Here is a 57,671-nt window from a genome sequence, read left to right on the forward strand (position 1 = left end):
TTTGAGGAGGATCAGGAAATGAAAAAAGTTCAATAACATAATGATCCCCAATCGCAAGATCTAATTTATAAGACTGTCTTTCTTCACGATATACTTCGCGGATTATATGTAATCCTAAAACCTCTGTATAAAACCTTTTGGATACCTCGTAGTTAGAGCCAATAATGGCTATATGATGAATTTTCATTTTAATTTATTTGATATTTTCGCAATTATCCTTTCTCCTGGTATCTATGATGTACTGAATTTTCCAGTTATTATTTTGTTTCACCAATTGAAAACTATTAGCTCCACAATGGGAAAAGTTACCTTTATAATAAAATTGATAAGGGGTAAAGACACTTGCCAGATCTCCATCAATGTTAATAGATCCTATTGTGATTCTCTCATCTAGATCACCTTTTGAAGCCTTTGCAATGGAAGATGCAAAATCAGGTATACTTTCTGTTTTTACAACTCCTTCTTTCTTAATAGTCTGAAGAATAGCATTCTCAGCAAAAGAAGCGCGTAATAATTCAGGATCAGCATTTTTCATGGCTAAAAACAAATCGCGAATCGGTTTTTCAATGTCCTTATTTTCAGACTCTTGTCCAAAACAAAAAGAACTAAAAAATAGAGCAATAACAAGTATTTTATTCATAATAATGTATCCTTCAAAAATATAACTGAATAAAAGTAATAAAAATACCTTTCAAAGCATATTAATCTACATTAAAAAAATGATTTCATTTGAATTGTTATAAAAAACCGTTATTTTTATCCTTCTATTTAAGAAATATGTGGAGTGCTTATCTAATTTTAATAGGACTATTGGTCTTACTAACAATATTACCCAAAATTCAAAATCAACACTGGATATTCCGGGTTCCGGAGTTCGGTAAAATTCAAATCACTTACTTTATTGTTATTGCCTTTATTTTAGGCTTTTTCATACAGTCTTCAGAAAATTTCTGGTATTTTCAAGGGGTGTTGCTTATCCTGTTTATCCATCATAGTGTAATCCTTGTCAAATACACCCGACTTTACCGGATCAAAAAACACCACCCACGCAACCACTCTTCTGAAAAAATACATTTCATTTCTGCCAATGTTTACCAGTTCAATACCGAATACAACAGGTTTATCAAACTTATCGAAAGATGTAAACCTGAAATGTTCCTGACCATGGAAAGCAATAGTGATTGGGAATATGCACTAAGGGTTTTGGAAAACGATTACCCCTATCATCATAAGGTTACGTTAGAAAACACTTATGGAATGCATTTTTATTCGAAGATTAAGATTAAAAAAGCCACAACCCATTATTTCGTTGCTGAAGATATTCCTAGTATTGAAATTCATTTAAAAACTGAAGATGGTTTTTCTTTTGTCTTTTTCGGTGTCCATCCTCCACCTCCAAGTCCCACAGAAGAAGAAACTTCAAAAGAAAGGGATGGTGATCTTTTAAGCGTTGCAAAATATGTCAAAGACATCCATAAACCCGTACTGGTAGTTGGAGATTTCAATAATGTGGCATGGTCAAAATCGTCTATCCTGTTTAGAAAAACCAGCCACCTCATCGATCCAAGAATCGGGCGAGCCTTCGTTTCAACATTTCATGCTAAATATCGTTTATTGAGGTTCCCTATCGATCTTATGTTCCACAGTGAAGATATCTTTATTAAAGAGCTAAAGACCTTAGAAAATTTTGGTTCTGACCACTTACCTGTGTACTGTGAGTTCTTTATCGACCATCATAATGATGAACAGGAGGAAAGAGTAGAAATTGCTGACGCCGATGAAAAAGCAGAAGCAGAGGAAATGATTATGGAAGGGAAAAAAGAGGATGGTGAAAGGGATGCTGTTGTTACTGAAGATTGATATATTTTTAAGAGAATGGGCTAAAGCCCATTCCTATTGATAATTGTAAGTTTTATTCACAAATTTCTTATCAATAGAGATGGGCTTTAGCCCATCCAAAAAGGGAAATCAGAATCGGCTTTAGCCAAAACCTATCAATCATCTATTTAGTATTGATACAAAAAAAACGGGCTAAAGCCCGTTTCAAATTATCTGTATTTTAAAATTTCATAATATCCTTCACCACCCCATTCTTCTGGGTATGCTGCAATAGCTCAGTTTCAATAAAGTTTTTGATTATTTCTTCAGACCCATTATTGGGAAACAGAAGATGAACATTAGCACCTGCATCCAAAGTAAAGAATAAAGGCAATTGGGTTTCTCTTCTAAAATCCCATATTTTATTAATCACTTCCAGAGTTCCTGTTTTCATCAGAATAAATGCAGGATCACTCATCATCATCATTGCATGAAGCGTAAGGGCCTCATGTTCTACTAATTTAATAAAACTTTCCAGATCTCCTTTTTTAAGGATATCTTTCATCGGAACAAAATTCTCGCGAGCTTCCTGGAATCTTCTTTCAGCATATGGATTCGTATTCATTAGACCATGCCCTATTGTAGAAGAAACACTTTTTTGACCTTCATGGATCAACAGCACCCAATCATTAAAATCCTTGAAAATCTCATGAATCTCATCATTAGCATATTGTACCGCAAACAGATCAGAACTTCCTGAAACCTCATCAGAAACTCCCCAAACAACCAATCCGTTATACAGGCTTCGGCATGCACTTCCACTTCCAAGTCTTGCTAAAAAAGAAGCTTTCTGCAAAGACTGTTGTTCGGATATTCCTTCAGAAAACAGCCCCTCTAAAGTCATCAGGCATTTTGCAATAGCTCCAAAACCTGAAGCTGAACTTGCAATTCCGGAACTGTGAGGGAAGGTATTTTCCGTATTAATAATATATTTCCCTTTTAAAATCCAGGGTAAATATTTCTCAATATTCTTAAAATATTTTTCTATTTTTTCTCCAAATTTCACTTCTTCAGTTCCTGATAAAAAGGTTTGAACTGAGAAAGGCTCATCAGCTAAAAACTCTATTGTCGTATTCGTTTTACAGTGATTAAGTGTATAGCTGATGCTTGGGTTAGCAGGAATCTGATCTGCATATTTTCCCCAATATTTAATTAAGGCAATATTGGATGGGCAGCTTTCTGAAACCGTTTGTGAAGTAATGGTATAATTTTCTTTTCCTAAAAATTCCTGTGTCGTCATAATCTAATTCAAAATGATAAAAACTGAGTATTCCAAGCATAAATATTAAAACAACTTTCGTGTTTGAATTTTATGATTCTTCAAATTTTATCTAGTACATTTTTTCAATAATATCTTCATATCTCTTAAGAACTACATTCCTTTTGATCTTCAATGTTGGTGTAATTTCTCCGGTATTGATATCAAATTCAGCAGGCATCAATGTAAATTTTTTCACCTTTTCGAAGTCAGCTAGATGTTCCTGCAGTTCTTTAACCTTATTTTTATAGAGATTGATGATCTCTTCTTTTTTCACTACCTCATCCCAATTTGTAAAGGCGATGTTATTTTTCTTGATATAATCTTCTAAAAATTCAAAGTTAGGAACAATTAAAGCTGAAACAAATTGTCTTCCTTCCGCAATCAGTACAATCTGTTGAATATAATTATTATTGGTTAAAAGATTCTCTATTTGTTGTGGAGCGATATATTTCCCGTTGGAAGTTTTCATCAGGTCTTTGATCCGGTCGGTGATGATCAGATTTCCTTGATCATCAAACTTTCCTGCATCTCCCGTTTTAAACCAGCCATCTTCTGTGAATACAGCTTTTGTTTCTTCAGGTTTATTGTAATATCCTTTCATAATCCCATTTCCCCGTGCCTGAATTTCATCATTCTCACCAATCCGGATTTCAACTCCTGGCAAAGGTTTCCCGCTGGTTGCATGTTCAAAATGAGTTAAAGGAAATAACGTTAAAGTAGCGGTTGTTTCTGTAAGACCGTATCCCACTGTCACATGGATTCCTACGGACTCAAAGAACCTTGTTACTTCAGGTGATAAAGAAGCTCCACCACAAGGTAAAAACCATAATCTACCGCCCATTTTTTCTTTGATCTTACTAAAGACCAGCATATTTGCAATAGATTCCTTTATTTTTAATCCAAATGGAGTCTGAAGATCATTTCTTCTTAATTCAGCAGTTTGCTGTCCTACTTCCAAAGCCCAATTGAAGATCTTTTTCTTTAATGGCGAGCTTGCGTCTGCCATATCATTCACTCCTGCATAAATCTTCTGGAAAAATCTTGGAACAGCACACATCATTGTTGGTTTTATTTCTACCAATGCTTTAGCAATATTTTTAGGATCTTCTAAAAAATAAACTCTTGCACCACCATACAATGAAAGTAAGCTCCAGCTTCTTTCAAAAACATGACTCAAAGGTAAAAATGCCAGTGAAAGCTCTTCTTCAAAATTTTTAAACTTAAAAAATTCAAAATGAGCATCGAAAGCTTTTATAAAGTTACCATGCGTCAGCATAACACCTTTAGGCGTCCCTGTCGTTCCCGATGTATAGATCAGGGTCGCTACATCATTATATTCTTTTTTACTGATCTCCAATTGAGGAGAAGATTTTGCAATAAAGTCTTCCAGATAAAAAGCATCTCCCTTTTTGATCCATACTGCCTTTTTAGTGACAATGACCGTTTGGAGGGCATTTCCTTCTTTATTTAAAAGTTCAAAGCAAGCATTATATTGATCCTGATTTCCTACTAAAACAGCTTTCGCCTGAGAATCATTGATGATATATTCTGCCTGTTCTGCATTATTGGTTGAATAAATCGGAACTGTAATCGCCCCGATCGACAATGAAGCCAAATCAAAGATCATCCACTCCGCTGAATTATCAGCGTAAATAGCAACTCTGTCATTTTCCTGAATTCCAGATTCTTTGAGGGCATTGGCCGTTTTAAAAACCATTTCGCCAAATTTCTTCCAGCTCAGTTCTTTCCAGACCTCTTTATTTTTAAAACCAATAGCTGATTTTAAAGGATGCTTTTCTACATTTTTACTGATAATAGCCTCTGCAAGATTCATTTATTTATTCAGCTTTTTGTCGTTACTATAATTATTAATATGAAAATCGATACTTTCCTGTACGGGAATGAATTGATAATTCAGTTTTTCTTTGATCTTTTGATTCGAAATGATATTGAGTGAAGTTATAGCTTCAATATTGGATTTTGTAACCATTCTTAATTTTGGAATCAGCCATCCTAAAAGTATATTGGCAATTCTTCCGGCGTTAAGTTCCGCTTGAGAAAGTATTCTGGCATTTTTCAATCCCAATTTTCTGCGGATATGATTCCCAATCTCTGCAAACCTTTTATTTTCAGAGACCAGAATAAAGCGTTCACCAAAAATATTTTTTTCCATTAATTCTATGGAAACTCTGGCAACATCACGAACATCAACATACGATGAACCTCCTGAAAATGTAAAATTATTTTTTTCAAAAGTTGAAAAAAGCTCACCACTACTTTGCTCCCAATTTCCGCTTCCGATAATAATAGCAGGATTAATAATTATAGTATTTAAACCTTCTGCCGAAGCTCGCCAAACTTCCATTTCAGATAAATGTTTTGAAATAGCATAGGCAGAGTGATCAATTTTTGGGTTAAAATCAGAATCCTCATCAAGCTCACCTTTTTCATTAAAACTATCTAATACGGCAACAGAGCTTACATGTAAAAATTTCGTAACACCTGAACCTTCACAGGCAAATAAAAGCTTCTCTGTACCTTTAATATTGGTATGGTACATCTCTTTTTCATCCTTAGGATGGAAACTTACTTTTGCAGCACAATGGTACACTTCTTCCACCCCCTTCAGAGCCTCCTGTAAAGAATTCAAATCATCAAAATCTACATCTACCCATTCAATTTTATTAAAAAAATCATCTGGATTTTCCGTATAAAACTGATATGAATGCTTTACTTCGTTTAAATTACTTGTAGGTCTTTTGGCGCCCCGTACACTTTTACCTCTTTTAAGAAGTTCTAAAATGACTACGCGTCCCAAAATTCCGGTTGCTCCCGTTACAAAAACCATCAATTATTTTCCTAGTTGATTGTTGACTAAATTATGATAATATTTTTGATTCAGCAATTCTTCATTTTACTAAAAAATCACCTTAAAATCGTATCTGCAAATTTGCGACTTTTAAAGGACAATTTCACTTTAGTTCATACTTAATTAAACTTACAGACTATAAAAAATTAAATACAGTTCCCGTATACGTTTTTAATTTCTGGCTAAAGCTTATTGCAATGACTAAAATAAGAAAACGGGCTAAAGCCCGTTCTTATAAATTTCAAAATAATTATGTGATTCATAAAGTTAATTTTATGCCAGCACCATATTATTTCTCCTTGGTGCTTTATCACACAATACATCTGCGATACTTTTCGAAATAAGATTCTCTTCCGTAAGATTATCCAGCCAGAAAAATTCTCCGGCACCATTAATTTCAATAAAATAATACTCATCCTCAGGAGATACAATAATATCCAACGCACCATAATCAACATTATATACATCCAGAAGTTCGAGAACTTTATTTTCAATCTCTTTAGGAAGATCGGTTCTTACCCATTTATCGATAAGGTTCACACCATCTTTTCTCCAGTCTACTTTTGCGTCTTCAAATTGTTGTGAATCAATTTCAAACGCATACACATCCTGACCTACTGCGGTCACCCTCAGTTCTCTTTTCTTTTCAATTTTCTTCTGGAATTGCATTGGACAATACAACAATGTATCTAAATCTTCCAATTTATCTTCACTAATCACATTGGTAAATACTACACTTTCTACCCCATCCTCATAAATCGCAAAACCAGACTGCATCTTTCCAATCACATTTTGGTGCTTTAGAATAAAGTTTTTCGCCTCCTCCGGATTATTGGTAATGCAGGTTTCAGGAATTTTAAACCCTATCTTGTCTGCAATTTTCAGCTGCTCTTCCTTGCTGTCCAATCTTCTGTAAACACTTGGTTTACCTAATGCATATACATCAATGGATTCTAAAAATCCAAAAAGAGTAGTTCTGATCTCACCCATTGCGGCACCATAGAATTTGGTGTCTATCTCCTCTCTTAAACCCTCGCCCATATTGTATGCTCTCCTGTACCATACGGCAGCAATGTCATCTAAACGATGTTTGGCATCAGGAGTTTCAAGAGTACTGATCCATTTCCCATCCTGGAAAGTCGTGGATAATTTATTTTGTAGAGGATAAAGATCTACATCAAAACGGATAACTTCAAAGTCATTCTTTCCGATATATTCTGTTACTTTCTGTATCGAAAAATTATCCCCTGTATGAGTGATGATTAAAATTTTATTGTTCATTAGTTTTTCATTCTTTTTATAAGGTTATCAGCAATTCTTTCCGCAATGGGAAAATTCAATTCTTTTTGTAACATTCCCCACTCTCCCTGTGGATTTACCTCCAGGAAATAGTAATTTCCATCTCTTCCTTTGATCATATCAATGGCTCCCATATAAAGTCCCATTTCTTTCATCATTCCGGAAAGATAAGCTTTAATATCTTCAGGTAATTCATAAGCTGACCAAAAATAATTTCCCTGATTAACACGCCAGTCGGCATGTTCACTGTTATTGATCTTTCCTGTGAAAAAATCACCATCTACATACATGATCCTTAATTCATATTCCTTTTCTATATAAGGCTGAAAGATCATCGGACAGTAAGCAATATCTGAGATGGTTTCCAAATTATCCTCATCAATTATAGTTGTAGAAAGCAAATCTTCCCCACTCATCGATTTGGAAATTACTCCATGAAGTTTTGCTACTGCTTTTCCATTACAGTGTTCATGGAAAAAGCCAGTTATTTTTTCTTCATCGTTTGAAAACAATGTTTTTGGGATCGTTAGATTATTTTTCTTCGCAATTTTTAACTGATACAATTTATTTCCATCTACCTTTTTTTCTTCTTCAAAAGGATTAATCCACGGAACATCCTCTAAAGCAGTATAAAGATTATAGCGAAGACTTGTATATTCATTGAGGAAAATTTTCACATAATCATTATCCAACTCTTCCGGAATACTGATTCGCCAGCCCTTTCTGTGCCAGACTGCTTTGATATCTTCAGACCGCATTGTATTTCCAGATTCATCTGTTAATTCAAATGAATTTTCGCTAATACTGATTTCCTGCAAATGATTCAGATGATCCGAATTCAATCTGAAATAAGGAATATTTTTAGAGGTAAGATATTCGAAAAAAATATCAATATTATAGTAATCGCTGGAGTGAGTGATACAAAGAATCATTTGTTATTTTTTATTAAAAAAGGAAACTTAGAGTGTAAGTTTCCTTTCATTATGATTGTTAGTATATTTTATTTTCTATAAAAGCATATACTATAATGGTACTGTAGGAGCATCATCATCTCCGTCAGACGGATATTTCATTGTATGAGCCATATCTAAAGTTGGCTTTGTAACAACATCTCTTTCCGGAATTGTAATATCTGGTCCACCTCCTGTTACAGACTGAGGATCTTTCAATTGCTTTTCAAGGAATGCTGCGAAAAATGGCTTTTTCTTTGAACTCTTGTTTTTCATAATGTTTTAATTTGGTTTGATTTAATATTCTGTTGAAATTCTATAAATGATCGATCGGTAAGTTGGGATCTATCGGATGAAGAGGTCCTCCTTCGTCATTATCAGAAGGGTACTTCAATGTTACATTATCATTTCTTACTGTTGTTACATTGTCTGCTAAAACAGAAGTGATATTGTCTTTTGAAGGAATCGTAATATCATCTCCATTAATAGAAGTGATTACTCCACCGCCTCCACCAGTTACTTTCTCAGGTTCTTGAATTTGTTTCTCTAAAAAAGAAGCAAAGAATGGTTTTTTTAGTTTTTTTGGTTTCATAAGTAAATATTTTTAACTTTTTTGAACTATCTAAAGTACAAAATTTTCACTTCCAAAAAAATTAAATCACTCTTTTAAGAAAATTTTAACAATATAAGAACCAGAGAATCAAATCACTCTAAGCCTAAGAATTTCTTCACAACGAGACTAAACTCAACAGGATTATCCGCCTGAACCCAATGTGCAGCATTTTTTACGATAACCATTTTAGCTTTTGGAAATTGCTGTTTAATGGCAAATTCATCCTGAGGAAGAATATAATTTGATTTTTCTCCTGAAATAAATAAAGTATCTCCTTCAAAAACACCAAATTTTATAGCGTTAGAAACAAATTCATTATATTTTTCAGACAACGTCTTCAGATTGAACCTCCAGTTCAGTTTTTTATTGTCATCCCAATATAAATTCTTGGTCAAAAACTGGATGGTTGATTTTTCAGGGATATATTGATTCAAAACCGCTTCAACTTCATTTCTTGAACCAACAGTATTGAAATCGACGGTTTCCAGCGCTTTAATGATTCCTTGGTGATGAGGAGGATATGCTTTTGGAGAAATATCCACCACAATAAGTTTTTCCACTTTTTCAGGGTATTTTATAGCAAATTGCATCACTGCCTTCCCTCCCAAAGAATGGCCCAGAACATGGGCTTTTTGAATTCCATAATGATCCATATAATTGGCAATATCATTAGCCAGATCATCATGTGACATACTTTCAGAATGGAAACTTCTGCCGTGATTTCTCAGATCCAACAAATGAACAGGAAGATATTCTCCCAGGTCCTTTCCAAAGCTTCCCCAGTTATCAAGCATTCCGAATAATCCGTGAAATACCAATAAAGGTGTAGACGATTTATCCTCGCCAAATATTTTTGAATGTAAAATTTCCATAGTTTTTTTAGGTATTAGGTTGTAGGTAGCAGGTGTTAGGTGTCAGGTATCAGAAATGTAAAGTAAAATATTCTAAATAGGCCTTTTTTTCAAAAAAACAAATTCAAATATTCTCCTACTCTCAAACCCTAGTACTCTTGCACTCTCTCTCACTCTTATTCAGACTTTACCATTTCGCCAATCTTTTCAGATACGCCTGAACCGTGTTCTCCATTCCCATATACAAAGCTTCAGAAACCAAAGCATGTCCAATAGAAACTTCTAACAGATTGGGAATCGTATCTGCAAAATACTTAAGATTTTCAAGACTTAAATCATGTCCCGCATTGATCCCCAAATCAAAATTACTGGCAGCAATAGCGGTTTCAAGATAAGGTTTTATAGCCTGTTCTTTATTTGTAAGATATTCTTTTGCGTAAGCTTCTGTGTATAATTCAATTCTGTCAGCACCCGTTTTTGCAGCATATTCTACCAATTCCGGAGTTGGATCAAGAAATATTGAGGTACGGATTCCTGCATTTTTAAATTCAGCAATGATCTCCTTCAGGAAATCTAAATGCTTTTTGGTATCCCATCCTGCATTAGAAGTTATTGCATCATCTGCATCAGGAACCAATGTTACCTGCTCCGGTTTCACTTCCAGAACCATATCAATAAATGCACGATGAGGATTTCCTTCAATATTAAATTCTGTCGTTACCAAAGGCTTAAGATCATAAACATCTTTTCTTGTAATATGTCTTTCATCAGGTCTTGGATGAATTGTAATACCCTGCCCTCCAAATTCCTGGATTTTTATTGCTGCTTCAGTTACACTGGGAGTTTCGCCGCCTCTTGCATTTCTTAAAGTGGCAATTTTATTAATGTTTACACTTAGTTTTGTCATTCTTTTATAAGTAGATGTTGGATAATTCAAGTAGAAGCTGGTAGTCAGATACTGGAATTTATACCAGCCACAACACACCTTTGATCATACTATCTTATTACCAATTAATATTCAATTCTTTAATTAAAATCACTTCACCGTAGCTGAGATCTCTTTCAATTTTCCTCTTTCAATTTTCAATTTCATTACACTTTCACAGCTACCTGCATTACCTGCAGATCAAATTCCTTTGAAGCTACCAAAAGGTGATCAAAAATATCAGCCTGGATCTGTTCAAAACGTTCCCACTTAGAATCGTTCGCAAAACAATAGATTTCCAGGGGCAGACCCTGTGGAGTAATATCCAGCTGGCGAACCATTACAACGCCTCTTTTATCTACGTCCGGATCGTTTTCAATGTATTTTTGAGCATAATATCTGAAAACGCCGATATTCGTAAGCTGCCGCCCATTGACAATCTTGTCATTGTGAGCAAGCGATTCTTTTTCTTTTCTTATTTCCAGGCTTTTACCTTCAAGATATTCAGAAATTAAATTGATATCTTTCAGACGATCAATCTCTTCATCACTTAAAAATTTAAATGAATTGATATTGAAGTAAATCGATTTTTTAATCCTTCGGGTGTTGGATTCAGACATGATCTGAAGATTTTTGATTTCAGTAGTCAGTAAGTCGTAGGTAGGAATGGTAGATACTGTTTTATCAAAATTGGTAATCTTTGTTGTTAAAAGACTGATATCTGCAATATTTCCTTCGATATTATATTTAGGAATTCCAATCCAGTCTCCGACTTTCATATTTTTAGAAGTGGCTACGTGAAGTCCCGTTACAAACCCCAGAATAGTATCTCTGAAAACGAGAACTAAAACTGCTGTAATAGCTCCCAAACTTCCTAAAATTGTCCCGCCTTTGATCCCAAAAATAACACATATCCCTACTACTGTCAGGATAAAAATACCAAATATTTTTACTGATTCTGAAATAGCATTCAATGCCATTATCTTATAAAAGTCCTGCTTGATGACAAAGTAATTCCTCAGTGCTGTTAATGCCCTGAACAGCATTCCTGCTATAACAAAAATGATCGCTACGCTAACGATGACTCCCAGTAATTCAAAACTTTTAGGATGTCTCCAAAATACAGATTTCAAAGCATATTCTGCAAAATTCAAAGCACCCAGATGAACGAGTGAATTGGTAATTCTGGATTGATAAATCGATTTTAAAACCGGATATTTTTCTTTATCAAAAAAATATTTAAATACAATATTAACCAGAAATTTAAAAATGAAATCCAATAGATAAACTATTCCTGCTAAGAATAAAAACTTAAGAATAATCTGGCAGGTAAGCACCAAATCACCAGGGACATTATCTCTTACAAAATAATGAATCTGATCACTTATATCCTGCAGAAAATCTTTAGTGTCTTGTAGTTCATCTTTCATTGTAGCAAATTTATGAAATTTAGTACTGATTTTAATTAAAACCTTTCCATCAATTTTCGTCCCAAAACGATTTCTTTTTTATTATTTAATAAAAATTTTAAATCATTATTTTAAAAATTATTAATTCCTATTAAACTACGATTAATAAGTAAAAAATTCATTAAAAAACATTATTAAAAATAAATAATACTTAAAATTTATCATATTTTATGATTTTATATATAATTATTTATTAAATTTGATTACAACTAAACCAATCAAAATCAATTAGATATGAGAAAACACTACTTATTTATCTTATTGTGTGTATTCACACTTTTAACGAATTGCTCAGGAGGAGATGATCCTCAAACCCCTTCCGAAAATGTCGGACCTTCAATGGTAAAAACCGGAAAACTGACTGGAAAAGTAATGTCACAAAATGGAACCAAACCCATTGGAGGTGCCTCCGTTTTTACTTTTGATGACAAGTATAAAATTTATTATACCACTTCAGACGCAGATGGAAATTTCACCTTGGTAGCTCCGACAGGAACTCGCACGATTCATATTCAAACGGGTAATGGTAGTAATTTCCGCACGGAAATTTCCACTACTGTAAAGGATAGTGAAACCTTGAATCTCGACGCCAGCCAAACCAAACTGAATCAGGTTGCAAAAATTGCTTATGTAAAAGGAACGTATGATAAAATCGAAGATATCATTCAGACCTTAGGTTATACCGCGACCGAAATTACTAATGCTGATCTTGCCAACCTAACCACTGTTGCGCAGTATGACATCATATTTCTTAACTGTGGATCAAGAAACAGCTATTCTTCAAATCCGGCACTCTATGCTGTCATTGATACTAATTTGGCAACTTTTGTTGCTAATGGAGGAAGTATCTATGCTTCAGACTGGGATGTTGCCTATTTAGTGGGCGGAGCAACTAATACCACTAACTGTTCTCTTCCGGGAGGATTTGTTCCTGATACAAAATTGTGCTCTAAAAATATCGGAAACTCAGGGACATTGGGCGCTACGGTAACTAATACCGGACTTACAACCGCTTTAGGTTTCAATACACTTGATATTGATTATGATCTAGGCTCCTGGCAAAAAATAATTAATTATGATCCTTCTTATTGGGAAGTTCTGGTTAAAGAAACCTCATCGAATGATGCTTTAATGATCAGAACCAATCATTTTACAGCAACAGGTATTCCGACCACACCGATAGGAAACGCCCCCAACTCAATATTTGTAACAGTTTGTATTACTCTTCCAGGAAATATCCAGATCAGTATTTCAGTTCCACAGGTATTAGTTCCTTATTTGGTGGCATTAGGTGCTACGGTAGGACCTTGTTCAGGATCCTCAAACAGCGGGTATATTTACTATACAACCTTCCATAATCATGCTTCGGGTAACATTGGAAACGCCGGTGTAATTCTACAATATGTAATCTTAAACTTATAATAAATTCCTAACCTATATGAAAAAGTGGCTTTTTTAAAGCCACTTTTTTTATCTTGCATGTATAATTTTAAGAATGGATACAACATTAATTAATATTCTCTGTCTTGTTTTATTAATTTTAGGAATTGCGGGAACCTTCCTTCCCGTTTTACCAGGCCTTGTTCTGAGTCTGGCTGGCCTTTTAATTTATAAATTTGGTACAGATGCCGATTTATCAATGCTTTATATCTGGATTTTCGTTATTCTTACTGTTGCTTCAGCGGTTTTGAATTACGTCATTCCCGCCAGGACCAATAAAAAATATGGAGGTACTAAATGGGGAAGCATAGGATCTGTAGTAGGCACCATTGCAGGAATGTTTATACCCATTCCTTTAGGGTTCCTGATTGGGATGTTTGCCGGAGTTTTCATTGGTGAACTGCTTCACGACAGTAAAGATATGGACAAAGCTCTAAAATCCACAAAAGGGGCATTTATCGGATTTATATACGGTACCGGATTCAGCTTTGTGATAGGTGTGGCAATGTTTTTGGTAGTAGTATTAAATATGCTTGATTACATTTAAAAAAAATACCATGTTATACAAAACCATTTTATTCAGTTTAGGAATGTTAGCTCTTACGAATTGCAATGCGCAGAAAGAGACCCAATCTTCCACAAAATCAACTGGTACGACCAGTACAAAAGAAAAGACAATGAACAAGGAAGGAAACCTTATTTATTTCGCTGAAGGAGAAAACAGATTCCTTAAAGAATACCAAATGAATGTTACCTTCACGAATATTGCTGAAGACAGCCGCTGTCCTGAAGGAGTCAATTGTATCTGGGCAGGTGTAGCAGTTGCCAATGTATTGGTCATGGGAACTTCCACAAGACCTGTAACCTTAACCCTGGCCACAACAGAAAATCCGGGAAGAAATTATTTTAAATCCGCAGAGTTTAATGGATATACCATTTCACTCAATGAAGTTACCCCCTATCCTACCTCACAAGACGGAGCAAAAGCTCTTCCGGGAAAATACAAAATAGGAATTACAATTAAAAAAACTGGCGAAAAACCTACCATGAGATAGGTTTCTTTCCTTTCGAAATAAGATATTCATTAATTTTTGAAAACGGTTTGCTTCCAAAAAAACCTCTGTATACAGAAAACGGTGACGGATGCGCAGATTTCAAAATAAAATGCTTAGCCGGATCAATGAGTTCGGCTTTTTTTTGCGCAAAAGCTCCCCATAAAACAAAAACCACATTTTCCTTTTTATCCGAAATTTCTTTGATAATAAAGTCAGTAAACTTCTCCCACCCCAGATCTTTATGAGAGTTTGGAGTATGAGCACGAACCGTCAGGGTTGCATTCAGGAGTAAAACCCCTTGTTTTCCCCAGTCATCCAATTCTTTGGAAGTCCGTACTACACCAAGATCATCTTTCAGTTCAATAAATATATTTTTGAGTGATGGCGGCGCTGTTACCTGCTCTGATACAGAAAAACAAAGTCCGTTTGCCTGGTGGTCATTATGATAAGGATCCTGACCAATAATCACCACTTCAATATCATCAAAAGGAGTAATTTCCAATGCTCTGAAAATTTGATTTTTGGGAGGAAACACCTTCGTCGTTGCATATTCTTGTTTTACCTTTTCCCAAAGATGGGTAAAATACTCAGTACTTTTTATGGGGGCTAAAACTTCTGTCCAGGTCATAAATTCAATTTGAAAATTTGAGAATGAATTAATTTGAAATTCCATTTTTGCGATGCTATATTATCCAGAACACAGCCTGAAGGTCTGCGAACATAGTTCATAAGCGCAGTAAGAATCTAAGCAAATTTAATGATTAAAATAGAAACGTCAATTTCTTCTTCATCGAAATGACATAACAAACCATTATTTCTTTAAGCTAAAAATAATGTTATCAGGGAAACCTTCATCTTCTTTACCTTCTTCCAAAATAAAATGATGTTTTAAAAGAAGTCCAATAGAGTTCTCATTATGTTTATTAGTAATTGCCACAATTTCCTGCAAGTTTAGTTCATTAAAACCATAATTTAAAATGGCACCCAGTGTTTCAGACATAATTCCCCTTCTATGGTAATCAGGTAATAATTCGTAGCCTACCTCTGCAACTTTTCTGTCCTCAGAGAAGTTCCATAAACAAATCGTTCCTATAATATTGGATTGATCTTTTAAAGAAATCCCCAAATAAACGGTTTGATTATTTTTGGTTCTTTCTTTAATTGTTAGAATAAACTCCAGTGCATCATAATTCGTTTTTGGTGAATTACGCATAACATATCTATTGATGACTTCGTTACTTCGAATGCGAAGAATATCTTCTACATTACTTTCATCAATATTCTTTAATATTAGTCTTTCTGTTTCTAGTTTCATATTCCAAATGTAATAAAACCTAGTCATTAGATATTTTCAAATTCTCAAATTAATTCATTTTCAAATTAATATTCACAATTTCTCACTAAATTTGCAATGTGTATATAAATAAAGAAGATTTAGACGAATTAGAGTTTCCGCAATTGCTCGCGGAAATTTCTCCTTTTGCGTATTCTCCGAAAACGAGAGAAAAAATCCTTCACCTTCTTCCAATGGAAATTGAGGAAGCAGAACTTTCTTTGAAAAAGACTTCCGAATACTTGTCGAGTTTTGAGAGTTCAAATGCTATTCCGTTTGATGAATACGAGGATATTGAGGCTGAGCTAAAATTAATGCTGATTGAAAATTATCGACTGGAGAACAGTGCTTTCATCAAAATAAAAACGCTTACAGAACAAATTGGAAAACTACAAAAGTTCTTCCCTACCATGCCGGAAACCTTTCCGAATTTAATGGAAGATGCTTCTGTTCTGGAATTTAAAAAAGAAATCATCGATAAGGTTGATAAAGTATTCAACCGTTTTGGAGAAGTAAAAAGTGAAGCTTCCCCTATTTTGAAAACTTTACGAACTGAAATTCAACATGCTAAAAAAGCGATTCAGGAGAATTTTAACCGTGCATTATTCAATTATGGACAAAGTGACTTTCTTGATGATATCCGTGAAAGTATTATTGATGACCAAAGGGTTTTAGCTGTAAAATCGGCATATAAGAAAAGAGTTTCCGGAAGGGTTTTAGGCCTTTCTAAAACAGGATCTATTACCTACATCCAGCCGGATAGTGTGGTCAGTCATTATTTCAAACTTCGGGAAAATGAAGAGGAAGAAAAGAAAGAAATAGACAAAATCCTACGAAAGCTCACTGCAGAACTAGCAGAATTTCAACCCCAGCTTTGGAGGTATCAAAAGTATATTTTTGATCTGGACCTAACAAGAGCGAAAGCCAAGTTTTCAGAAATGATCAATGGTGTGTTACCTAAAATCAACCGCCATAAAACATTGAAATTAAGGGAGGCTTTTCATCCGTTGCTATGGTTACGGAATAAAGCCGAAAAAAAGACCATTCACTCACAGACCTTAAGTTTGACTGAGCACAACAGGATTATTTGTATTTCCGGACCTAATGCCGGAGGTAAATCGATTACCCTGAAGACGGTAGGATTACTTCAATTGATGATTCAAAGTGGAATCCTTGTTCCTGTTCATCCAAAATCTGAAATGTTTTTCTTTGATAAGATCATGACAGATATTGGTGACAACCAATCGATTGAAAATCATCTATCTACCTATTCATCAAGGTTAAAGAAAATGGGCGGAATTATTCGTGAAGCCGACGCCAACACGCTCCTATTGATCGATGAATTTGGAACCGGTTCTGATCCGGAATTAGGAGGAGCACTGGCCGAAAGTTTCCTTGAGTTTTTCTATGATAAAAAGAGTTTTGCAATTATCACCACGCATTACACCAATATTAAACTGGTTATAGAGCAGCTCCCTAATGCTGAAAATGCAGCGATGCTATTTAACGAGGAAACATTGGAACCAATGTACAAACTCGAAGTCGGACAGGCAGGAAGCTCATTTACTTTCGAAGTTGCAGAAAAAAATAAGATTCCACGATTTATCATTCATTCTGCTAAGAAAAAAGTAGAACATGATATTGTAAATCTGGATAAAACGATCGTAAAACTTCAGCAGGAAAAATTTGAAGTGGAGAAACTTAAAACAGATCTTGCGGAAAGAAAAGAATCTGTTGAAGATAAGCGTGATAATCTGCAAAAACTAAATGAACAGCTTCAACAAAAACTTTTCAATTTTCAAAAACTATACGAAGATGAGCACCGTAAACTTCAGTTGGGGGGTAAGGTAGAAGCTTTCATTGAAAGTTATGTAAAAGGCAGATCCCGAAAAGATGTAGTGAAAGATTTTGTCAAGATCCTTGAACAGGAGAAGTTCAGAAAATTGGGAGCTGATAAAGATGAAACAAAACGTCTTCAAGTGGTAAAAAGGAAAATTACCCAACAGCTCAAAAAAGAAGATGTTATCGAAAAGATTGCCGAAACAAATGAAAAGATAGAAGAGAAGCGTAAAGTAGATCGTGCACTTTGGATGAAAATAGGACAGCGCGTGCGTATTCCCGGGAGTACAAGTGTAGGAACTATTGAGAAAATTTCCAGAAACAAAGTCATTGTTAATTATGGAACTTTCAAGACGACCATTAATGCTGATGAGCTGGAAAGAATTTAGATATAAAATTATAATTAAAAAAAGCGCTGAACAATCAGCGCTTTTTTTATTTCTTAATAAATTTCAACCTCCTCGGATTTTCTTTGTCCTTCAGTTGAATAAAATAAACACCCTTAGCAAGATGATGGACATTAACTTTATGATCTTCTATTTTTCCCATCTCAATTTTTTGTCCTACCATATTATAAATTTCATAATCCGGATGAGAAGAAATCCCATTAATGTATAAAATATCTGAAACCGGATTTGGGTATATATTGATTTCTTTGTTTTTGTGATTTTCTGTAACTGATAATGTTCCACTTGTTAAAAGAGCTACCCCATAATCCTCAACTTCTCCATACACAAATGTTCCACAGGCAGAATTCGCCAGAGCCTGCGTCATCATCACCCGCATAGTAACACCACAAGTTCCCGCTGTCTGAAAGGCTGTAGGAGGAATGGAAAATGTAGCAGTAGGAGAAGCACTTGTATTTGAACCAGAAAGCATAATTTTTTCCGTAGCTTCAAAAATCCCATTTCCATTGAGGTCAATCCAGACACTTATTGATGCAGCAGAAGGGCTCCCATTCCAGGTTTTGGTCACCGAAATCATATTTCCTGTGCTTCCAACCAATAAATTTACTTTTCTTGAAGGGTCATTTCTGTAATCCGTATAATTAGATGCTCCGGAATTGCTTACCATAGGTAAAAAGCTTCCATTTCCGGGACTTACCATAACATTAGAAATATGCATCATTCCGGAATCTGTAGAGGCAGATAGACAATAATTAAGGGTAGAAATAAAAATGATGGATTCGGACCACGTTCCAACTGTACCAGAGCATATTTTAGCAACCTGAACCTCATATTGAGAACAAGGCGTTAGCCCGGTTAGGGTAAACGATGCCAGGTTAGAAATTGTAACCGTAGCCCATGGGGATACAACTCCCGCCACTGGCCGAAATCTTACCAGGTAATCTGGTGTAGCAGGATCAAAAGTCCATGTAACAACAGCAGAAGTAGCAGTAATGCTTGAAACCTGAACACTGGAAGGTGCATTGGTATCACAAAATAAAAAAGAAGAAAAAGAAGAAGAAATTTTATCTGGATTTTTACCATTAAAAGAGGAAATTCCTATTAAGAATAGAAATACATAGAGTAGATTTTTTGTCATGTTTTACTAGTTTTTAATATTTTAATGAAAATTATACTAATATATTGAAATATCACTTACAATATATCTTACAGTATGTTCAAAATTTTAATTAATTTCAATTTCTCCTTTCATGAAATCATGAAACTATTGTGATCTCCTGATTGATTATCCATCGATATATGCCTACCTCTTAGATTCATTGAATGAATATTATAGATTTGAAACTATATAATTATATCCAGTGAAACATTTAATTTATATATTTGAAGCATCAAAAATTTTTCATGATGATTTCGGTAAACAAAGCGTTCTATTTATCTGCCATTAGTCTATTTTCATTAGCTTTTGTAAAAGGTCAGCAAAAAATTCCTTTTGGAGTCGTAAAAGCCGAAGAAGGGTATGCTAATGTTCGCGTTCCAAAGGATAATTATAGAAAAATTGTAGATAAGATAAGGATGCGTAAAGGTGATGTCTTTCTTTATGTAAAACCAGCTCCCGGAGAAACAGAATGGTTATGGATCAAATATCCTGAAAAGCAGGATACCGAAAAACCATTCGTGAGGTATGAAAATCTTGATAAAGAAGGGATGGTAAACAAAGAGCGTGTAGCCTTTATTGATCAATTACCGCAATATACTCCTTCAAAATCTAAAAACGGAAGATCTCTTATTTTCACCGATAACAACAATCCTAAAATTCCTACTGCTCAAAGGAGTAAAGTGATCATCGATGTATATCCTTCGAACGCAAGTTACCGTAAGATGGAAAAAGATGCAGATGGAACTATTCTGACTATTGATAAAATAAAACCTTGGGGAATCAGTAAAGAGCTTCCTGAAGGAATGACTGAAATCAAGTCTATCCGTGTCCAGCAGATTGGAAGAGGGTCCGTTTTTGTAAGAGAAGCTATTAAAAATATGTTCCAGCCTACGATGGACTTTAACAATATCACTGTAGCTGCTATCGACAACGATAACATCTTCGTTTACATGATCAATGGATCAGGGGAAAACAGATATACAACACTTTGGACAATCAGACAAGGAAAGGTTGCCCACCAGATTATTTATAAAAGTCCGGAATAATTCACATATTTCTCTGTATTATTCTTATTTTTGCCCCTGAAAAAGTTTTATCGCTTATTCATCACAGGAATCGGTTCTGCTTAACCGCAGATTAATAGGGAATCGTGTGAAAATCACGAACTGTCGCGCAACTGTAAGTAACTAAAGTCTTTGTAAAAAATCCACTGTGCTATGGCATGGGAAGGAAATAAAGATGTTACAAGTCAGGAGACCTGCCTTTTTCTATAAACAAAAAACTTTCGCGACTTGAAGTTTATTGATCTGATGGATTTTTCAGGAATATGACATTCCTGTATTATTCTGTTTGTTTCAATATATTTCATTTCGCTTTAATTTAATAATGAAATATGACTACAGAAGAAAGAATTCAAGCATCCGAAACCCGAATCTTTAAAGCGGTTTTCCCTAACACGACCAATCATTACGATACCCTTTTTGGAGGAACAGCGATGCAATTGATGGATGAAGTGGCATTTATTACCGCGACTCGATTTGCAAGAAAAAGAGTGGTAACGGTAAGCAGCGACAAAATTGACTTTAAAAAACCTATTCCTGCAGGAACGATTGTGGAACTGATCGGTACTGTTTCTCACGTTGGAACGACCAGTATGAAAGTAAATGTAGAGATCTACACCGAACAAATGTATTCTTATGAAAGAGAAAGAGCCATTGTCGGGGATTTCACATTCGTAGCAATTGACGAGTTTAAAAAACCAGTTCAAATACTATAATTAGAGAAGAAACGCAAGTCAGATTGACTTGCGTTTTCTTTATTTTAAAACTTTTTCTGTTTCAAGACTTTTGCTCAGTAGAAATTGGAAAGCCTCTCCCATTTCGTCAGAGGCCCTGCTAATTGCATTTTCCAGCATATTTCTGATTTGCCCTTCAGTAACACTTGCTTCTGTCCAGCTTTTTCCTGAAGTGTGGGAATTAAGGATAAACGGCATAATCCTGTCTATGGCACAGGCGAAAATAGCATCAGGGGTCTGCTCTTCTTCAAACTCAAGCCAAAGGTTAAAAAATTCCGAACGTAAAGGCTCATCAAGGATCCCAAAAATATTTTGAGCAGACAATTTCTCTCTTTCAAACTTACCCACCATTGCTTTTTCATCAAACAGAAATGTATCTCCAGCTTCGATTTCTACCAAATCATGAATAGAAAGCATTCTTATTACTCTTAATAAATCTATATCCGTCCTGTTTTTAGCATATGGAAAAAGCACCTGTGCTAAAATAATGATCTGCCAGGAATGTTCAGCCGTATTTTCTCTTCGTGAATCATCCGCATTGTAATTTCTTCTCTGTACATTTTTTAACGCATCTACAGCTAAGATAAAATCGATTTCCTTTTGTATTTTCATTGTATTATTCTTTATAATATTCTTTGATTGGGTATTTCTTTGTTTTTATGATCCATTTATTTTTAATTTTTTCACGCCTTGTTACTTTTACAAAATCACCACCTCCCATGGCATCTTCTTCCAATTCAAATACCTTATCCAGTCCCTTTTTCGGAATTATCCGGTATTCTGTGGTGATATGCCAGCAACAGCCGGATTTAGAAAATGTGATAATCCTTTTCCTTTTGGAATCGGTCTGGAACATTCCTAAGTTCTCAAAAGCAAGACTGGTTAATTCATCACTTATAACGAACTGTTTCTTTGTAGAATTATAAACATATACATCATAAGATGGTCCGCCATAGCTGCTTTCATTTCCATTTCGTACTGCAATATCTTCAGAACCATCAAAATTAAAGTCATTAAAAATCAACGGACTTTGCTCATTATACAATTGAATAACATTGACGCTTGGCTGCTGGTCTTTGTTTAAATAAAAATAAAGATCGTCTGAATTCAGAGTCTGTACCACTCGGGAGGTTTTCTTATCTCTTAATTCTACAGTCCCATTTCCACTGCATTTTTCACCATCACAATCTGCCACTGTAATAGCAGCATCATATTGGTTCGATCCTGATTTGAGTTCAAAATGATTTTGTCCAAAGGAGAAAGAACTATAAAAAATAAAAATGATCAATGTTTTGTATCTATCCAAAATATACTTTTTTATTCATTGAAATATCCTTGAAATTTCATAACAAAAATAAGAATAGCAATTAAAATTGTAATCATTAGCCTTCATTTTAACTGAATTTGATTTAGAGCAAAAAACTGACTTAAATTTATGTAACTGAAAATCAACATATTAAATAATTTTAAATAAAAATTCCACTACTTTGTATTGCATAATACCATTTTAATTACATATCTTTGTAATGTAAAATAAGAATAGGTTCAACTAGCTAGGAACTTAATTCTAAATATAACTAATTAAAAACCTTATTAAGATGAATACTGAAAATACCAAAGCGCAAATGCGAAAAGGGATTCTGGAATTCTGTATTTTAAGTCTTATCAATCATCGTGAAATGTATGTTTCCGACCTTATAGATGAACTAAAAAAAGGAAAACTGGATGTTGTGGAAGGCACACTCTACCCTCTTTTAACAAGATTAAAAAATGGTGAGTTTCTATCCTACAGATGGGAAGAATCAACGGGAGGTCCTCCAAGAAAATACTACCAGATTACAGAAAAAGGGAAACTGTTTTTAGGTGAACTTTTAAATACCTGGAATGAATTAACAGATTCAGTAAACCAAATTACTCAAAAAAATTAAAAAACAAAGCTATGAACAAGACACTCTCAATAGGACTCGCAGGTTTTTCTTTTACTATAGAGGAACACGCATATATAAAGCTTAGCGATTACCTTAATGCTCTTAGAAGCTCACTGGACGCTTCAGAAGTAGACGAGGTAATGCATGACATAGAAATTAGAATGGTTGAAATCTTCAGAGATTCTTTAGGAAAAAGAGAAGTAATCAACGATACAGATGTAGAAGGGGTAATTGCACAAATCGGTACACCGGAAAAAATAGAAGAACAGGAAGAGGCTTATTATTCTGAAAAGAATTCTAAAAGAACAAGCAACTCCGGAGCAGAATACTCTGATAAAAAACAATTATTCCGCGACCCTGAAAGACAAAAAGTCGCAGGTGTTTGCGCAGGTTTAGCTCATTATGTAGGAATGGATATTACTGCCATGAGAGCAATCTGGTTAGGAGTATTTATTTTAGGAATATTTACAGCAGCCATTTCTTCTTCACTGATCGCATTGTTATATATCATTCTTTGGATCGTACTTCCAAAAGCTGAAACAGCAGCAGATTTCCTGAAAATGAAGGGAAAGCCTATGAACTTCGACAATCTTAAGAATGAGTCTAACAAATTGGTACAATTTGCCAATGAATCTACTCAGAGGGTCGGAGAAATATACATCGAAAACAAACCGTATATCAACAACGCTGGAAACGGAATCTGGAATGTAGTAAGATATGTATTAGGTGGAATCTTTGCATTGATGGCATTCGGATGTCTGATCGGAGTATTTGTAGTTTTCGGATTCATGGGAAGTAATGATTTCCCTCCGATGAATGAAATGAATTTCTACTTTGACAGTGATGGAATGAGATACGTATTAATGGCAATGATTGTTTTAGGAAGCTTAATTCCGGCAATGCTGTTCGCATTATTAAGTATTAAACTAATCTCACCAAAAACAAAACTAAGAAATACGGGTTGGGTTTTAGGAGCATTAATTCTCGGGTTAATTACAGTATCTGTTTATTTTGGTATCAGCATGGCTAAAAAAGACATGTTCCTGAAAGGTCATAAAGAAGATACAGAAGAGATATCAATTAATACAGCATCCGATAGTATTTATGTTGACCTAAAACAAATAACCATTCCTCAGAACTTTATAGGCTATGATGATGATCTTTATTCTGATAAAGTATCTGTCTACAAAAAAGATTGGGTTGATGTACAAGTAACAAGAAAAGCTGACATAAAGACTCCGTATTTAATTATTAGAAAAGAAGCAAAAGGTTACAACATTCCATTGAGCGTAAGTGTACCGGTAGAAATAGTGAATAACAAAGTGATTCTTCCTAATTACATTAAATATCCGTACGATCACCGTTTCAGAGATTATCATATTGATTATGAACTCGTAGTTCCACAAAAAGCAGTAGTAATCTCTTTAAAGAAAGACGGAATTGATTTTGACGGAGACCTGAATGGTGACGGAATTGACGATGACGACCAGTACGATGATGATGAAGATGGAAATATCAGAATTGAAAAAAATAAGATTTCGGTGAACGGATCAACAATTGAATACAATTCTAATGATAAGGACAGCATCATCATTAATGGAAAAAAAGTTCCAAATTCTAAAGCAGAAAAGATAATGGACTCTGTAAAGTCTGACATTAAAAAAATGAAAGGCAAAGTAGATATCCAGATCAAAGACGGAAAAGACGAAATATCTATAAAAACCAAATAATAAACTGCAGAGAGTGGCAGAAGGTGTGAATGGAAGGCAACCGTTTGAAATTCACACTCTTCTTCTCTCACTAAAGCAAAAAAATAGTATTATTTAGTTCTTTATTTTAAAAAAATGTTATACCTTCGTGTAGTTATATAAATCATAACCAAATCATTTAAAAACACCCCAACCATGGTACAAATAGCACTAGAAATTGTAATGAAAATCGTAGATTTAATCAGCGGTTTATTTTAAGAGCGATAATATTTCAATATATTTGTAAAGTATAACCAGATTGGTTATACTTTCTTGTTTTTAATACGAAAATATATGAAAAAACTAATCGGCAAATTAATGTTGAAACTCATGGGTTGGAAAGTTGTTCTTCAGGGCGACGTCAACAGCCTTAACAAGTGTATTCTTGTAGTAGCGCCGCATACCCACAATATGGAATATATATTGGGAAATTTCGCTTATTGGTCTTTAGAAAAACCGTTAAAAATAATTATCAAGGACGCTCATACCAAGGGATGGTACGGCGGAATTGTAAAAGGTCTTGGTGGAATCGGAATTGATAGAAGTCAGAAAAATGATCTTGTAAATTTCGTTGCCAAGCAATTTGCAAAAGAAGATTTCAGTCTTGTAATTACCCCTGAAGGAACGAGGAGCTGGGTACCGAAATGGAGAAAGGGTTTTTATCATATGGCTTTAGCTGCAAAAGTACCGATCGTATTGGCAGCTGGAGATTTTAAAAGAAATATTATCTATCTAGGATACACTATTCCATATGAAAGAATCGCTACAGCTTCTTTTTCTGATATCATGAATGAGATTCAAAATTATTATATCAAAAATGATATTACTCCAAAAGTGCCGGAAAACTGGAATCCTAACATAATGGGTGTCGAAAACGAACAACCTGCACAATAATAAATATTCACTAGTATCCACTACCCACTTCATCCATTATTTATAATTTCTTATACTGTTATATGAAAGACATGACCAAAGAAGAGCTATTACAATTCCTCAACAATTGGGGAGAAGAAACTATGGCTAAAGCTCTTGAAATAAAATTTATTGATATTGATCAGGAGAATGAAACACTAACGGCAACGATGCCAGTCCTACCAAGGGTTCATCAGCCGTTTGGTATTTTACATGGAGGTGCAAGCTGTGTTTTAGCTGAAACCCTAGGTTCCAGCCTGTCTAATATTTTCATCGACGGTGATAAATATTATGGGGTAGGCACCAATATTAATTCTAATCATTTAAGAAGTAAAAAAGATGGAATTATAACCGGAACAGCACGCTTTATAAGAAAAGGAAGAACAATGCACGTTTCAGAAATTGAAATTCGTGACGAAAAAGGACAATTGATCAACCATACGACCATGACTAATAATATTATCAACAAATAATCTTATTTTGATCATCAGCTAACAGACTCAAATTCTTTGGGTCTTTTTTATAATAAGAACCAGCTCATAAAAAGCTCATTTGATTTTGAGATTTTTAAGACTAATAATACCTTTGCAGAAAGAAAGACTAACTAAGGATTCACTTATATGGGTTCCTTGTATTTTTTTCTAAAAGCAAGCAGACTAATGATTTATTTTAAATTTCCATTCAACGAAAAGTTATATACTACAATAGAAGACTCCTTCAAAAATGCAGTTACTTTTTATTCATTTGACAGTTCAAACCATTTACGTTTTAAAGGGGACATCGTAGAATTTCACCCAAAGGATTTTGAAAAAATAACCATTACAAATCAAATTCTTCAGCCCGAAAATAATCATCTGGTAGGCGAAACAAAAGAAGAATATCTAAAAAAATTAGATAAGGTAATCGACGTTATTAGACAAAACAATCTTCCAAAATTAGTCCTGTCGAGAAGGAAAATAATCAGGGATTTTAGTACCATTGATCTGAAAGAAAGCTTCAAAAATCTATGCAATTCTTATCCTAATGCCTTCAGGTATATTTTCATCGATGGCGAAAACTCATGGATGGGTGCTTTTTCCGAGGTTTTAGGAAAATTCGACAAGAAGACCCATACGTTTGAAACTATGAGTCTCGCGGGCACTTTACCCGTTTCTGAACCTTGGTCTGAAAAAGAAATTGAAGAACAGAAACCCGTATCAAGCTATATTCAAAATATTTTTGAAAAATATGCCGTTTTGGGCAACATTGAAACATCTTCCACTTATGATCATATTTCTGGAAATATTAAACATCTGCGAACGGATTTCAAAGCAAAAATAAAGCCCGAAGATGTAGATCATATTATAAAAGAATTACACCCTACTCCTGCGGTTTGTGGAATTCCCAAGGAGTTCTGCAGAGAAAAAATTCAGGAGTTTGAAAAGTTTCCACGTGAATTTTATGCTGGCTATATTAAAATTGAAACGGAAGAAACTGTTCAGTATTTTGTAAATTTAAGATGTGCCAAACTCCATAAAGATTCAATTCACCTATTCGTCGGTGGTGGAATAACATCACAGAGTAATCCTGAAAAAGAATGGCAGGAAACAGAACTGAAATCAGAAGCTGTACTTAAGAATCTTGCCATTTCGTAGTTTTCAATTAGCGTATTATCGGTTTAAATGATTAACTTCATCCTTACATCAAAAGATGCTATCAGAAAACCTTAAATTAAATCCGATGAAAGTTTTATTTTTGATTCTTATTTTAATCACAACTGCTTGTGGTAATGGCAAGGATTCATCTAAAAATTACAATGAGAGCCGTGAATTGATTCCTAATCCGGAAGGTTACCAAAAAGACACTTTCCCTTCTGATACTGTCAAGGATTCTCTTAAAAAAGATTCTGTAAAGCCTAAAATTAAATAACAAAAAAACCTCTTCAAATTGAAGAGGTTTATATTTTTATGATAATAAAGATTATTTCTTTACTCCTATCTTACTCCAGGTATTCAATACAAAAAGTAAAATCAATCCGATTGCCGCTGAAGCAATTGAAAAAACAAACTTCAGGTTATCTTCAGATAAAACTTCTGACTGCCAGTCTAACGCGTAAAGGTTAATTGCGATGAAAACGATAAATAGTATTAAAAATACTTTATAAAACTTCTGCATAATTCTTAAAAATTAAAATAGTTCTGCACCAGTTGGGCAAAGTTAGCGGTAAATAATTTAATTGAAATTGCTAAAAGGATAATTCCGAAAACTTTCTGTAGGACTGCTAACGTAGCCTCACCCATTTTTCTTTCCAGCCACTTAGCTGATTTCAGCACCAAATATACGAAAATTGTATTGAGAATAATTCCACAAATGATATTAATATCATGAAATTCAGCTCTCAACGATAAAGTAGTTGTTAATGTTCCGGCTCCAGCAACTAAAGGGAAAGCAATAGGAACGATAGATGCTGATTTAGCCTCAGTAGTTTTATTGATTTCAATTCCCAGGATCATTTCCAGCGCAATAATAAAAATAACGAACGCACCGGCAATAGCAAAAGAGTTAACATCTACTCCAATGAACTTTAGAATTTTATTCCCTACAAATAAAAAGACCATCATGATGATTCCCGCAGTTATGGACGCTCTTCCTGCCTCGATCTGTCCAAACTTCTGTTGCAAACTAACAACAATAGGAACAGACCCTATAATATCTATAACTGCAAAAAGAACCATAAAACAGGTCAGAACTTCCTTTAGAGAAAAGTGATCAAAAATTTCCATCTTCCGTATTTTAATAATTTCGCAAAAATATGAAAAAAAATTAACTATTTGCTAATCTTTGAATATAAATTAACGATAGCGACTAGAAGTTCATCTATTCCCTCTGAGGATTTCACAGGGGAAAACTTTTCAATCTGAATCTTTTGGGAAAGCGTTCTATATTCCTCTGCCACAGAGACACCTTTATAACTCTCCAAGAATTTCACAAAATCCTTTGTGGAACCCTGGAAATACTCTTTTCTTACTTCCGCATCCAGTTCATCCACCGTTTCAAAGAATTTGTGATATTCTTTGCCATCCTTCAGATTTTCTAAATAACTAAAATAATCATTGACATCAGTTCTTAACTTCTGTCTTATTTCATTTTCTGTTTCAGCAACAGAACCAATAGGTTTTAGTGGTACGGTTTCCTTAACTAACTTGCGTTTTTTCTGCCAAGTCTTAAATAGAAGATACAGCAAAAATAACCCTAAAAGGATCGCAATATTCACCAGAAGAATATTCCAATGAAATTTGTTCTTTTCTTTGACTTTAAACGTTGTTGTTTTCAAAACCGGTGTATTTACCGTTTCCAAAAGACTGTTTGTATATTCATTTACCCTTTCTACGGTAGAACGGGATTCAAGGATCTGATCATGAGAAAATGCATTAAGCGCCAGTGTTTCCTGTCCCAGATTCACATATTCTTTATTGGCTGGATTAAAGAATGCAAACTCTTCCGTTTTAATCGAAATTGGGCCTGCCTTTTTTGGAATAATAACATAGTTCGCCAAAACTTCTCCTTTTATTCCGGCCATTCCCGGAATCACTTTAGAAGTAATCTTCGGAGCAAAAAAATCATAATCCGGGGACTCAGCAATTTTAGGAAGGCTCATATCCGTCAAGTTTCCTTCTCCTGAAACCTTCACAATTACATTTAAAGGCTTTTTAACTTCTACTTTTTCTTTGGAAGCATTAAGAACACTTACATTAAAATTTCCTACAGCATTTTTAAAACACTCCGGAGAACCTTCTGGAAGTCTTTTTACATTGAGCTTTACCTTGTTGGAAACGATTTTATTTTTATTAGCATAACTGCTTAGAGAAGCCGAAACAGAAGGAACTTCCACATAACCTGCAGCATTGGGGAATATCATGAACATGGCCAAAACCTGTGAAGCCATATTTCCATAATCAGAAGGATCAATTTCCGATCTATTGTAATTAATGGCGTGAACGTTGATATTACCCTGATCAGGAAGTCTGATATTTTTAATTTTTCTAAAATTGTCAATATTTCTGGAATACACCTTCAAAACAGCGATAGTAGGCTGATCCTGGTATACTTCCTTATCTTCAATTTCCATATTCAGATATACTTCATTGGAAGTACTGGCTACGGATTTTTTCTCACCATCCTTTACAAAAATATCAAAAGGTTCGGTCTTATAAATTTTATTATTGATGGTAACCAGTACAGAGCCGATCTTTACTTTTCCTTTTTGTTTGGGCTCAAGAGCTACACGGGTTACATACTGAGTGATTACTGTATTGGTTTCAGGATCCATATACCCACTGCTTACAGATCCGCTTCCCACCATATTAAATTTAGACAGATCGGGTAAACGTAATGGGGTCTGTTGATTATATTCACTCCCGTTCAGTTCCAGAACAATGGTAAGATTGATGATATCTTTACTGCTGTAATCTGTTTTATCCGGAGTTACAGAAATGTTTACTTGTCCGTAAGAAATTACGGACGTAAGTATCACAAGTATGTAAATCAGTTTATATTTCATCACCAATCTTTCTCGTTGCTTTCAGGCATCGAATAAGAATTTTTATTTAAAATTCTTCTGGCGGTTTCTTTTTCTTTTTCGCTTACTTTATTTAATATTGCGTTTTCAAGATCCTTAGGCATTTTACCTTCATTGTTCTGGTTCTTGTCAGGATTATTTCCTTGCTGACTTTCCCCTTGATTTTGCTGGCCTTTACCCTGATCTTGTTTTTGATCTTTTGGATTGCCTTTTTGATCATCATTTTGTTGTTGGTCTTTTCCACCACCGCCTTTTCCAGACTTATTTTGTTGGTTTTTCTTTTGCTCGTTTTCTTTTTCCTTCAACTTCGCAATTTCATAATTCTTTCGAGTAGCTTCATTATAGGGATCCTGTTTCAAGGACTGCTTATAAAAATCTGCCGCTTTATCCGGCTGATTCATCTGCATATAAGTATTCCCTAAATTATAAAGAGCCGCAGCTTTATCCGGCAAGGTTTGAGACAGCTTTTGTGCCTTTTCAAATTCGCCCCTTGCTTCTTCATATTTTTTACTTTTATACAAAGCATTTCCTAAATTGTAATGGGCCGTAAAATCTTTTTCATTGGATTTTATGGCTTCCATGTATTTAGAAGATGCACCATCATAGTTTTTACCATTAAATTTTTGATTGCCTTCATATACCAGAGTTCGGTAATTCTCCTGAGCAAATAAGGAGCCTGACACCAGAAAAGCAATTATAAACGATAAAAAAATGATTTTAGTATTCATTATATGCAAAATTATTCCTTTATATGTTAATAAACAGGCCTTTATTTGTTAAAATTCGGTTAAAGTATCTTGTGAAAAAATAGGAAAAAAACCAGAGAAATCAAACATTAAAATCTCTTTTGGGATTAAAAATATAAATGAGGAAAAAAAACAGTAAGGATACTGCTAAAAAGTATTGATAATAGTGGTTGGCATTTTGAGATTTCACCATGGTTTCAGAAGAGGACATTTTTTTATTCAAAGCATCCATAATTCTGTCGGGTGCCTCATTGACATTATTTCCATCGATGTAGGACCCTCCGGTAGATTCAGCCATTTTCCTCAATGCTCCTGTCTGTCTTTTCGAGATCACAGTTTCTCCGGCCCTGTCTGCTTTATACCCCATTAACTGTCCAAAAACGTATTCCGGAACCGGCGCCCCTTCATCAGAACCTATCCCCACAGAAGTAACCATAATACCCTCTTTATTTGCCAGCTTTGCTGCTGCATTATCATTTCCTTCATTATCTTCTCCATCACTTAGCAGCACCACTTTCCTGGATCCTTTGTTTATATTTTTGAATTTACTAACCGCTGCCTGCATCGCTTTCAGAAAATCTGTTCCCTGAATCTGCATTGAACTTGTTTCAATTCCATTAATATAGTTTTCGGCCGATGTATAATCCGTTGTCAAAGGCATAATAGAAGTTGCTTCACCCGCAAAAATCACAATACCTATTTTATCATTTTTCATCTTCTGCATGGTATTGATCATAAGATTTTTCGCTTCATTCAAACGGTTTGGATTAATATCCTCTGCGTTCATCGAATTGGAAACGTCGAGCATAAAAATGACATTGTTTAATTTTTGATTCGTTTTGATTTCCTCAGACCCGCTCAATAAATCAATGATCGCAAAAATTAAAAATAAGGATCCAAGAAGGTATAAGGCAGGAAACAACTTTGTAAAACCAGACCTTTTCTCAAATAAATCTTCATGAAACTGGCTGTCTGCAAAAATATTTTTCCGTTTATTTTTCCATTTGAGATAACGGACCAATAAAAGACTGAGCAGCGGCAATAGCAACAGCAACAACAAATACCAATAATTTCCTAAATACCAATTCATCAGCTCAAAAATTTATAAAAAACCCATCTCAGCAAAGCATCAACAACAAGCAGTCCCAGGGCTATCCAAAGAAAAATTTTAAAATATTCCTGATAGTTATACAATTTCGAAACTTTCACATCCGATTTCTCCAGTTGATTGATCTCATCATACACTTCTTCAAGACTGCTATTGGAAGTAGCTCTGAAATATTTTCCGCCCGTTGTCTGGGCTATTTCCCGTAAAATAGGTTCATCTATTTTAACTTCTGTTTCTGTAAATACAAGATCTCCAAAAATATCCGTCTGGGTTGGCATCAGGGCATACCCATTGGTCCCAATCCCAATCGAATAGACTTTTATGTTATTATTCTTTGCAAGCTCTGCTCCCACCTGTGTAGGCATTGCATTTTCAATGGTATTTACCCCATCTGTCATCAGAATAATAATTTTACTCTTAGCTTTGCTGTTCTTTAAATGGTTGACCGCTACTGAAAGCCCCTCTCCGATTGCAGTACCCGGCTGTAGCTCCAATGGGTTAAGATTTTTTAACTCATCAATAACAACCTCATGATCAGAAGTTACAGGAACCTTAGTGAAGGCCTCACCGGAATACGTTACAAGACCTAATCTATCATTGGGACGTTTTTCAACGAACTTTATAGCGATATTTTTAAGCGCTGTTAAACGATCCGGTGTTAAATCTTTAGCCAGCATACTTAAGGATACGTCTACAGACAATACAATATCGATTCCTTTGGTATCGTCCCTATCTTGCGAAATGTTAAAAGTTCTAGGTCTTGCCATTGCAATAATGAGGGCAGAAAGTATGATATATTTTGAGACTTTCAGTAAAAATAAGACCACCTGAATTTCACCACTGTTATTCATATTTTTTACAGTGGGAACTTTTATACCCTTTCTTTTCTGTTTACTTATATCCCGAAATAAGATGGGAATAAATAGCAAAAAAAGCAATAAAAACCATGGACTATAAAATTCGAAATTAAACATCCTTTCTTAAGTTTTCAAATTCAAGATCATGAGAAGATCTTTTTACAAATTCTCTGATCTCAGCATAATCATTCTCCATCGTCTGCTGGTCAGGGAATGTTTTAGCAAACTTCACCAGATCCCCTCTTAAAAACACCTCCTCTACCACTTTTTCATTCTCAAGAGAAATGGTATTATTTTTCTTCATCAGATGCACAAGGTCATCTGTAAGCAATACATCAGCAGGCAGATGATATTGTTTAGTGATGAACTTTCTTGAAATATCAATCAGTTCAACATAAAAGGAACGGTAATTTCCTTCTTCTATATATTTTTTCTTTTTAAGTGATTCCAGTTCTTTTAGCGTTTGATTGGTTGCAACAGCAGGACTGGCTTTCGACTTGCGCCCCCATTTCAGATACATGAAAATCGCAACAATTAATGCAATAACCGATAAAGCCGCTAAAACATACCATTTATAAAGCTCCCAATAATCTTTGGTTCCCAGCTTTATTTCTTTATTCTTCATAATATCATTAATCTGATCTCCTTTTTGAGCCGTATTAATAACATCTATTTCATAAGGGATGGTCTTTAATATTTTATCTCCTACTTTAAATTCGAGAACGGGAATGGTAAACTTGCCTTCTTCATATACAGCAAATTCAATTTTTCTTTCATAGGAGTTGGGTTGAGTTCCGATGCTATCCTTAACTTCTTCAAAATGAAATGGCAGAAGCTCATTTTTAGCCGCTGCACTTACTTTCTGATTGTTCAGGTTATCAATTTTAACCACAAAATGATTAACCTCACCCAAAGCAATAGTCTGCTTTTCCAGATGCGAAGAAAGGATCTGTGAAAATGCACTAGCACAGATCAAGGAACATAATATAAATAGTATTTTTTTCAATTTCACTTCAATTTTGGCTTAAAGCCTCATATATTTCATTATCACGATATCAAATATCGTGTGTCTATAAAACAGTTATTTCCGCTGAAAATAATTATACAGCAATCTTGAATAATCTTCTCCCGCAGCTACATTCATAAAGCTGGCAGAGCTATTGGCAAAATCATCTTCTATCGCTCTTATCTTTTGCTTCTGGGCCTCAGCGAATGTATATCTCCATCTGGCATTTGAAGTATTTGCCCAAACTTGTTTTCCTGTTTCAGAATCATAAAATAATGCATATCCAACATCCGGAATTTCATTATCTTTTTCGTCATAAATTCTCATCCCCAACAACTGATGCTTTTTTGAAGTCACCCTCAGCATTTTGGAATCATATTCATCTTCAAAATCTGAAAAAAGAAAAACGAGAGATTTTCTCTTGAAAATCCCCATCATATATTCTAATGCTTTATCGACTTTAGAAACCGCCGGAACATAATCCGCAGTTAAAATATTACTAATAATCGAAAGGATATGTTTCCTTCCTTTTTGAGGAGGAATCACTTTATACACCTTATCTGCAAATAATATCAGCCCTACTTTATCATTATTCCCTGCCGCTGAAAACCCTAAGCTGGCTGCAATTTCTGCTACATACTCTCTTTTCAGCTGGGTTTTTGTTCCATAATCCATAGAGGCTGAAATATCCACCAGAATCATCATCGTCAACTCCCGTTCCTCTTCCATTACCTTCACAAAAGGTTCACGGAAACGAGCGGTTTTATTCCAGTCGATTCTCCGGATCTCATCCCCAAACTGATAGGGACGAACCTCAGAAAAAGTCATCCCCTGCCCTTTAAAAGCACTGTGATATTGTCCCATCAAAGTAGCTTCCGTTTTCTTTCGGGTACGGATCTCTATTTGCTTTACTTTTTTTACAATATCTTTTATCTGCATATATTTGGTAGTTGAAAATTGAAAGTTTAAAGTTGAAAGTGTTTAGTGTGGGATAAATTCCGTCGCTTTCAATTTTCCATTTTCCGCTTTCAATTTTTCTATTTAGTCTTTAAAATCAATAGATACATTAAGCCATTCATTATCAAATTTTGGGCTGTATTTTTTATAGAAGTTGATCGCAGGTTCATTCCAGTTCAATACCTGAAACATCATTCCACTGTAGTTATTAGATTTTCCAAATTCCAGAGTAGCATCAAACAGTTTTTTTCCAATCTGCTTCCCTCTCATTCTTTCAGTCACCACAAGATCCTCAAGATACAACCTTCTCCCCTTCCAGGTTGAATATCTGTTATAATACAAGGATATTCCAACGATCTCAGCATCCACCTCTGCCACAAAAGCTCCCCAAACAGGTGAGTTTCCAAATCCGGCATCAACAAACTCCTCCAAAGTCACGGTGACTTCGTGCAGAGCCTTTTCATATTCAGCAAGCTCTTTTATAAGCTCCAGCATAGGACCGCAATCCTCCTGAACCGCTCTTCTGATCATAACATCATTCATAAATACTTAGGGTGCTTGAATTTTTGCTAAAATCCTATTAACAATTTCTTCAGATGATACTTCTTCAGCCTCTGCTTCGAATGTTAAGCCAATCCGATGCCTTAAAACGTCTTTAGCCAGCTCTTTTACATCTTCGGGAATTACAAATGCTCTTCCTTTTAAAAATGCATAGGCTCTGGAAGCAATGGCTAAGTTGATAGAAGCTCTTGGTGAAGCTCCGAAGCTGATATAGTTTTTAAGATCTGAAAGTCCATAGTTTTCAGGATAACGGGTCGCAAAAACCATATCCAGAATATATTTTTCAATCTTTTCATCCAGATAGATCTGATTGATAAGCTCTTTTGCATCTACAATATCCTGAAGAGAAATAACTGCCTGTACGCTAGGTTGATGGGAAGTTGAAACCATCCGCATCACTTTTCTTTCATCTTCAAACTCAGGATAATCTATCTTACACTTCAACATAAAACGATCGCTTTGTGCTTCAGGTAATAAATAAGTTCCTTCCTGATCAATCGGGTTTTGAGTTGCCAATACTAAAAATGGCTTCGGAAGTTTCATTGTTTCATCTCCAATGGTCACCTGCTTTTCCTGCATCACCTCTAAAAGGGCAGACTGAACTTTTGCCGGTGCACGGTTGATCTCATCTGCAAGCACAAAATTGGCAAATACTGGCCCCTTTTTTATGGAAAAATCATTGTCTTTAATATTGAATATCATCGTTCCCACGACATCTGCAGGCAGCAGATCCGGAGTAAACTGAATCCTTGAAAAGTCACCATGAACCGCATCAGCTAAAGTTTTTATCGCTAAAGTTTTAGCCAGTCCCGGTACTCCTTCCAACAGCACATGACCATTCCCCAAAAGACCTACCAAAAGGCGGTCTATCATATATTCCTGTCCAATAATAACTTTGTTGATCTCCTGCCTAAGTAGAGAAAACAAGTAATTCTTCTCTTTTACTTTCTCTGTGAGCTGGCGAATATCTTCTGCTTGGTATGTATCTGACATAGCTTAATTTAAAATAGTTGGTAAATTTCTAATAAATACTTGCATTAATCAACACAATGAATGCCATTTTTGAGTTAAAGTTTGTTAAATATTTTTGCGATTTATCGAGATAATCAGAATATGCACTTTAGCTTTAATTCATTTATTACACTAAGAATACAAATATCATAGCGTTAGTCTCTTTATAGAATTTAATTGTAGGCTTAAAAATAAAACTTGAAGATTAGCTGTACTAATCTCCAAGTAATAAAGTTTTCCGATAAATTATTGTTTATTATAATTTAGTGATTGTAAGAGTAAATACATCTTCTGCTACATCAGTAGTTTCTTCGTAAGACCCTACATTCATATAATACTCGGTTCCTGCAGTAGTTGTAATAGTAACCGTTTCCGCTGCTGCTGCACCACCATTATCTACCGTATCCACACATACAAGACTGGTACAGCTTCCGCTGTACACACCTATCTGAGGATCAAAAGCACTTCCCGCAGGCATAGTCACTTTAATCGTGTATTGACTGCCATCTCCTACCATTTTGAACCATGTACCATCATTCATTGCGTCAGCACATACACTTATATTTCCTGCATTATTCGTTGTAGAAACAGCATCAAGTTGTGTATACGTATAAGGAAAAGCAGATGCAATCAGAGCTCCGGAACAGGCATCGTTTGCCGGAACAGGAGGAACCGTTTTAAAAACTATATCCGCACAACCTGAAGATCCAACACCTGCTGAAACAGAGGTTACTCTTAAATAATAATTTGTACCTGGATTAAGTGGTGTTGATGGAGAAAAATTAGTCGCTGTTACAACTTGTTGATTAATAACATCTGTACCACCTGGAGTGGTTCCTATTGAAACTTTATAAGAATCTGCACCAGAAACAGGAAACCATTTAATAGCAGGAGACAAAGGAATAGACTGCGCGTTATTCGTAGGATATACAATGAAAGGACAGGCAGGAGTAGCTGCCGGCGTTAATCCTAAAATAGATATTGCCGATTTATAATCCGCTCTTATTCCACCCGGTGGAGTTGCAGGATCAATAATTCCACCATCTCCCTTATAATATAAAGTTGAATAAGGAGTATGTGGATATACATGAAAGACCTCATCAAAATTATTAATATCTATACTTTGAGAGTTTTCTTTTGCAGCCACCACCAGATTATCTGCATTGTTATAAGTAAACGGGGTAGCAAAAGAAATGATAACCTTCCCATTATTATTCGACACTGTACCCGCAAAAACCTGAGTCAACTGTGAAACCGGAATCCAGTCGGTACCGGATACAAACCCCGTCTTTGATGTATGCCCGAGATAAACGGTCCAGTTTGAAGAATCTGCAATAGTTGCCGATGAATCCAAGTAGAATGTAAGGCCCGTAATATTTCCTGCAGCATTCGTATTTAATTCCTGTTTAGGATAAATCTGCTGAACATATGAATAGGAAAAAAAACTACTTATTGGTGCAGTTCCAACACTTGTACTTCCGATATTTAAATTTATTTGAGCATTAAGCATCAACACTGCCGATAAAAAGGATAAAAGTAAAATTTTTTTCATATTTAATAAAACTAATAAGGTAAACCATGCTAATTTAGCATTAAAGTTTTAATTTCTATAATAAATATAATTTTTTTTACGATTAAAATTTCAATTCCATCGACTACACAATGTTGTAAAATGGCTTCCAATAAGCATTCCCATCAATGAAATTTATGTAATTAATAAAATTTTATCCATTATTATAAAAAGTCAACCAAGAGATCTTTATTTTAGATATATATTTTAATATATTTGTATCAAACACCAACAATATGCATAAAAAGCTATTTTTTTTAAGTCTTTTTTTTATCGCTCTCTTTAAAGCACAGACAACAACAGTAACAAATGTGATTTCGCAGGCTGTTTATTACGATGGTTATGCGGCTCCAGTTTCCACACCTGTTCCTGCAGGTTTGATCAGGCTATCAAATACGAGATACGCAAGAAAACTTACAGATGCTGAGCTTAATTCTTTTAAGGCCAAGATTGCAATGAGGGTGACTATTGGTGCTTTATGTGATAACTATGACCGCTTAGGAAGTGTTTTTTTAGCTATGGTTCCTAAAAATCAACCTACCTATACTGTAGATGACACTAATGTAAAAAGAATTGAAGTAGGGAGATATATTACCCCATTCATGAATAAAAACCGTTCTCCTCTGGAAGTTCCTTACACCTATGATTTAAGCAATTTATACAGTGTATTTCATGATAATGGATTGCGTACTAATTATGATATGTATATGGAACTGGATGTATTTGGCGTTCCTTACGCCGCACAAACTCAGGTAGCGGGATGCACTGGAAGAATTGATGTTTTTTCAGGTACTTTAACTTTCTTCTCAACCAATACAGCAGCAACTGTTTCAGATTACAACAGCCTAGTTCCATTATTAAGTTACAGCAAATTAAATAATTATAACAGCACCGATGTTACAGGTGAAACCGTCAGACTTTTAACGTTCAATTTACCAAATGCTATTACTGACGCCCATTTCTTTGTCATATCTACTCCTCATGGTGCAAACAGCGGTGGTGAAGAGTATGTAAGAAGACAAAACTATACCTATATAGATGATGTACAGGTTCTCACTTATACTCCCGGAGGAATTTCCTGTGAACCCTACCGAGTGTACAATACACAAGGTAACGGAATTTACGGATCCGTTCCAAAAAGCTTCGCTGACTGGACTTCATGGAATAACTGGTGTCCGGGTAATTCCGTTCCAATCAGAGGATTTACACTTCCCAATATAACTGCAGGAAATCATACCCTGAAACATACGATACCAACAGCCGTATTTAATCAGCAGCAGGGTGATGTATTTTTATCTGTTTATATGCAAGGTAAAAGCAATGCTGTCTTGAATGTAAAAGATGTTAAAACCATAGACGTTACTATTTATCCAAATCCAACCTCAGACTTAGTCAATATAAAATCAAAAATAGACGTAGCTTCTATAAGTCTTTTCAGCATAGATGGAAAAAAATTATCTGAAAATTACAGAGAAAACAAAATAGATCTGTCAGCTTATCCTACAGGTGTTTATTTTTTAAATATTGTCTTAAAAGATGGAACCACTTTTAAACATAAGATTGTTAGAAAATAATTAAAAAAGATCTTGGATAACAATATCCAAGATCTTTTTTACAAAAGCAAGGAAGGATAGAATAATTAATTTTCGCATTAAAGAATAATAAATGTAATTATATAAAAATAGAATAACCATTGCAGTTGCAGTGGTTATTCTATTTACAGCCAAGGATTAGATTGCAATATTCAAATTTTCATATAACTTGTCAATTTATATGATTTATCCATTCTCCGCGATTATTTAAACTTAAAAAGGTATGTATAGTAAATATATAGATTAATTACCAGTAATATTTATTACGCTTTAAATCCCATAAATCATTTATTTCATTTTTCTCAAGAAATTCCTCAAAAGCATTCCAGCCTTTTTCTCTTATTAATTGGGCTTCTTCCTGATAAATTGGTATTATTAGGGGAAAAACAACTCCTTTATTTTCTAAGATTAGCTCTTGAAAATCATTATCAAAATAAAAAGGCAAAGTGAAATATAATGAATTCATTTTTGTTTCTGAAGTCATCGTGAAATTAAAAGATATAACATCACCATGGAGCACTCCTTTTTTATTATCAATCAAATATTCGACAAAACTCGTTAAAAATGAGGCTATCTCATTTTCATTATATTTTGACATACACACAAAAGTAAATTCGTAATAATAATCAATAAAATAGTGATTCATTCCCAATGTAGAGTATGTCCTGATATCTTCAAATGGAATATTATCATACAAAGAAATTGTAAGATTGTATTTTTTATCTAAAACATCTTTTACTCTTGATATTTCTCCAATATATTTTTCTAAATGCTCTACTACTATCATCTAAAATAATTTAATAATTTTTTTTTATCTATTGATGTATATAAAGTATGTATTCTCACCATAACATCTATTAATAGTTTACACAATTACTAATAAAATAAGCAGTACACTGTTTCTAAAGATTAATATTATTCTGTACAGCTAATTCTTTTATCTTACAAGTTTTATTTTCTTCATTAATGAGCCCTTTTTTTATATCCAATAATAATTCTTCCAATGTCACTTTATAAAGATTAGCTTTATTATTTGACAAGAAATTAATTATTTCATCTAAGGCATCATCATAATCTTCCAATCCACAATAAGCTAAATATTTTAATTGAGAAGCATATTCATTATTACTATTCTTTTGCAACAATATATCAGCTATATGAATTGCCAAATCATATTTTTCAACTTTATAATATGAATATGCGAGAAATAACAATTTGTAACTATAATCTTTTGAGGAAAGTTCATTTAAATTATTTAAAACATCAATAGCTAATTCATATTGTTCATTATCAATCAAATCTTTAGCTTTTTGTAAGTCCTCTTTCATAGTTAGATCCATAATTTATCTTTTTGATATTTTTAGGGATTAAAAAATATCTTTCTTGGAAGTTATATTTACTCTTATACCCCTTCGTTGAATCGTTAGGCTCATTGTCCATTTAGTACTACAAATTTATATGTATTTACTAAAGTATGTAATAAATATGTTTATTATATTTTTCCAAATACAAAGTTCACAAATAGCAGTACAACTAAAGCTGGAAATATTCCCTAGGATTATTGTCTCTTACTTAGTGCCTGTTACTCGAATACGCGCATCACGTGTATGCCGATAGCATTTATTTTTTAAATATTGTCTTAAAAGATGGAACAACTTTTAAACATAAGATCATTAGGAAATAAAATAAAGAGATCAGAACTAATCACAATCCCTCCTTTGAGTATTTTCACAGGAGGGATTTTTTTATAAAAAAGAAAATAATAAATAACGTGTTTAGCTGGATTTAAGAACATTTACCCTAATCCTTATCCAAAAAATTGTCATTTCCAGTTTATTAAACTATTTTTGGTGATTAAAATTTTGTAAAATGAATTATCATTTTCAAGCTCACAGACAGGTAAGGAGAAACCTTTTGGATATATTGCAAAATACTTCCCATGAAGACCTTTTGCTCATTCCTGATGGATTCAACAACAATATGTATTGGAATATTGCACATACTGTTGCCACTCAGCAGCTTTTGCATTATTACCTGAGTGGTAATCCTTTTCGAATCGACAAATATTGGATCGAAACCTATAAAAAAGGAACCTTACCCAACTTAAACGTTCAGAAGTCTGAAGTAGAAGATCTGGAGTTTTTACTCACTGAAACTTCAAAGATTTTAATGAAAGATTATGACAGCGATTTCTTTTCAGATTACACTCCTTATACGACAAGTTTTGGTATGGATCTGAAAAGTATTCAGGATGCGATCATCTTTAACAATATGCATGAAAGCCTCCATTATGGGTATCTCATGTCACAGAAACGAGCAATTTTAGGAGAAAAATATTAAAATGACAGATAAGAAAGACGACTTTATTTTCGGGTTACGCCCCGTAATAGAAGCTATTGAAGCAGGAAAAACCATTGACAAGATCTTTTTGCAGAATGCACTTCAAGGTCCGATATATGCTGAACTAAAAGCAGTTTTAGCACAAAATAAAATACGTCCAAACTACGTTCCGATTGAAAAACTAAACCGTTTTACAAGAAAGAACCACCAGGGAGTAGTTGCCTTTATATCGGATGTTCCTTTTCATAAAATAGAGGATATTGTTCCCCAATTATTTGAACAAGGAAAGACTCCGTTTTTATTAATTCTGGATCGATTAACTGATGTTAGAAATTTCGGTGCGATCTGCAGAACCGCAGAATGCGTTGGAATTGATGCTGTAATCATTCCTGAAAAAGGAGCTTCACCAATTAATTCAGATGCGATCAAGACTTCGGCTGGAGCTATTTATAATGTGAAAATCTGTAAGGAGGCTAATTTAGCGCACACCGTGGATTTCCTTCAGCAAAGTGGGATTTCAGTATATTCGGCTACAGAAAAAGCACAGAAGCTGATCTATGATGTAGACTTCGCTGCCCCTTGTGCTATTGTAATGGGTAATGAGGAAACCGGAATTTCAAAAGAAGTATTACATCATTCTGATGAAAAAATAAAATTACCTATTGAAGGAAAAACTCAATCATTAAATGTTTCTGTTGCGTGTGGAGCGATTTTATATGAAGCGGTAAGACAGAAAATGTCTATCACTCCAAATCCTTAATCCATGAAAATAAAGTTTCTTTTACCTTTTTATTTTGTGCCTCTTGTTTTGAATGCACAGACTAAAAATATTCCAACAGACAATCCTTTGGCCAACGATTTTGATCAGCTTGTTCACAAAGAGGTGTCTGCCTATATGAAAGATCCTGCTCGTGTTGGACTTTCTATTGGTATTATTAGAAATGGTAAAAGCTACTTTTATAATTATGGGACCACAAAAAAAGAGAAAGAAGAACTTCCAACTTCAAAGGATGTTTACGAAATAGCTTCTATTAGTAAAACCTTTACAGGAACACTTTTAGCACATGCTTTAGTAGATAAAAAAGTAAATCTGGACGATGACATCCGAAAATATCTCGATGGAGATTATCCAAATTTAGAATTTAAAAAACATGCAATAAAAGTAGCCCATCTGACGAATCATTCTTCGGGATTGCCACAGTTTGTACCGGATCAATCTGCAAATTTTAAAAAACCTATGGATTCTATTCCATTTATCCTGACCGAGGTTTATAAAAATTATTCACGAAAGAAATTTGCGGAAGATCTTCATGCGATCAAAATTGATGCAATTCCGGGAACAACCTATAAATATTCTAATGCGGGAGTTCAGATTATAGGAGATATTCTGGAAAAAGTATATCATAAAAGTTTTCAGAACCTTCTCGAAGAATATATTACAGAACCTCTTAACATGAAGCAAACCATAGTTGGCACGAACTCTGCTCAACTATTAACCGGTTATAATGAAAAAGGAAAAGTAATGCCTAGAAATACAACAAGTATTATGGCACCGGCGGGTGGAATTTATTCAAGTACGGGAGATATGGTAAAATACATTCAGTATCATCTGAACAAGAATGACAAATATGTAGTAACGTCTCATACACCTATTGTAAAAAGTGATGGTGACGAGATCGGACTACTCTGGAGAATTCATAAATATAAAGACAAAAACCTATCTTTTTGGCATACTGGCGGAACATTTGGTTTTTCAAGTGTTTGCCAGATCTATCCCGAAAAAAATATGGGAATAGTGATACTTACAAATGAGTCCGATATGTCTTCCCAGGGAAAATTACAGGATATCGCAGAAAATATATATAACAGTAGTAAAAATTAAAATAAAGAAAAATGAAAAACATAGCAGCAATAGCGCTAATATCCATAGCATTAGTTTCATGTAAAAAGGAAACGGCAAAAATTACAAAAGTAGATCCTAAAACAGGAAAGACCATTACCGTAGAAGTTCCGGCTGATTCCATTGCAAAAGTAGCAGAAAATGCGGCTATTAAAGATTCAGCAGGCATTTACACTCAGACTTTTAAGCTTGAAAAAGGAAAAACATATCCTTTAACGACGTATCAAAGAGATGTAAAAACAATGACTGACCCTCAGGGTAAAACATTAAACGGAACAAGTGAAGCAACAGATGAAATGAGTTTCACGGTAAATGATATTAAAAATAATGTTTATGATATCACACTTAACCTTATTGCAAAGAGAAACTCTCAGACCGCAGAAGGAAAAACAATCGTTGTAGATACTAAGCAACCCATTCCTAAAGAGGATGATCTTAAAATGATCTGGAATATCAACAGAGCATTGACTAGCAATAAGCTGAACATGAAAATGGATACTAAAGGAAATGTCATTTCAATTACAGGTTTTGAGCCTGTTTACACAAAAGTGTCCAATGCCGTTGGTACTTTGGTGAAAGATGCTAACCAAAAAGCGAGTGTAGTTGCCAGTCTGAAAGAAAGCTTCAATGAAAAAGTTTTAAAAGACCAGTTCAGCAAAAATCTTACAATGATGCCTAAAAAAGGGGTTAAAATTGGAGAAAAATGGACAAACACAGAAAACGCTGATCCAAATGGTAAAATAAAAGTTACCTCAAACTATGTACTTAAAAGTGTTGGCAATGGTATTGCTGAAATTGGCGTAACAGGAGGAATTCCTAAAAAGACAGACAAACAGGCTCAGGGAGCTATGACGCACAGCATCAGCAGCGAGTTGGTACAAAACGGTACCATCAAGTTTGACGAAAATACAGGATGGATTACCAACCAGAATATTACCGTAAAAACCACTCAGGTAGAAACCATTTCAGACGGAAAACAATCCCAGTCTATGAAGAGTGTTTCCAATTCTTCTGTAATGGTAAACCCTTCTGCTAAATAATAGAGGTTTATAAATAAAAAAATATGAAGTGGATTTTTGAGCTAGTACTCACAGCTATTATTCTTTTCTTTGTCTGGAATATCCTTAAAAGGCTCTTCTTTAAGACTTTTTACAGTTATCGATTCAACAACGATAACAATAATAAACAGCAGGATATACAAAACTCGAATAAGAAGACGAATCAGAAAATCAATTGGGACGCAGAGACTGTGGACTATGAAGAAGTAAAAGAAACTAAGGATAAAAGGTAAAATTTCCAAGAAAATAAAAGATAATAACCAGCATGGCGAAAAATAAAAACTTAATTTATATTGCAATTTCATTAGTTGTATTTATAGTTTTAGCATTTTTATATTCCACTCCTGTTTTTACGGGGAAACAGCTTTTCCAGCATGACATTGTTCAGTACCGGGGAGGAGCAAAAGAACTCCTTGATTACAGAGCTAATAATGAAAAAGAAACCTACTGGAGTGACTCCATGTTCGGGGGGATGCCCACCTATCAGATGGGTAGCCAATTCAAAGGGGATATCATTAAGAAAATTGATAGCAACCTGAATTTCCTACCGAGACCTGTTAATTATCTTTTTTTACTTTTTGCCGGATTTTTCCTTTTGGGAATGGTAGTAGTTAGGAACTGGAAGTATGCATTACTGGGTGCCACCTTCTTTGGGCTGTCTACCTATTTTTATATTATTATTGCTGCCGGACATAATGGTAAAGTAAACACAATTGAATACTTTGCCCCTCTTTTAGCCGGTATATTATTGGTTTACATAAGAAAGAAGTATATTATCGGGTTTATTGTAACCACTCTGTTTATGGGACTGCAGATTGCTGCCAACCATCCACAGATGACCTATTATCTTTTCCTTGCTTTAGGGTTCTTGTTTATCTCTGAGTTGATCAGGGTTATTCAAAAAAAGACTCCAATGAAGCACTTTGTTATTTCATCGGCTATTATTGCTGTTTCCTGTATCATTGGTGTAGGAATGAATTCTCAAAGAATAATGGCCAATTCTGAATATATCAAAGAAACAGTTCGCGGAAAACAAATCTTAAATACAGAAAGCCATACATCAGGAAAATCCGGAATGGATAAAGAAAGTATGCTGATGTGGAGCTATGGAAGGCTTGAAACGCTTAATCTTTTCATTCCAAGATTGATGGGTGGAGGAAGTCAGGAGCCTGAAGCTAAAGAAATAATGAACCATGTTCAGGAAATGATTCAGGAAAATGTTTCCTCTCAGGCTGAGATGGATAGAATTTCTAAAGGTTTTTCTTCTGTGACCTATTGGGGAGATCAACCGGGAACTTCGGGTCCTGCTTATCAGGGCGCCATTGTTTGTTTTTTAGCACTTTTAGGATTCTTTTTTGCAGGAAAAAAATACCGTTACTGGATTTTAGGAGCTTCTATTCTGACTATTTTCTTAGCCTGGGGAAGCAACTTTATGCCATTGTCAGATTTCTTTATCGACTATGTACCATTTTACAATAAATTCAGAGCACCATCTTCCATTCTTGTAGTGGTTGAACTACTGCTCCCATTAATTGCTATTATCGGTTTGTACAGATTCTTTATTGACGAAAAATTAACGGAAGAATATAAAAAGAAAATACTTCTTTATGTAAGTGGCGGAACTTTAGGGCTTCTTTTAATTCTATTAATTTTTGGAAAAAGCCTTTTAGGTTTTGCAACAGATAACGAAAAATTGTACTTCCCTCCTTTCCTGCTTGATTATCTGGTAGATGAAAGATTTAAATTATTCAAAATTGATGCAATAAAAGCATTCATTTATGTAGCCATAGCTGCTGTAGTTTTATTCATGACCATGAAGAAGAAACTAAGTCAGAATATTGCATTGATCATTATAGGGATAGTAAGTTTATTTGACTTATGGACAGTAAACAAGCGTTATCTGAATGACGAAAATTATGTAGATAAAGTATTTGCAGAAAACCCTTTTCAGACTGAAAGTTCTGATCTACTGGCGGAAAAAGTTCAGGCCAATCCAAGTCTCGGATCTATCTTAGCCAACGTTAATGTCAATAAAGCATTAGAAACCATCGCTGAAAAAGATAAAACTCATTACAGGATTTTCAATAATATTCTTGGAACCTTCAGTGAGACCAATACTTCATACTTCAAGTCCTCTATTGGGGGTTATCATGCTGTTAAATTAAGAAGGTATGATGATGTGATCAATGAGTATTTTCAAACAATGGATTCTGTAAGGGTTCCTAATGTTCTCAATTTATTAAATGCTAAATATTGGGTTTTAGGAGGTCCTGAAAAGCCACAAACAATGCCTAATACAAAAGCCAATGGTAATGCTTGGTTTGTAAGTGATGTACAATTTGCTAAAACTCCAAACGAAGAAATAAAATCAATTGGTGTTATCAACAGTAAAAGGACCGCAGTAGTTGCAGCTGAAGATAAATCATATTTTGATAACAAACCCGTTCAGGCGGACTCTACAGCATTCATTAACCTGACGAAATACCAACCTAATGAACTGGAGTTTAAATCCAAATCTAAAACACCACAGTTAGCCGTATTCTCTGAAATTTACTATCCTCATGGTTGGAAGATGTTTGTAGATGAAAAAGAGGTTCCTTATATCAAAGCAGATTACTTACTTCGTGCTGTTCATGTTCCGGCAGGAGAACACCATATCAGAATGATTTTTGAACCAGAGGTTATTGAGAAAGGAAAATGGATTTCTCTGTTTTGCTTTGGACTATTCATCGTTTTAAGTGCCTTTGGTATTTTCTGGATCAACAAAAAGAAAAAGGAAGAAGAAGTTACTGAAAAAACAGCTTAAAGCTGTAAGTTCATCTTTTAAAGTTCTATGGAAAAGAAGAAAATTCTTATCATTACTTACTACTGGCCTCCTGCAGGAGGTCCCGGTGTCCAGAGGTGGCTGAAATTTGCAAAATATTTACCCGAATTCGGCTGGGAACCTATTATTTACACACCGGAAAATCCGAGTTATCCTTTATTGGACGAGAGTTTATTAAAAGATGTTCCAAGAGATCTGAAGATCGTTAAAACAACTATTTGGGAACCTTATCAGCTCGCCGAAAAACTGAATAAAAGCAATAAAAAATTTAAGGCCGGACAATTTGATGTGGGTAAAAACCAAAGCTGGAAATCTAAACTTTCCATTTGGGTAAGAGGAAACTTCTTTATTCCTGATGCAAGAGTTTTTTGGGTAAAACCATCGGTGAAATTTATAGAGCATTATTTAAAAGAAAATAAGATTGATACCGTGGTTACTTCAGGGCCGCCTCATTCTTTACATCTTATAGGTTTGCAACTTAAAAAGAAAATTCCAACATTAAAATGGATCGCCGACTTCCGAGATCCATGGACAGAAATTTCTTATTATAAACATTTAAAGCTCACCAAAAGATCTGATCAAAAACATCGGAAATTAGAAAGTGATGTTTTTAAAAATGCAGATATTACTTTGGCAACCAGCTATACTGATGCTGAAAACTTCCGGAAAAACGGAGCCAATGCGGTCTGTATTACGAATGGTTTTGATGAAAGTGATTCTACTGAAAAGGTAAAAAAGCAAAAAGGCGAAAAAGCTGGGTGGACGGATGGTGAATTTGTAAAATCGCAGAATCCTGAAACCGCGGACTCTCAAACTCTCAAATCTTCAAACCCTCAGACTCATTTCACTTTGAGTTATATTGGTGTATTAGAGCAGCTTCGGAACCCGGAGAACTTATGGAAAGTGCTTGATCATCTTGTACAAACAAATTCTGATTTTGCACAGCATTTTTCACTGAAGTTTGCAGGCAGAGTAGATGATAAAATTCTGGAAGCTCTTAATGGTTCTAGTTTAAAAAACCATATTCTGGATCTGGGATATATTTCCCATGATAAAGCAATTGAGGAAATGCAAACTTCCGATATACTTCTGATCACAAATTTTCCAAATGAATCTTCCAAAGGGATCATTCCGGGAAAAATTTTCGAATATTTAGCAACAGGAAAACAGATTATCTCATTTGGTCCGGACAAAGCCGATGTTTCTAAGATCTTAGAAGATACATATGCAGGAAAACACTTCAGTTATGAGGATTTTGATGCTGTCCAATCTTTTATAGTACAGAAATTTGAACTCTGGAAAAAAGGAAATCTTCTTGAAAACACTCAAAATATTGAACAGTTCTCAAGAAGAAATCTTACTAAAAAATTATCTGAAATTTTAGGTTAAATCGTCCATTGATCGTTAACAACAGCAATTAAATAATATTTTCCCTGAAATTCTTCATAGACAAAACGAAGGGTCTTCCAGTCCATTTCTCCATATTTCTCTGTGCCCTTGATATAATTTTCAGTGAAATCATGCTTTGGATAGATTTCTTCCAGATTATTCAATGAATTACCTCCGCCCTGAAATTTATTAAAAGAGTAGGAAGAAGTGGTATAGTCTTTGGAGAAAACCCATTTTCCCAGATAGTTTTTAATCGTTTCTTTATACAAATCTCCTGAGCCATCATGCGATCCCCAGGTAAACTGTGTTTGTGTTTGAACATATTTTTCAAAATCAGCCTTAGAAAAATGTTTATCCTCTTTGACATCAATAAAAGCATACATTGAAAAACGAATCCCTTTTTGAGGATGAATAAATTCAGAAAATTTTTGATAATCCTTATTTTTTAAGGCCTGTAGAATCTCATCATTGGTTCTTTTTATCACCTCTCCTTTCTCAGCCTCACTGATCTTTGGAACAGCAGTAATACTGTCTCCTTTTACCTGAGCCGTTGAATCAACAGTATTGATGGATGGTTTTTCTGTATTCTTTTTACAGGCTACAAGGCTTATGATCAATAGTGGAATGAATAGTTTTTTCATCTTTTTTTAATGTTAATTAAAGAAAATCACCAAAACTAATGCCAGAAAAATAAGTAAATTTGTTATATGGAAGTTTTAGATATCCTTATTATCGGAGGTGGCCCTATTGGTTTGAACTGTGCCCTGGAAGCACAAAAAAATAATCTCTCTTATTTAATTGTTGAAAAAGGAACAATCGTCAACTCACTGTATAATTATCCTTTATACATGCGTTTTTTCTCTACACCCGAAAAACTGGAAATTGCAGAAATCCCCTTTATATCAACGGCCCCTAAACCCGGCAGGCAAGAAGCTTTAGAATATTATCAGGGAATTACAAGACAAAAGAACCTCAACATCCATCTTTATGAAACGGTTATCAAGGTCTCTAAAACCGATGGAATATTTGAAATTGAATCCTCTAAATCCAAATACTATTCAAAGAATGTGATCATTTCCACAGGCTTTTATGACATCCCTAATCTGATGAATATTCCGGGAGAAGATCTAGAGAAAGTCAAGCATTACTATTCCGAACCCTATCCTTATGCCCAACAGAAAATTGTTGTGGTGGGCTCAAGTAATTCGGCAGTAGATGCAGCCCTGGAAACCTATAGAAAAGGAGCTGAAGTCACCATGATCATCCGTCATTCCGAAATATCGAAAAGTGTAAAATATTGGGTAAAGCCTGATATTGAAAACAGGATTGCAGAAGGGAGTATTACTGCCCACTTTCAGTCTGAGCTGATCGAAATTAAAGAGCACAGTGTTGTATTCAGGGATCAAAATGGCCTGATTAATGAAATTAAAAATGATTTCGTCCTTGCTATGACCGGCTATCTTCCAAATTTCAATTTTCTGAAGAGTTCCGGAATTGAGTTGCAGGGTGATTGTCTTAATCCGGTGTACCATCCCGAAACTATGGAAACCAACATCCAGAATCTTTATCTGGCGGGAGTGGTTTGCGGCGGAAAGGATACCCATTTGTGGTTTATCGAAAATTCCAGAATCCATGCGGACATGATTATCAAGAATATTGTTAAAATGAAATCGTTTTAATTAAATGCTAAGGCGAAACGACTTCATTTTTAAATGTTTAAATTCCTGCAGAATGACAATAGTATTATAAATCATTTCAATACAGATTAGTAGAAAGTATTGGGGCTGAGTAGATTAAAAAGATTAAAAGTCAGCTTTTACCCCAAAAATAAAATTTCTTTTTGCTGCAGGATTATAAAAACGGTTTCCAAAAGCATTGGTATCAAATCCTAAGACATAGTCTGTATTATAAAGATTCTGAATCTGAAGATAGAGATTCAGCTTTGTTTTTTCAAACTGAACGGGCAATCTCAATTGAATATTCCCAACAATATTCGATTCTGACCACACTGAATTAGCATCATTTAAGGGAATTTTTGAAGTATAAAAATGAGAATAATCGATGCCTAATTTATTCAAAATAACAAAATTAAATAAGCTGTTTATTGTCGTTGCCGGAACACCAGTTAAATCATTTCCTGAAAAATTTTTATCTCCCTGCGCATAATCTCCAAATTTAAACTTGTAAAAGCTGCCTGAGAATCTGAATTTAAACTGATTAAACACATTATTATCAGTATTAAAGCTTTTTGATTCCACCAATACTTCAACTCCTTTTTGAATCACATTTCCCTGGTTGACAAAAAAATCCTGTCCTTTTTCATTTTGTCGCCTTACAATGGCATCTTTCATTCTAAAATCAAAATAACTTCCCTCTACAAACAAAATATTACCCAACTGCTTACGGATCCCAATTTCTTTATTCCATCCGTATTCCGGAACTAAGTTTAGATTAAATTCCTGACTGGAAGAACGGATCTCTTCATTTGTCGGAGCGGAATTACCCTTTCCGATTTTAGTTCTTATGGAAAATCCCTTTTCTAAAAGGTATGTGACCCCAAAATTGGGAAGCCATTGTTTTTTGAAATTCACTTTTCCTTTACTGGTTCCAGGATAAAGCCGTTCCCATTCATAAGAATTGGAATTTAAGCTTAGTGAAATATCCGTAAAAAGTTTTTCATTAAAATTTAATTTTTGTGATAAAAAATAAAACCCTGAGGTATTCTTAAGATTGTCAAAATTTTGTGGGTTTCCTTTTACCCCTTGGTTATTATCATAATTTCTAACTACGATAGAATTAATTCCCCCTTCAAATCCGAATCGCCACGCTGACTTAATCCTACCCCAATCCTTCTCATAATTGATGTGAGTCCGTAAAGCAAAGTTCCTTTCGAACCTATTTTCATAATTTGTGATAAAAGGATTTTTAAAGTCAACATAAGAGCCCTGTATCATAACAAAATGAGAAAATTCCGGACTCAAATCAATCTCATTGGAAATACCGGCTAATATCATTTTATTCCGAATTCCTGCATCCTGCTCACCCGCACCTGGAAGCATTGATGTTGCGGGTCTTGCCTGCTTTCTATCCTTCTCCATTTGTTCCATCGTCAAACCTCCCGGGGTTTGATAATCAAGATCAGAGAATAAAACCATCGCTTTAAGAGAGGCTTTTTCAGCATATTGAAAATGGTCTTTTAAAAATATCTGCTTTCTTTTGACTGCGGACTGCTTGCGATAGGAATCGCTTTGGTAATAATTTTGGAACACCTCAAAAAAATGCTTTCCTGTTTGTTTTGAAAGATCAAAGCTCTGGTTAAAAGTTCCATAACTTCCTACAGACAGGTTAGCAGATGTATTTTCTGAAGATCTTGTTTTAAGAAGAATAGTACCGCCTGTAATAGCACCATAATCACCACTTTCAGGACCTTTATACAATTCTATCTTATCGATCAGTTCCGGAGAAATAAGATTAAAATAGGTGTTTCCTGAGGCATCCGAAAGAATGAAATCATCCATATACACCTTGACATTACGTACCCCAAAAGGAGACCGTAAGGTACTTCCTCGGAAAGAGATCCTGTAACTTCCGGGAGACCGTTCCTCCATTCGTGCACCAGGAATCTGATTGATGGATTCAAGCATCCGTTCAGGAGTATTCTGATTCAAAAGACCTCTGGAAACTACGGAAACAGACTTGGTAGAATTGATATAGGAAGTTGGCTTTTTATAAGCATCTATTTTTACTTCGGAAATCAATTCGACAGAATCTCTTCTTTGAGAAGAGAAAAATGAACAGACAGTGATAAAGAGTAAAAAACAGATTCTCACCATAATACAAAACTAACAAATGATTCTTTAAATCATGTCCTCTTCTGAAACTTTCCTGTCCAGCATCCACGGAACAATAAAATAAAAAGCAATCGCAATAAGAACCGCAAAAATTCCTGTCCCCAGCCATAAAGCTGTAAATCCGAATTTCTCAGCAATTAAAGTTCCTACATAAGGTGTAACAATAAAAGCAATGGAAAAAGAGATTCCGTTGAGTCCCATGTAAGCCCCTTTATTGTGAGCTCCCGACCTTAAAGCAGTAATCGTTGACATAAAAGGTAATGTCCATATCTCACCTACACAAAGGATCGTCATCGAAATAACCAATGCTACGATACTATAGTCAAATGCCATCATTGCATAAGCGAAACCACAAAGAAAGGTTCCTAAAAGCATCGTAACTCCTAATTTAAAATATTTCTCAGCAATCTGAACCAATGACATTTCTAACAGTACAATTAAAAAACCACTGTACCCTAATAAATAACCGATATTTTGCTGACTGAGATGCGCTGTATCTTTATAGAAAATCGTCAGGGTACTGAAAAGCTGAAAAAAACATATGGCGAAAAGCATACAAAAAAAGCAATACAACAAAAACTTTCCATCCCGATAAGGAGATCCTTCAGTAATTGTATTATTAACTTCTTTAACTTTCTTAGCTTTTCTTGTAACTAGCTGATCTCTCTTTCTAAAGAATACAATATAGGTAATGCCTGCCATTAAAGCACCCAAAGCATTACTGTAAAAAAGAAACTCATAGGATATAGCGGATAAAATACCTCCCAATGCAGGCCCTATCGAAAACCCCAAATTTACTGCCATTCTGTTCAATGAAAAAGCCCGGGTAAGGTTTTCAGGTTTTGCATATTTTGTAATAGCAACCGAATTGGCAGGACGGAAGGTCTCGCTTACAATACTCTGTGCTAAGATAATTCCGGCTAAACCAACCTCTGTTGTAAAAAGTGGGATCATACAAAATAACGGAACACTTAAGAGCAGACTTAAACTTTGTACTTTATATTCACCTATCTTATCCGTAATCATCCCTCCCAACCAAGAGCCCAATACCGAACCAATTCCGAAAAAACTTAAGACCACTCCTGAATTTTCAATACTGAAATGTAAATGCGCAGTCATATAAACCCCCAAAAACGGGAGTACCATCGATCCGGCTCTATTGATTAGCATTACCAACGCCAGCATCCAACTTTCCTGGGAAAGTCCTTTGAAAGAACTTGTGTAGATCTTAATTAATTTCACGGGAATATATTCTTTGGGGAATCTTTTCGGAGAGACAAAATTAGGGAAATTAAGTCAGAGCATCGCTCTTAAATCTCTTTTCATTGAAAAATAAATTGAAACAGATACAATATGAATCAATAAATTCAGGAATATTTCAATTTATGATCGATCGGGTCCTTTATAAAATTTGTAAATTGCAACTACACCTTTTTAAATATTGCTCTATGTAAATTTTCGACAATTTCCACATCAAATTAACTCTATACTATATGATCACCAAAACAAAATTGTATGAATTTTAAAAATATAACCGTTGCAGGCAGCGGTGTGTTGGGATATCAAATTGCCTTTCAAACAGCTTTTCATGGTTTTAACGTAACCGTTTATGACATCAGCGACGAAATTTTAGAACAGGCAAAAGGAAAATTTAATGTACTTGGTGAAGCTTTTAAAAAGGATTTAAATGCGACTCAGAAGCAACTAAATGCAACCTTGAAAAACCTCAATTATACTTCAGATCTGACAACAGCCGTAAAGAATGCTGATCTGATCATAGAAGCTGTTCCGGAGAATCTTAAAATCAAACTTGGCTTTTATCAGAAACTATCAAAAGCAGCGCCGGAAAAAACCATTTTCGCCACGAACTCATCATCATTGCTTCCCAGTACGCTTGCAAAAAAAACGGGAAGACCCGAAAAATTTATTGCGTTACACTTTGCTAATGAAATATGGAAGCACAATATTGCAGAGGTGATGAAACATGCAGGAACCTCACCACAAGTTTTTGATGATGTTATTGATTTTGCCAAAGCTATAGGAATGGTTGCTCTTCCTATTCATAAAGAACAGCCAGGCTATATTGTCAATTCATTGCTGATGCCTTTATTAAGCTCCGCACTTGAATTGTGGGCCAATAAGATATCCGACATTAAAACTATTGATAAAACCTGGATGGTGGCAACAGGTGCACCAATGGGACCATTTGGAATCCTGGATGTAGTAGGCATTACCACCGTTTATAATATTAATAAAATCGCAGCAGATTCTTCCAAATCTCCAATAAAGATTAAGGTTTCAAAAAAATTAAAAAAGGAATATATTGACAAGGGCAAATTAGGGACTACAACGGGCAAAGGCTTTTACACATATCCTGATCCAGCCTTTGAGAAAAAGAATTTTTTAAAATAATCTTTCTTCATTTTCATTCTGAAAGATTGAAGAAAAAAAACAGGATCTACAAAAAGTAGATCCTGCTTTTTTTATAGGATAAAGAGTCTTATTCTGGTTTGTAAGAATCTTTTAATGTTACTGTACGGTTAAACACCAAATGGTCTCCATTAGAATCCTGATCTTTCGTAAAATATCCGATTCTTTGGAATTGAAGAGGCTCTCCTACCGCCACATCTTTCAAACTTGGTTCAGCAAAACCTTGAATGGTAGATACAGAATCCGGATTGACAAAATTTAAGAAATCTACGTCTTTCTCTGCATCAGGCTGTTCTACCGTAAATAATTGATCGTAAATTCTTATTTCAACAGGAATAGCATGATTAGCGGAAACCCAATGTAAAGTACCTTTTACTTTTCTTAAGCTTTCCTCTGTTCCACTTCCTGACTTACTCTTTTCATCGTAAGTAGCGTAGATGGTTGTGATCTCTCCATTTTCATCTTTCTCTACTCTTTCAGCTTTGATGATGTAAGCAGATTTCAAACGAACTTCGCCTCCTAATTTTAATCTGAAGAATTTATTATTGGCTTCTTCTTTGAAATCCTCACGTTCGATATACAGTTCTCTCGAAAAAGGAACTTCTCTTGTTCCTGCATTTTCCTGCTCCGGATTATTTTCAGTTTCCAGCCATTCTTCCTGACCTTCAGGATAGTTTTCGATCACTAATTTTACAGGATCTACAACTGCCATCACACGTTTAGCCACTTTATTCAGATCTTCACGAACACAAAAATCCAATAACTGAATTTCAATAAGATTCTCTCTCTTGGCTACACCTACTTTATCAATAAAGTTTCTTATAGAAGTTGGAGTATATCCTTTTCTACGCATCCCTGAAATTGTAGGCATTCTTGGGTCATCCCATCCTGTCACTACTTTTTCAGCAACTAATCTCTGTAATTTTCTTTTAGAAGTGATCATATAGGTCACATTCATCCTTGCAAATTCTCTTTGCTTCGGAGCTACTTGAGGTTCTTCGTATACCTGATCCAGATACCAGTTATATAATGGTCTGTGGTTTTCAAATTCTAAAGAACACAATGAATGCGATACTTGTTCCAAATAATCCGATTCACCATGAGCCCAGTCATACATTGGATAGATTTTCCAATCAGTTCCTGTTCTGTGGTGCGGTCTTTTTAGAATTCTGTACATTACAGGATCACGCATATTCATATTCGGAGAAATCATATCGATCTTCGCACGAAGAGACATCGTCCCTTCTTCAAATTCTCCGTTTTTCATTCTCTCAAACAAATCCAAAGATTCTTCAACAAGTCGGTTTCTGAATGGACTTTCCACTCCCGGCTCAGCTGGGTTCTTTCTTTGTTCTGTAATGATCTCAGACGGTTGTTCGTCTACATATGCTTTTCCTTCTTTGATTAATCTCACGGCCCAATCATAGAGCTGCTGGAAGTAGTCGGATGCATACAATTCTTTATCCCATTTAAAACCTAACCATTCAACATCTTGTTTAATAGAATCTACAAATTCCTGTTCTTCTTTTTCAGGATTTGTATCGTCGAAACGAAGGTTTACAGGAGCATTGTATTTTTCTCCCAACCCAAAGTTAATGCAGATTGCTTTTGTGTGCCCTACATGCAGATAACCATTTGGTTCAGGAGGAAAACGGAAACGGATTTGATCTCTGTTCAAACCATTTGCCAAATCATCTTCTATAATTTGTTCAATAAAATTGAGCGATTTTTTTCTTCTTCCATTATTTATTAAAAGTTACAAAAGTTATAATTTATATAACTGATTCGCAAATTTAGCGAAAATTTAGGGTTTATGAAAGGCCTGATTTAAAAGCATATTAACTTATAATCCAATATTTTTTCCGAAATTTATAAAACCGAAACCAATCACAAAAAAATTCATTATGGCCGTTTATATCCTAAGTAACCGGAAGATCGTCCGTCATAAAAACGAAACCGTTGATTCATTCTCCAATGATGAATACTCTATTCCCAATTTTAGAATTGCAAAATGTGATTTTGACAATTATACAGAACCGACTGCCCAGGCAAAAAAGAAAAAAAACTACACCAACAGAAATATTCTGAATTATCAGCTTTTTTCAGAACCTGAAAAACAAGGATACCAGGAAGTTCTTGATGTATTATTGAGTGAGAAAAAAATCAAAAAATCAAATCTTAC

Annotated in this window: 58 protein-coding genes and 1 riboswitch (2 of these 59 running past the window's edge); of the genes, 24 read left to right on the forward strand and 34 right to left on the reverse strand. The window is 34.7% G+C overall.

Annotated elements, in window-relative coordinates; all coding sequences use genetic code 11:
* Together CEY12_RS08330 and CEY12_RS08335 are read right to left on the reverse strand one after the other, a co-directional pair.
* Nucleotides 1-187 carry the 5' end (the start) of a VOC family protein gene (locus CEY12_RS08330; RefSeq protein ID WP_089027257.1) on the reverse strand. Its footprint begins 191 nt before the window's first position, so the window shows 187 of its 378 coding nt (coding positions 1-187); its start codon is at nt 185-187; its stop codon lies beyond the left edge, outside the window.
* Between the two features lie 6 nt (nt 188-193).
* Entirely contained in the window at nt 194-640 is a 447-nt protein-coding gene (locus CEY12_RS08335) for a nuclear transport factor 2 family protein (protein ID WP_089027258.1), read from the reverse strand.
* 89 nt (nt 641-729) lie between these two features.
* Here CEY12_RS08335 and CEY12_RS08340 point away from each other — a divergent pair, with 89 nt between their 5' ends.
* Nucleotides 730-1,860: an endonuclease/exonuclease/phosphatase family protein gene (locus tag CEY12_RS08340; protein WP_228409820.1), complete on the forward strand. Its 1,131-nt coding sequence runs from the start codon at nt 730-732 to the stop codon at nt 1,858-1,860.
* A 199-nt stretch (nt 1,861-2,059) separates the two neighbouring features.
* Here the strand turns inward: CEY12_RS08340 and CEY12_RS08345 are convergent, their stop codons facing one another.
* The 10 genes from CEY12_RS08345 to CEY12_RS08390 all read right to left on the reverse strand — a co-directional run bounded on the left by CEY12_RS08345 (nt 2,060) and on the right by CEY12_RS08390 (nt 12,076).
* Nucleotides 2,060-3,118, reverse strand: coding sequence for a diphosphomevalonate/mevalonate 3,5-bisphosphate decarboxylase family protein (locus CEY12_RS08345; protein ID WP_089027260.1), 1,059 nt, complete (start codon nt 3,116-3,118; stop codon nt 2,060-2,062).
* 91 nt (nt 3,119-3,209) lie between these two features.
* Entirely contained in the window at nt 3,210-4,973 is a 1,764-nt protein-coding gene (locus tag CEY12_RS08350; RefSeq protein WP_089027261.1) for an AMP-dependent synthetase/ligase, read from the reverse strand.
* Nucleotides 4,974-5,987, reverse strand: coding sequence for an NAD-dependent epimerase/dehydratase family protein (locus CEY12_RS08355; protein ID WP_089027262.1), 1,014 nt, complete (start codon nt 5,985-5,987; stop codon nt 4,974-4,976).
* A gap of 294 nt (nt 5,988-6,281) precedes the next feature.
* Nucleotides 6,282-7,289: an MvdC/MvdD family ATP grasp protein gene (locus CEY12_RS08360; protein ID WP_089027263.1), complete on the reverse strand. Its 1,008-nt coding sequence runs from the start codon at nt 7,287-7,289 to the stop codon at nt 6,282-6,284.
* Nucleotides 7,289-8,239, reverse strand: a complete 951-nt coding sequence (locus CEY12_RS08365) for an MvdC/MvdD family ATP grasp protein (RefSeq protein ID WP_089027264.1) — start codon at nt 8,237-8,239, stop codon at nt 7,289-7,291. Before CEY12_RS08365 ends, CEY12_RS08360 begins: the two co-directional genes overlap by 1 nt.
* A gap of 90 nt (nt 8,240-8,329) precedes the next feature.
* Nucleotides 8,330-8,533: a microviridin/marinostatin family tricyclic proteinase inhibitor gene (locus CEY12_RS08370; RefSeq protein WP_089027265.1), complete on the reverse strand. Its 204-nt coding sequence runs from the start codon at nt 8,531-8,533 to the stop codon at nt 8,330-8,332.
* Between the two features lie 40 nt (nt 8,534-8,573).
* Nucleotides 8,574-8,849: a microviridin/marinostatin family tricyclic proteinase inhibitor gene (locus tag CEY12_RS08375; RefSeq protein ID WP_089027266.1), complete on the reverse strand. Its 276-nt coding sequence runs from the start codon at nt 8,847-8,849 to the stop codon at nt 8,574-8,576.
* Nucleotides 8,850-8,962: 113 nt separating this feature from the next.
* Nucleotides 8,963-9,742 carry an alpha/beta fold hydrolase gene (locus CEY12_RS08380; protein ID WP_089027267.1) on the reverse strand — a complete coding sequence of 260 codons (780 nt, stop codon included), beginning with the start codon at nt 9,740-9,742 and terminating at the stop codon, nt 8,963-8,965.
* Between the two features lie 166 nt (nt 9,743-9,908).
* On the reverse strand, nt 9,909-10,628 hold the full coding sequence (locus CEY12_RS08385) for a pyridoxine 5'-phosphate synthase (RefSeq protein ID WP_089027268.1): 720 nt from the start codon (nt 10,626-10,628) through the stop codon (nt 9,909-9,911).
* Between the two features lie 185 nt (nt 10,629-10,813).
* A complete protein-coding gene (locus CEY12_RS08390) occupies nt 10,814-12,076 on the reverse strand; it encodes a mechanosensitive ion channel family protein (RefSeq protein WP_089027269.1) in 1,263 nt (420 codons plus the stop codon).
* 273 nt (nt 12,077-12,349) lie between these two features.
* On the opposite strand from CEY12_RS08390, the gene CEY12_RS08395 reads away from it, so the two are divergent.
* From CEY12_RS08395 to CEY12_RS08405, 3 genes are all read left to right on the forward strand, one after another.
* Nucleotides 12,350-13,537, forward strand: a complete 1,188-nt coding sequence (locus tag CEY12_RS08395) for a carboxypeptidase-like regulatory domain-containing protein (protein WP_089027270.1) — start codon at nt 12,350-12,352, stop codon at nt 13,535-13,537.
* A gap of 73 nt (nt 13,538-13,610) precedes the next feature.
* Nucleotides 13,611-14,102, forward strand: a complete 492-nt coding sequence (locus CEY12_RS08400; protein WP_089027271.1) for a DUF456 domain-containing protein — start codon at nt 13,611-13,613, stop codon at nt 14,100-14,102.
* A 10-nt stretch (nt 14,103-14,112) separates the two neighbouring features.
* Nucleotides 14,113-14,610: a hypothetical protein gene (locus CEY12_RS08405; RefSeq protein WP_089029825.1), complete on the forward strand. Its 498-nt coding sequence runs from the start codon at nt 14,113-14,115 to the stop codon at nt 14,608-14,610.
* Here CEY12_RS08405 and CEY12_RS08410 read toward each other — a convergent pair.
* Both CEY12_RS08410 and CEY12_RS08415 read right to left on the reverse strand, forming a co-directional pair.
* Nucleotides 14,597-15,238 (reverse strand): uracil-DNA glycosylase, encoded by a 642-nt coding sequence (locus tag CEY12_RS08410; RefSeq protein ID WP_089029824.1) that lies wholly within the window; start codon nt 15,236-15,238, stop codon nt 14,597-14,599. The two genes, CEY12_RS08405 and CEY12_RS08410, sit on opposite strands and share 14 nt — an antisense overlap.
* A 183-nt stretch (nt 15,239-15,421) precedes the next feature.
* Entirely contained in the window at nt 15,422-15,925 is a 504-nt protein-coding gene (locus CEY12_RS08415) for a GNAT family N-acetyltransferase (RefSeq protein WP_089027272.1), read from the reverse strand.
* 98 nt (nt 15,926-16,023) lie between these two features.
* Between CEY12_RS08415 and CEY12_RS08420 the strand changes: the two genes are divergently transcribed.
* Nucleotides 16,024-18,171, forward strand: a complete 2,148-nt coding sequence (locus CEY12_RS08420) for an endonuclease MutS2 (protein ID WP_089027273.1) — start codon at nt 16,024-16,026, stop codon at nt 18,169-18,171.
* Between the two features lie 46 nt (nt 18,172-18,217).
* Here CEY12_RS08420 and CEY12_RS08425 read toward each other — a convergent pair whose 3' ends face one another.
* Nucleotides 18,218-19,327, reverse strand: coding sequence for a GEVED domain-containing protein (locus tag CEY12_RS08425; protein ID WP_089027274.1), 1,110 nt, complete (start codon nt 19,325-19,327; stop codon nt 18,218-18,220).
* 266 nt (nt 19,328-19,593) lie between these two features.
* On the opposite strand from CEY12_RS08425, the gene CEY12_RS08430 reads away from it, so the two are divergent.
* On the forward strand, nt 19,594-20,394 hold the full coding sequence (locus tag CEY12_RS08430; RefSeq protein ID WP_089027275.1) for a hypothetical protein: 801 nt from the start codon (nt 19,594-19,596) through the stop codon (nt 20,392-20,394).
* A gap of 54 nt (nt 20,395-20,448) precedes the next feature.
* Nucleotides 20,449-20,629, forward strand: a riboswitch (cobalamin riboswitch).
* Between the two features lie 112 nt (nt 20,630-20,741).
* Nucleotides 20,742-21,125, forward strand: coding sequence for an acyl-CoA thioesterase (locus CEY12_RS08435; protein ID WP_089027276.1), 384 nt, complete (start codon nt 20,742-20,744; stop codon nt 21,123-21,125).
* A gap of 39 nt (nt 21,126-21,164) precedes the next feature.
* Here the strand turns inward: CEY12_RS08435 and CEY12_RS08440 are convergent, their stop codons facing one another.
* Both CEY12_RS08440 and CEY12_RS08445 read right to left on the reverse strand, forming a co-directional pair.
* On the reverse strand, nt 21,165-21,755 hold the full coding sequence (locus tag CEY12_RS08440) for an HD domain-containing protein (protein ID WP_089027277.1): 591 nt from the start codon (nt 21,753-21,755) through the stop codon (nt 21,165-21,167).
* Nucleotides 21,756-21,759: 4 nt separating this feature from the next.
* The gene (locus tag CEY12_RS08445) at nt 21,760-22,449 is read right to left on the reverse strand and encodes an XAC2610-related protein (RefSeq protein ID WP_228409821.1); all 690 of its coding nucleotides are present in this window, start codon (nt 22,447-22,449) and stop codon (nt 21,760-21,762) included.
* 292 nt (nt 22,450-22,741) lie between these two features.
* Here CEY12_RS08445 and CEY12_RS08450 point away from each other — a divergent pair, with 292 nt between their 5' ends.
* The 6 genes from CEY12_RS08450 (at nt 22,742) to CEY12_RS08475 (ending at nt 27,639) form a co-directional block, all read left to right on the forward strand.
* Nucleotides 22,742-23,071 carry a PadR family transcriptional regulator gene (locus CEY12_RS08450; RefSeq protein WP_089027279.1) on the forward strand — a complete coding sequence of 110 codons (330 nt, stop codon included), beginning with the start codon at nt 22,742-22,744 and terminating at the stop codon, nt 23,069-23,071.
* Nucleotides 23,072-23,082: 11 nt separating this feature from the next.
* The gene (locus tag CEY12_RS08455) at nt 23,083-24,801 is read left to right on the forward strand and encodes a PspC domain-containing protein (protein ID WP_089027280.1); all 1,719 of its coding nucleotides are present in this window, start codon (nt 23,083-23,085) and stop codon (nt 24,799-24,801) included.
* 312 nt (nt 24,802-25,113) lie between these two features.
* Complete coding sequence (locus tag CEY12_RS08460; protein WP_089027281.1) at nt 25,114-25,713, forward strand: 1-acyl-sn-glycerol-3-phosphate acyltransferase; 600 nt, start codon at nt 25,114-25,116, stop codon at nt 25,711-25,713.
* Between the two features lie 62 nt (nt 25,714-25,775).
* Nucleotides 25,776-26,204, forward strand: coding sequence for a PaaI family thioesterase (locus CEY12_RS08465; RefSeq protein WP_089027282.1), 429 nt, complete (start codon nt 25,776-25,778; stop codon nt 26,202-26,204).
* 186 nt (nt 26,205-26,390) lie between these two features.
* Nucleotides 26,391-27,365, forward strand: a complete 975-nt coding sequence (locus tag CEY12_RS08470) for a chorismate-binding protein (RefSeq protein ID WP_089029826.1) — start codon at nt 26,391-26,393, stop codon at nt 27,363-27,365.
* An 85-nt stretch (nt 27,366-27,450) separates the two neighbouring features.
* Nucleotides 27,451-27,639, forward strand: a complete 189-nt coding sequence (locus tag CEY12_RS08475) for a hypothetical protein (RefSeq protein ID WP_157676788.1) — start codon at nt 27,451-27,453, stop codon at nt 27,637-27,639.
* Between the two features lie 51 nt (nt 27,640-27,690).
* On the opposite strand, the gene CEY12_RS08480 is transcribed toward CEY12_RS08475, so the two are convergent.
* The 11 genes from CEY12_RS08480 to CEY12_RS08530 all read right to left on the reverse strand — a co-directional run bounded on the left by CEY12_RS08480 (nt 27,691) and on the right by CEY12_RS08530 (nt 38,087).
* Nucleotides 27,691-27,885, reverse strand: a complete 195-nt coding sequence (locus CEY12_RS08480) for a hypothetical protein (protein WP_089027284.1) — start codon at nt 27,883-27,885, stop codon at nt 27,691-27,693.
* 5 nt (nt 27,886-27,890) lie between these two features.
* Nucleotides 27,891-28,493, reverse strand: coding sequence for a MarC family protein (locus tag CEY12_RS08485; RefSeq protein WP_089027285.1), 603 nt, complete (start codon nt 28,491-28,493; stop codon nt 27,891-27,893).
* Between the two features lie 44 nt (nt 28,494-28,537).
* Nucleotides 28,538-30,271 carry a BatD family protein gene (locus CEY12_RS08490; protein WP_089027286.1) on the reverse strand — a complete coding sequence of 578 codons (1,734 nt, stop codon included), beginning with the start codon at nt 30,269-30,271 and terminating at the stop codon, nt 28,538-28,540.
* Nucleotides 30,271-31,017 carry a tetratricopeptide repeat protein gene (locus CEY12_RS08495; RefSeq protein ID WP_089027287.1) on the reverse strand — a complete coding sequence of 249 codons (747 nt, stop codon included), beginning with the start codon at nt 31,015-31,017 and terminating at the stop codon, nt 30,271-30,273. Before CEY12_RS08495 ends, CEY12_RS08490 begins: the two co-directional genes overlap by 1 nt.
* A gap of 100 nt (nt 31,018-31,117) precedes the next feature.
* Nucleotides 31,118-32,125 (reverse strand): vWA domain-containing protein, encoded by a 1,008-nt coding sequence (locus CEY12_RS08500; RefSeq protein ID WP_089027288.1) that lies wholly within the window; start codon nt 32,123-32,125, stop codon nt 31,118-31,120.
* A complete protein-coding gene (locus CEY12_RS08505; RefSeq protein WP_089027289.1) occupies nt 32,125-33,117 on the reverse strand; it encodes a VWA domain-containing protein in 993 nt (330 codons plus the stop codon). Before CEY12_RS08505 ends, CEY12_RS08500 begins: the two co-directional genes overlap by 1 nt.
* Complete coding sequence (locus tag CEY12_RS08510; protein WP_089027290.1) at nt 33,110-34,006, reverse strand: hypothetical protein; 897 nt, start codon at nt 34,004-34,006, stop codon at nt 33,110-33,112. The genes CEY12_RS08505 and CEY12_RS08510 overlap by 8 nt, the downstream gene beginning before the upstream one ends.
* A gap of 75 nt (nt 34,007-34,081) precedes the next feature.
* Nucleotides 34,082-34,945: a DUF58 domain-containing protein gene (locus CEY12_RS08515; RefSeq protein WP_089027291.1), complete on the reverse strand. Its 864-nt coding sequence runs from the start codon at nt 34,943-34,945 to the stop codon at nt 34,082-34,084.
* A 102-nt stretch (nt 34,946-35,047) separates the two neighbouring features.
* A complete protein-coding gene (locus CEY12_RS08520) occupies nt 35,048-35,506 on the reverse strand; it encodes a GNAT family N-acetyltransferase (RefSeq protein ID WP_089027292.1) in 459 nt (152 codons plus the stop codon).
* Between the two features lie 6 nt (nt 35,507-35,512).
* Nucleotides 35,513-36,517, reverse strand: a complete 1,005-nt coding sequence (locus tag CEY12_RS08525) for an AAA family ATPase (protein ID WP_089027293.1) — start codon at nt 36,515-36,517, stop codon at nt 35,513-35,515.
* A 274-nt stretch (nt 36,518-36,791) separates the two neighbouring features.
* Nucleotides 36,792-38,087, reverse strand: coding sequence for a hypothetical protein (locus CEY12_RS08530; protein ID WP_089027294.1), 1,296 nt, complete (start codon nt 38,085-38,087; stop codon nt 36,792-36,794).
* 254 nt (nt 38,088-38,341) lie between these two features.
* Between CEY12_RS08530 and CEY12_RS08535 the strand changes: the two genes are divergently transcribed.
* Nucleotides 38,342-39,679: a peptide-N-glycosidase F-related protein gene (locus CEY12_RS08535; protein ID WP_089027295.1), complete on the forward strand. Its 1,338-nt coding sequence runs from the start codon at nt 38,342-38,344 to the stop codon at nt 39,677-39,679.
* 265 nt (nt 39,680-39,944) lie between these two features.
* On the opposite strand, the gene CEY12_RS08540 is transcribed toward CEY12_RS08535, so the two are convergent.
* Both CEY12_RS08540 and CEY12_RS08545 read right to left on the reverse strand, forming a co-directional pair.
* Nucleotides 39,945-40,484 (reverse strand): suppressor of fused domain protein, encoded by a 540-nt coding sequence (locus CEY12_RS08540; protein ID WP_089027296.1) that lies wholly within the window; start codon nt 40,482-40,484, stop codon nt 39,945-39,947.
* Nucleotides 40,485-40,599: 115 nt separating this feature from the next.
* Nucleotides 40,600-41,037 (reverse strand): hypothetical protein, encoded by a 438-nt coding sequence (locus tag CEY12_RS08545; protein ID WP_089027297.1) that lies wholly within the window; start codon nt 41,035-41,037, stop codon nt 40,600-40,602.
* A gap of 529 nt (nt 41,038-41,566) precedes the next feature.
* Here CEY12_RS08545 and CEY12_RS08550 point away from each other — a divergent pair.
* The 7 genes from CEY12_RS08550 to CEY12_RS08580 are packed head-to-tail and all read left to right on the forward strand — an operon-like array spanning nt 41,567 to nt 49,208.
* A complete protein-coding gene (locus CEY12_RS08550) occupies nt 41,567-42,037 on the forward strand; it encodes a DinB family protein (protein WP_089027298.1) in 471 nt (156 codons plus the stop codon).
* A gap of 1 nt (nt 42,038) precedes the next feature.
* Nucleotides 42,039-42,797: a 23S rRNA (guanosine(2251)-2'-O)-methyltransferase RlmB gene (gene rlmB / locus CEY12_RS08555; RefSeq protein ID WP_089027299.1), complete on the forward strand. Its 759-nt coding sequence runs from the start codon at nt 42,039-42,041 to the stop codon at nt 42,795-42,797.
* A 3-nt stretch (nt 42,798-42,800) separates the two neighbouring features.
* The gene (locus tag CEY12_RS08560) at nt 42,801-43,919 is read left to right on the forward strand and encodes a serine hydrolase domain-containing protein (RefSeq protein WP_089027300.1); all 1,119 of its coding nucleotides are present in this window, start codon (nt 42,801-42,803) and stop codon (nt 43,917-43,919) included.
* Between the two features lie 11 nt (nt 43,920-43,930).
* Nucleotides 43,931-44,977: a DUF6263 family protein gene (locus CEY12_RS08565; protein WP_089027301.1), complete on the forward strand. Its 1,047-nt coding sequence runs from the start codon at nt 43,931-43,933 to the stop codon at nt 44,975-44,977.
* A 23-nt stretch (nt 44,978-45,000) separates the two neighbouring features.
* A complete protein-coding gene (locus CEY12_RS08570; RefSeq protein WP_089027302.1) occupies nt 45,001-45,228 on the forward strand; it encodes a hypothetical protein in 228 nt (75 codons plus the stop codon).
* A gap of 32 nt (nt 45,229-45,260) precedes the next feature.
* Entirely contained in the window at nt 45,261-47,801 is a 2,541-nt protein-coding gene (locus CEY12_RS08575) for a YfhO family protein (RefSeq protein ID WP_089027303.1), read from the forward strand.
* Between the two features lie 27 nt (nt 47,802-47,828).
* The gene (locus tag CEY12_RS08580; protein WP_089027304.1) at nt 47,829-49,208 is read left to right on the forward strand and encodes a glycosyl transferase family 1; all 1,380 of its coding nucleotides are present in this window, start codon (nt 47,829-47,831) and stop codon (nt 49,206-49,208) included.
* Here CEY12_RS08580 and CEY12_RS08585 read toward each other — a convergent pair.
* Nucleotides 49,205-49,849 carry a hypothetical protein gene (locus tag CEY12_RS08585; RefSeq protein ID WP_089027305.1) on the reverse strand — a complete coding sequence of 215 codons (645 nt, stop codon included), beginning with the start codon at nt 49,847-49,849 and terminating at the stop codon, nt 49,205-49,207. The two genes, CEY12_RS08580 and CEY12_RS08585, sit on opposite strands and share 4 nt — an antisense overlap.
* Nucleotides 49,850-49,915: 66 nt before the next feature.
* Here CEY12_RS08585 and CEY12_RS08590 point away from each other — a divergent pair, with 66 nt between their 5' ends.
* Nucleotides 49,916-50,887 (forward strand): YpdA family putative bacillithiol disulfide reductase, encoded by a 972-nt coding sequence (locus tag CEY12_RS08590; protein WP_089027306.1) that lies wholly within the window; start codon nt 49,916-49,918, stop codon nt 50,885-50,887.
* Nucleotides 50,888-51,010: 123 nt separating this feature from the next.
* On the opposite strand, the gene CEY12_RS08595 is transcribed toward CEY12_RS08590, so the two are convergent.
* A complete protein-coding gene (locus CEY12_RS08595; RefSeq protein WP_089027307.1) occupies nt 51,011-53,041 on the reverse strand; it encodes a TonB-dependent receptor in 2,031 nt (676 codons plus the stop codon).
* 24 nt (nt 53,042-53,065) lie between these two features.
* Nucleotides 53,066-54,244 (reverse strand): MFS transporter, encoded by a 1,179-nt coding sequence (locus CEY12_RS08600; RefSeq protein WP_089029827.1) that lies wholly within the window; start codon nt 54,242-54,244, stop codon nt 53,066-53,068.
* 330 nt (nt 54,245-54,574) lie between these two features.
* Between CEY12_RS08600 and CEY12_RS08605 the strand changes: the two genes are divergently transcribed.
* Nucleotides 54,575-55,471: a 3-hydroxyacyl-CoA dehydrogenase gene (locus CEY12_RS08605; protein ID WP_089027308.1), complete on the forward strand. Its 897-nt coding sequence runs from the start codon at nt 54,575-54,577 to the stop codon at nt 55,469-55,471.
* An 88-nt stretch (nt 55,472-55,559) separates the two neighbouring features.
* Here CEY12_RS08605 and CEY12_RS08610 read toward each other — a convergent pair whose 3' ends face one another.
* Nucleotides 55,560-57,239, reverse strand: coding sequence for a glutamine--tRNA ligase/YqeY domain fusion protein (locus tag CEY12_RS08610; RefSeq protein WP_089027309.1), 1,680 nt, complete (start codon nt 57,237-57,239; stop codon nt 55,560-55,562).
* Between the two features lie 154 nt (nt 57,240-57,393).
* On the opposite strand from CEY12_RS08610, the gene CEY12_RS08615 reads away from it, so the two are divergent.
* Nucleotides 57,394-57,671: the 5' portion of an alpha/beta hydrolase gene (locus CEY12_RS08615; protein WP_089027310.1), read on the forward strand. 856 nt of this gene lie beyond the right edge of the window; 278 of the gene's 1,134 nt are visible here — the first part of the coding sequence; its start codon is at nt 57,394-57,396; the stop codon falls past the right edge of the window.

It is taken from the genome of Chryseobacterium sp. T16E-39 (assembly GCF_002216065.1).
GTDB lineage: Bacteria > Bacteroidota > Bacteroidia > Flavobacteriales > Weeksellaceae > Chryseobacterium.

What these genes read in the sequence shown, in the direction of transcription:
- CEY12_RS08335 (WP_089027258.1), bottom strand. Translation starts at nt 640, where the DNA reads ATGAATAAAATACTTGTTATTGCTCTATTTTTTAGTTCTTTTTGTTTT.
- CEY12_RS08525 (WP_089027293.1), bottom strand. Translation starts at nt 36,517, where the DNA reads ATGTCAGATACATACCAAGCAGAAGATATTCGCCAGCTCACAGAGAAA.
- CEY12_RS08495 (WP_089027287.1), bottom strand. Translation starts at nt 31,017, where the DNA reads ATGAATACTAAAATCATTTTTTTATCGTTTATAATTGCTTTTCTGGTG.
- CEY12_RS08475 (WP_157676788.1), top strand. Translation starts at nt 27,451, where the DNA reads ATGAAAGTTTTATTTTTGATTCTTATTTTAATCACAACTGCTTGTGGT.
- CEY12_RS08590 (WP_089027306.1), top strand. Translation starts at nt 49,916, where the DNA reads ATGGAAGTTTTAGATATCCTTATTATCGGAGGTGGCCCTATTGGTTTG.
- CEY12_RS08360 (WP_089027263.1), bottom strand. Translation starts at nt 7,289, where the DNA reads ATGAACAATAAAATTTTAATCATCACTCATACAGGGGATAATTTTTCG.
- CEY12_RS08505 (WP_089027289.1), bottom strand. Translation starts at nt 33,117, where the DNA reads ATGTTTAATTTCGAATTTTATAGTCCATGGTTTTTATTGCTTTTTTTG.
- CEY12_RS08345 (WP_089027260.1), bottom strand. Translation starts at nt 3,118, where the DNA reads ATGACGACACAGGAATTTTTAGGAAAAGAAAATTATACCATTACTTCA.
- CEY12_RS08405 (WP_089029825.1), top strand. Translation starts at nt 14,113, where the DNA reads ATGTTATACAAAACCATTTTATTCAGTTTAGGAATGTTAGCTCTTACG.
- CEY12_RS08470 (WP_089029826.1), top strand. Translation starts at nt 26,391, where the DNA reads ATGATTTATTTTAAATTTCCATTCAACGAAAAGTTATATACTACAATA.
- CEY12_RS08485 (WP_089027285.1), bottom strand. Translation starts at nt 28,493, where the DNA reads ATGGAAATTTTTGATCACTTTTCTCTAAAGGAAGTTCTGACCTGTTTT.
- CEY12_RS08355 (WP_089027262.1), bottom strand. Translation starts at nt 5,987, where the DNA reads ATGGTTTTTGTAACGGGAGCAACCGGAATTTTGGGACGCGTAGTCATT.
- CEY12_RS08450 (WP_089027279.1), top strand. Translation starts at nt 22,742, where the DNA reads ATGAATACTGAAAATACCAAAGCGCAAATGCGAAAAGGGATTCTGGAA.
- CEY12_RS08385 (WP_089027268.1), bottom strand. Translation starts at nt 10,628, where the DNA reads ATGACAAAACTAAGTGTAAACATTAATAAAATTGCCACTTTAAGAAAT.
- CEY12_RS08410 (WP_089029824.1), bottom strand. Translation starts at nt 15,238, where the DNA reads ATGACCTGGACAGAAGTTTTAGCCCCCATAAAAAGTACTGAGTATTTT.
- CEY12_RS08515 (WP_089027291.1), bottom strand. Translation starts at nt 34,945, where the DNA reads ATGCAGATAAAAGATATTGTAAAAAAAGTAAAGCAAATAGAGATCCGT.
- CEY12_RS08550 (WP_089027298.1), top strand. Translation starts at nt 41,567, where the DNA reads ATGAATTATCATTTTCAAGCTCACAGACAGGTAAGGAGAAACCTTTTG.
- CEY12_RS08380 (WP_089027267.1), bottom strand. Translation starts at nt 9,742, where the DNA reads ATGGAAATTTTACATTCAAAAATATTTGGCGAGGATAAATCGTCTACA.
- CEY12_RS08580 (WP_089027304.1), top strand. Translation starts at nt 47,829, where the DNA reads ATGGAAAAGAAGAAAATTCTTATCATTACTTACTACTGGCCTCCTGCA.
- CEY12_RS08395 (WP_089027270.1), top strand. Translation starts at nt 12,350, where the DNA reads ATGAGAAAACACTACTTATTTATCTTATTGTGTGTATTCACACTTTTA.
- CEY12_RS08560 (WP_089027300.1), top strand. Translation starts at nt 42,801, where the DNA reads ATGAAAATAAAGTTTCTTTTACCTTTTTATTTTGTGCCTCTTGTTTTG.
- CEY12_RS08585 (WP_089027305.1), bottom strand. Translation starts at nt 49,849, where the DNA reads ATGAAAAAACTATTCATTCCACTATTGATCATAAGCCTTGTAGCCTGT.
- CEY12_RS08370 (WP_089027265.1), bottom strand. Translation starts at nt 8,533, where the DNA reads ATGAAAAACAAGAGTTCAAAGAAAAAGCCATTTTTCGCAGCATTCCTT.
- CEY12_RS08415 (WP_089027272.1), bottom strand. Translation starts at nt 15,925, where the DNA reads ATGAAACTAGAAACAGAAAGACTAATATTAAAGAATATTGATGAAAGT.
- CEY12_RS08500 (WP_089027288.1), bottom strand. Translation starts at nt 32,125, where the DNA reads ATGAATTGGTATTTAGGAAATTATTGGTATTTGTTGTTGCTGTTGCTA.
- CEY12_RS08595 (WP_089027307.1), bottom strand. Translation starts at nt 53,041, where the DNA reads ATGGTGAGAATCTGTTTTTTACTCTTTATCACTGTCTGTTCATTTTTC.
- CEY12_RS08575 (WP_089027303.1), top strand. Translation starts at nt 45,261, where the DNA reads ATGGCGAAAAATAAAAACTTAATTTATATTGCAATTTCATTAGTTGTA.
- CEY12_RS08540 (WP_089027296.1), bottom strand. Translation starts at nt 40,484, where the DNA reads ATGATAGTAGTAGAGCATTTAGAAAAATATATTGGAGAAATATCAAGA.
- CEY12_RS08535 (WP_089027295.1), top strand. Translation starts at nt 38,342, where the DNA reads ATGCATAAAAAGCTATTTTTTTTAAGTCTTTTTTTTATCGCTCTCTTT.
- CEY12_RS08430 (WP_089027275.1), top strand. Translation starts at nt 19,594, where the DNA reads ATGATGATTTCGGTAAACAAAGCGTTCTATTTATCTGCCATTAGTCTA.
- CEY12_RS08605 (WP_089027308.1), top strand. Translation starts at nt 54,575, where the DNA reads ATGAATTTTAAAAATATAACCGTTGCAGGCAGCGGTGTGTTGGGATAT.
- CEY12_RS08570 (WP_089027302.1), top strand. Translation starts at nt 45,001, where the DNA reads ATGAAGTGGATTTTTGAGCTAGTACTCACAGCTATTATTCTTTTCTTT.
- CEY12_RS08530 (WP_089027294.1), bottom strand. Translation starts at nt 38,087, where the DNA reads ATGAAAAAAATTTTACTTTTATCCTTTTTATCGGCAGTGTTGATGCTT.
- CEY12_RS08375 (WP_089027266.1), bottom strand. Translation starts at nt 8,849, where the DNA reads ATGAAACCAAAAAAACTAAAAAAACCATTCTTTGCTTCTTTTTTAGAG.
- CEY12_RS08490 (WP_089027286.1), bottom strand. Translation starts at nt 30,271, where the DNA reads ATGAAATATAAACTGATTTACATACTTGTGATACTTACGTCCGTAATT.
- CEY12_RS08425 (WP_089027274.1), bottom strand. Translation starts at nt 19,327, where the DNA reads ATGACAAAAAATCTACTCTATGTATTTCTATTCTTAATAGGAATTTCC.
- CEY12_RS08365 (WP_089027264.1), bottom strand. Translation starts at nt 8,239, where the DNA reads ATGATTCTTTGTATCACTCACTCCAGCGATTACTATAATATTGATATT.
- CEY12_RS08390 (WP_089027269.1), bottom strand. Translation starts at nt 12,076, where the DNA reads ATGAAAGATGAACTACAAGACACTAAAGATTTTCTGCAGGATATAAGT.
- rlmB (WP_089027299.1), top strand. Translation starts at nt 42,039, where the DNA reads ATGACAGATAAGAAAGACGACTTTATTTTCGGGTTACGCCCCGTAATA.
- CEY12_RS08435 (WP_089027276.1), top strand. Translation starts at nt 20,742, where the DNA reads ATGACTACAGAAGAAAGAATTCAAGCATCCGAAACCCGAATCTTTAAA.
- CEY12_RS08520 (WP_089027292.1), bottom strand. Translation starts at nt 35,506, where the DNA reads ATGAATGATGTTATGATCAGAAGAGCGGTTCAGGAGGATTGCGGTCCT.
- CEY12_RS08565 (WP_089027301.1), top strand. Translation starts at nt 43,931, where the DNA reads ATGAAAAACATAGCAGCAATAGCGCTAATATCCATAGCATTAGTTTCA.
- CEY12_RS08460 (WP_089027281.1), top strand. Translation starts at nt 25,114, where the DNA reads ATGAAAAAACTAATCGGCAAATTAATGTTGAAACTCATGGGTTGGAAA.
- CEY12_RS08545 (WP_089027297.1), bottom strand. Translation starts at nt 41,037, where the DNA reads ATGGATCTAACTATGAAAGAGGACTTACAAAAAGCTAAAGATTTGATT.
- CEY12_RS08350 (WP_089027261.1), bottom strand. Translation starts at nt 4,973, where the DNA reads ATGAATCTTGCAGAGGCTATTATCAGTAAAAATGTAGAAAAGCATCCT.
- CEY12_RS08480 (WP_089027284.1), bottom strand. Translation starts at nt 27,885, where the DNA reads ATGCAGAAGTTTTATAAAGTATTTTTAATACTATTTATCGTTTTCATC.
- CEY12_RS08465 (WP_089027282.1), top strand. Translation starts at nt 25,776, where the DNA reads ATGAAAGACATGACCAAAGAAGAGCTATTACAATTCCTCAACAATTGG.
- CEY12_RS08600 (WP_089029827.1), bottom strand. Translation starts at nt 54,244, where the DNA reads ATGCTGGCGTTGGTAATGCTAATCAATAGAGCCGGATCGATGGTACTC.
- CEY12_RS08455 (WP_089027280.1), top strand. Translation starts at nt 23,083, where the DNA reads ATGAACAAGACACTCTCAATAGGACTCGCAGGTTTTTCTTTTACTATA.
- CEY12_RS08440 (WP_089027277.1), bottom strand. Translation starts at nt 21,755, where the DNA reads ATGAAAATACAAAAGGAAATCGATTTTATCTTAGCTGTAGATGCGTTA.
- CEY12_RS08400 (WP_089027271.1), top strand. Translation starts at nt 13,611, where the DNA reads ATGGATACAACATTAATTAATATTCTCTGTCTTGTTTTATTAATTTTA.